This is a genomic window from Methylophilus sp., assembly GCF_008015755.1.
In the GTDB taxonomy this organism is placed as follows: Bacteria; Pseudomonadota; Gammaproteobacteria; order Burkholderiales; family Methylophilaceae; genus Methylophilus.
The window spans coordinates 57,672-105,730 of the sequence record NZ_SSGF01000011.1; the positions used below are offsets into that span (position 1 = coordinate 57,672).

The window sequence follows — 48,059 nt, forward strand, 5'->3', positions numbered from 1 at the left end:
GGTGAACTGGATACAGCCGCCCAAATCTTAAAAACTGAAACTTTGCCAGCTCATAAAACGAGTTGATTCTATTGGCATAAGCGGTGTAAATGACAAAACCTGACAATACAAAAAACAAATCAACCATCATAAACCCACTACGAATAATTGATATGTTATGGATCATCGGGTTCCATGCTGGCACATGGTAAAGAACGACCAGTAAAGCAGCAATCCCGCGCAAGCTTTCTAACTGATCAATTTTTTTTATAGATTTATTCATTGATAACTTTTTGAATTAAACAAAAATCGAGACTGAACTAGTCCCTTTTTGATTTAACCCACTCTATTTGACGGTTAACGAAAAATTTGGCGTAAAGCTGAATTTTACTCAGTGCATATACGGGGGCGTATGTTAACAGCTCAAAGAAAGGCAAGATTTTTCTGCCATGCTTGAACCAGGAAATCATGACAAACAAAGCTAAAAGTAAAAACTGAATCACGCCATAGCCCCAAGGTAAATATGTCCCTGAAGCAAAAATAAGCCCTGCTGAAACAATCGCAAAAAAACCACTCAAAAGGAATAACAAAGCCACTGGCGGTACGCACAGATCTAGAGCCATGGAGATCATCTCAACATTACCTGTGCGCAAACCTTTAAATAGCAATGGCAAGCCTTCTTGAACGATCATGCCGATGTGACCATGCTCCCATCTTTTTCGTTGCGATGCAGCCCCTTCATCATTCATAGGGAACTCGCTCGTAACGTAGGCTTCTGGACAAAACTTAGGTGCTACATGCTGCACCGTTAAGTCTATCCCTAACTTCATATCCTCAACGATGTAACCTTTAGCCAGATTTGCACTTTTGACATGTTCCCATGGAAAAGCCATACCAGAACCCATTAATTGCATGGGCATGCCCAAACGATGAAAACCCAATGGTCGAGTCCAGCTCTTAACGACATAGGCAAATTCGGCCAACTTGGTTTTGACTGGTGAATTGGGTTTAGCTTGAATCAGATATAGTGCTTGCACTGAGCGCTTGCCGTTAACAACCGCCTGCACCAGAGCATTAATAGTATCAGGATAGACTAAACAATCCGCATCAAACACAATCATGACTTCTGGTGGATTATTGCGTAAATACTGAATGCCGAAATCTAATGCATAGCCTTTACCACGCAAGGTATCATGCGCTCTTTCAATAACTTCAGCCCCAAGGTCGCGAGCGATCTCTGCTGTGTTATCACTGCAATTGTCCGCAATAACAACAATTCTGGTGTTTGGAGTAGCTGCTTTTTTGATTGAGGCTAGAGTATCGCTTATACCAGCAGATTCGTTGTGCGCGGGAATCAGCAATGCGACTGATGCTGATTGTGCCTCGACCTTTTGATTGCGATAACCCGGAAGAACAGCCACCAAAATCTGCAAACAAAAGGTGAGTACGGGTATTGCCAATATAGCAAGCAAAACCAAAAAAAGTATTTCAGCAACAATCAGCATACAGTCAATTTCAATAAGATTAATTAGGCCCAAGGGCGAGAAATATTAATTCACACGTACCAATGTTCCGCTCACCTTAGAACTCACCCCAACCCCACTGGTAACGACGACATTAGAAATAACATCGTCTGCAGGCCACACAAACGTCTTAGATTGGCCATCAGAAAGGTCGTAAGTGTCTACCCTCGTACTATACTGTTTATTTTTGATAATCAATCTGAGTTTACCACCGCCAGTCGTGATTGCAGTCAGTTTGTATTTATCACCAGCCTTGGGCTTAGCCCATGTAACCTTGCTAAGCGAACGACCTGAAGGATTTGATTGAACAATATTCGTCGTGGTTGGACCGAAAACAACAGCCTGTTTCCAAGTATCAAATTTACCGGCAGATGGATCATTTGGTACACACGCTGCTCTTTGATAAACACACCAAGGCCCTCTTAAGGACAGAATATTTAAATTCTTTTCTGGGGTAAAAGGATTGCCGGATGCATCTACCCATGCTTTTGTTGAGGTGACCATACGCAACGATTGTCGAATTAGATGCAATTCATTCGCTGCTTTATAGTTATAACCATTCTTGTGTAGATTAAGACCTGAGCCATTTTCAACATAGATAATGAAAGGAGTACCGTCATTAGTATCAACGATATAAGCGCCATAAACCTTCAGTGTATTCACAATTTTAATAAGTTCTGGAGTCTTAATTTTTGAAACATCAAAGCTTTCTGGCAACATTACTAATGCGCCCTCTGGAATTTGACCTGTATTTTTGGCGCTGTATTGATCGGCGGATGTGGCTGGAAAAACATACGCAGGATCAGCTCCTGCACCGTTCAAAGCGAGAGACATTGCAAGTGCATGCGGATAAATGGGATCATTACTTGCAAACTCATTTTTGCGTATGATACCTGCACAAGCTCCAATACCAACCGCTCTAGCACCCTGGTAATAATGTGCTGGATCTGCCCAGCCAGTTCCGTCAATCGGTGACCATGCATAAAGGTTTGCAGTCCATTCACCATTTGTGTTTTTTAATTTCCAAAACGAATGAATCACTCCGCTTGCAACATCGTAGATGTCCGCATGCCCATCTCCACCCGATGCTGGAACCAAATCAGCAGGCCAATGCGCAATCTCAATTTTGGGCTGATTTGTCTCAGCATCAGCATCATAAACACCTTTTTGACCAGGATTTGGTTTAACTACAACTGGTCCGCTTGTTTCGTCAGCAAAAAAACATCCAGAGGAAAGTATCCCCTCGTGAATATTAGGGTTATATTTTGACGTTGGAATTACGAAGTCTGAAAAACTTGGGGAAACTGGCCTACTTTTCCATAACGAATTTACAGCAAATGGCTTGATATAACGTTCAGCATCTCCTGCATTTACATTTGAATTAAAAGCAATTAAAGCAAGCCAAGGCAACGCAATAAAACTAATTTTATTAAAGGCTTTCATCATTTATTCCTTTGTAGTAACACTTTGATTTAAATGATCAGCAAGCCGCAAGGCCAAAGCGACAATCGTTAATGTCGGGTTGGCATGGCTATTGGTGGTAAATACTGATGCGCTGGCTACATACAGGTTTTTAACGCCATGCACTTTGCAATTCACATCAACCACACTGTCATTTGGAGCGGTTCCCATACGGGTTGTTCCCATATGATGGCCGCCAACTGGTAAAGCGTTCTCCATTGCCTTTTGTAACTCTTCAGGCTTAAATTCAAGCCTGCAAGCTTTTGTTTTCTCAAATTGTATTTTTAGTAAGTTAAAAGATTTAATACCGGAAGCAATATCCTGTGCAGTCAACTTCCAATGCACTCGCACTCTGCGCATGCCAAAACGGTCGCGCGTATCCAATAGTTCAATTCGGTTATTAACGTCTGAGACCTGCTCGCTGTTGAACTCTATCGGATAGGTACCGTTGCGGTTAGCAACTAGCGTGTATGGAATACGACGCTTGGCAAGTTTAATTTTAAACAGCCAGTTAAAGGCAAAGCCAATGACCGAACCAACATCCAACACTACATTAAGTAGGTGTTTAAATGATTGACCTCTAACAGGCGTTTGGTTCACGCCATGATTCAGAATCGCCTGATATTCAGCCTTGAGAATCGACTTGGCAAGATAGATAGTTGACATCACGCCACTGCCGTGCGAAGGGTCCGCATAAGCCGGAAAGTGCAAGCGAAATGCAGAGTTAAGTAAACCATGCTGCGCCTGGAAAGCTGCAGAAAATTGAAGTTTACGCCTGGCGTAGATGCCCTCAACTGTTTTCTGAAAGTCAAAAACAGGTAGCTCACCGCTAAACCGCAATGCACCAAAAATCAAGTCATAGTGACAAGCGTAGTATTTACCCAGACTATTATCTAGATAACTCCAGGCGGGGGTGATCTCTCTACTTGCTAACATCAGTCGCGTGGTTTCAATTCCGCCACCAGCTAACACGACTTGCTGCACTTTCACCTGTTGTGCCTGGTTGCCGTCATGTAGGGTCACAGAAGTAACAGTATCTCCCTCTGTGTTAGTGTTAAGCCCGATACATCGCGTACGCAACAACACATAAACATTACTTGAATCAGTCAGCTCACGACGAAACTTTTGACCAAAATCTGTTGGCAGGCTGTAGCGTTCAATATACTCATTAAGGTCAGGCGACAATAGTGGCGCCTCACTGAAAATAGGTTTCGTATTCGGGCCAAATGATGAAATCGCAAAATCGTTCTCACCTGCATCACAATAATCTAAGGCTTGAGAATAATAGTTTGCAATTGTATTGGCGCCCTCTGGCCACCCACTTTCGGGCACATGTGGCCTTTTTTCAAAGTCGTGACGGTCGAGTGGTACACAACGGCCGCCCCATAAATGGGTTGTACCACCAAAGCGTTGATACCTGAATTCTGTGGTTTTGGGGTGAGGCGCGGTGGCCTCACCAACATAGGCATCAACAACCTCTGGCGTTTCTTGCCAATCACCACCTTCAATCAATAATATTCGATGACCACTGCGTGAGAGTTTTACCGCAAGACTAATACCGGCCGCACCGGCGCCAATCACACAAATAGGGAAAGACTCTAGCTCAGATAGTTTAGTTTGATGAAGATAACCGATCATGTTAGTTTTGCACTTGTTCCCTGATCAGATGTTCAAGCTTGCCGACTTCAACTTTAAAGTTAAAGTTTTTCTCAACGGTGTTTCTGGCAGCTGAACGAACATTTTCACGTAATTCAGGATGTTGTATGTAACATAAAATGGCACTTTTTAAGGCCACCTCGTCTGACGGTGCAACAACCATGCCAGAAATGCCGTGCTCGATTAACTCAGTAACTCCACCTACGTTAGTGCCGATGACAGGCACACCACAAGCCATTGCCTCCATTAACGATACTGGAACGCCTTCAGCAAAACTTGGCAGAATAAATACATCGCTTTCTAGCAACGTATCGCGCACCGTTTCTTGGCTAGCAAAACCACCAAAGTGGACCATTTGTGTCAACCCATGTTGCTTTACCTCAGTTTCTAGAGCAGCACGTTCGGGACCATCGCCCAAAAGGGTCAGGTGAAAACGATGCCCCTCGTTTTTTAATGTAATCAAACTACGCAATAACACCGGTACCCCTTTTTCGGCAGCAAGCCTACCTACATATAGAAGCTTTACTGGAATCTCAGAGGTTGAATGCGATTTAAATGGACTATAAGGGTACTGATTCACATCCACCCCGCAATGAACAATCTTTAGTTTATGCCAGTCCTCAGCATCCGAAAAAAGCATCATTTGGCTGCGGCAATAATTACTGATGCAGACGATGAATTTTGCATACTTTACTTTTTCGCGTAGCGCCAGCAATGTAGGCTCAAAAAAGATATGCGGCCCATGAAATGTGATGCTGTAACCTACACCACTCAGTTGACTCGCAAGCATAGTAACCATACCACTGCTATCACCAAAGTGATTATGTAGGTGCTCTACTTTGTTTGTTTCAAGATAATTGGCAAGCAGTAAAGCCTCTTGAAAATAAAACAGCTGATAAATAGTCCCTTTGATGCCTGGCCGACGTGTTTTAAATGCTAATTTAAGTGTTTTTAAATATTTTGATGCTGAGCGTGCCAAGTAACTCAAATTAAGCTTAATAAGCTTTAGTGGGCTGGCAGGCAGAAAGTAAGTGGTTTGTTTACGCTCGTTTAGAATCAACGGACTGACATTGTTATTTCCTTCAGGTAGTCTGAGAGCACTAGTAAGTACATCAACACCAGATGCTCTTAACCCAATCACCTCTCGTTGGATAAAGGTATCTGTGGCGCGAGGGTAACTGCTAGTAAAGTAAGAAATTTGCATATTCGGGGACTTAAGATTTAATTTTTTGTATATTATCGAACTGTTTTCTTTCAGCATTCAGTCCGACAGCAGATATCGCTAAACCTAACGTAAACCAGAGATACCAGTCAAACACCAAATAGTCGAGTAAGTTATCTGCATATCCCATGAAAACAAATTGAAGCAAGATAATTGTTACAGTAAATATCAAGAATTTATTAAGTTTATAGAGACTCGAAAGTTTTTTAAAAACTTGGAATATCAAATACAAGAAAGAAAGAAAGCCTAAAATACCAAGTTCGAAAAATAACTGGACATAAATGTTATGTGCGTTGATTTCAAAGTCTTGCATCTGGAATGCATTCGCCATTCCGAAGCTAGTAGAAAAATGGGTAAAGCTGTACAACCCATATCCTGTGAGGTAGTGGGAGGATGACATCCAACCAATACTGTCAGACCAAATTTTCAGCCTCCATGCATAAGAATTCAAATGTCCATAGCCACTTGCGGCTAGACTATTATCTTTCGTTAGATCGAGGATGCGGTCTTGAACATCTGGTATTAGTAATGCAAGGAAAGGAGCTACAATTATTAGCAGAAGATACTTTCTGTCATGCAAGAAAGCATAAAGAAAGAAGAATAAATAACAAGTGACCCAACCCGATCGCGTTTTTGTCAAAATAAGCATACCCAAAAGCAAGAGTATATATATAGGTATTAATCGACTTAGCCCTTTACCGATGTAAGTTATTTTTGATTTGTAGATATAAAAGCACACTGTAATAATTAATACTAAGTATGGTGCAAAAGGGTTGGGATGGGGGAAAGTACTACGCATGCGAAAGCCCTCTCCCAGATACATTCCGTACCCACGTCCCCCAAAAATCATACACAGAAGACCGTATGTGACTGGAATAACTGACGATAAAGCAACTGCTGTAATCCATCTATCAAAATCATGCTGAGTTTTGACAAGTCTCAAGCCGAGTAAAAACATAGAGGCATAAGAGACATATATTAGGAAAACTTTTATGCTTTGAGTAAGGGCTGGTGAATATATTAAAGATATTAAGGATAATGTGAGAAATATTATCCATGCTTTCATAATACCCTTAACATCAGGTAAGTTACCGTTTGATTTCTCAAAGATGGTTAAAATTGCAATAAATATAACCAGCGCATTCAGAACGCCACCAATACCAAAATTGCCAAGCTTAATGGAGTTAAACACTACATCTAATGATGATCTAGTAATGATTACAAGTAAAAAAAAGAAGTATCTATCAAATGTAAAAATCAAACCAATTAGAATAGCCAACGGCAAGCTCAGTAGGTATAGATATTGATCTCCAACTAGCTGAGTGATGAACAGAGACACTAAACCAAAAAAAATTGCAGAAAATGAAGCCAGCAATAAAAAAATGATTTTAGGTTTAATAACATTAATGTTGGGCACGTTTTGACCTGAATAAAATTAAGTATGTTAAAGATAATGCTTCTTTTATTAAACTACCTAGTCGCAAGGAGTTTATAAAAAACGATACCTCAAAAAATGCTTCAATGTGCTGAGATTGAAAGCCAGAATAAACGTGTCTTCAAACAAAATCGTAAGTTCAGAGACTATTGAAAATAGCATCACTAACAAAAACAGAGGCTTTTAAACCTAAATGCCCATAATCAAAAGTTGTTAGCTCTTCACCAGCTCCGTCATCAATAAAAGTCATACACCCCAATAATTCATCACATAAAATATCAATTAATGAAATGTAATGAATATTTGTTTGTTTCGAATATTTATGTTTTAAATCTTCATCAACTTTTATCAAGTCACTATTCAAAACTTGTTTATTAAGATACTTTGGAATAGATTTTATATCCGGGTATTGCTTCGCTAGGTATCGATAAAGGTATTGATGCCACTGAGGAGCAGGGCCAATAAGGACAACTTTTCGCACACCGATATTTTGAAGCCAATTTGCAATTAAATTCCAATCTGTCTGATCATGTAAATCCTTTTGAGCAATAATTACCATTTCTGGTTTAAGGATTTTAATATGATTCAAAGCTTTCAAATTTGACAGTTTGCAATTTAGAGTTTCAAGGTTCCCACCATTTTCTAAGAATGGCCGGCAACCAGATGAAGTTAACTGATTCAGCTGGTATTTATCTCCAAAACTTTTATGCAGTCCATAATAAAGTTGAAATGCGTGAGAGTCACCCCAAAGCAATATCCCTACCTTTTTATTCTTTTCAACACATTCTTCTTTAATTTCATCAACGAGAACACCTTTGTAGTCAATAAAGCCGCAATGTGTCCTATTTTTGACTGTCCATTCGTTCAATGTGACATAGTTCTTATGATTTGATACGAATATATCACTAATTGTTTTACTACTCTTTTGTAATTGAAAGTATGAGAAAGCTGAATAAACGCCTAGAAGAAACAATGCAAAAAAGAGAATTAAGGATTTCTTAGTATTTACAACTTTGTATCGCAAAGGATTTTCAACACAATAATAGGTGGTGATCGCTAAAATGATACTTACAAAAATCAGACCTAATTTTATATTTTTGTCCATAAGATAGCCATAATGAATATGACCAAATGCGAGTATAGGCCAATGCCATAAATAAAGTGGGTAACTGATTAGCCCTATGAAAACTAAAAATTTATTTCCTAGTAGCCACTTACCGATGTTATTGCTACCACTATATAAAATAATAAGTCCGGATCCTAAAACTGGAAAAATAGCCAGCCAGCCAGGAAAAGAATCAGTTGACTTGATAAACATACCACTACAAAAAATAACAGTAACACCTAAGAGTGTCATGAGATTGCTGTAAAAAGGAGTGCTAGTTCGTCCTGTTATTTGCCCCCCAAGATTATTTAAAAATAATGCACACAAAGATCCGAAACCTAACTCCCAAAGCCTAGTGAATGGCATATAGAAAACATTTGATTGGTATGTAGATACAAAAAATAGATTTAATAAAAAAGACGTGACTAAAAAAAATGAGATCGTCTTTAGAGAGAAATAAAAGCTTTTGGGAGCAATTAGAATTAATAATAATGGCCAGAAAATGTAAAACTGCTCCTCTACACCTAACGACCATAAATGTAATAAAGGATGATTTTCTGCGCTGTTGTCGAAATAATTAAGGGTATTTAAAAAATATATATTAGCCAAAAAGATAGTTGAAAAAAATACTGACAAATTGAAGTCTGCAATTTCTGCCTTAAACAAAACTGCTTTAGAAATTAAAATACTAACCAATAAGACAAAAATTAATGCCGGATAAATTCGATTAATACGTTTTTTGTAGAAAGCTAGTATTGAAAATTTTCCAGCGGCTATTTCTTTGAAAATAATGCTTGAAATAAGATAACCAGAAATAACGAAAAAAACATCTACTCCAATAAAGCCTCCAGTAAATTTCTGAGGGAACGCGTGAAAAACTACAACAAACAATATTGCAATAGCTCTTAACCCGTCAATTTCGGGTCTGTAAAATCCATTTTTAAATACATTATTATTATTGTCAGGTATTGCCATAAATATATTTGATTGTCTAAAGTTTTTTCAAAATTACATGATTTAAACAGAAAATTAAAATCTTATCTTCGAAATGTAGAGATTAGAAGTTGAATAATTCCTTTGGGCCAAAAACCAAACTTAATAAACTTTAGCCAATCTGAAAAACTTGGCCTGTTATTATAATAACGAGAGAACATTTGCAAAAATAATTGTTGAGCATTTCGCTTTGAATCCTGACAATGCTTACTCACAAAACGACTATATGCTTGCTGTAGACGTACTCTAGATTTAATAGAGATTCGGTCGCCTCTCGGTGTATCATCCATAATCTGTGTTGGAATATCGAGCAGAGATGCTCTGCCGAATTTTTTTAAAACTCGAAAAAAGAATTCCATATCTTGCCAAGCCGGCATAGCTTCATCGAACAACCCAGCCTCAATAAAAGTGCTCTTAGGCGCAAAAATCTGATTTCCTAAATGATTAAACTCAAATAGTTGATCATAACTTACGTTGCCCAATTTCTTCGATTGCGCAACTTGTTTGCCATCTCTATAAATTAAATCAGGCGTGTAAATACATGATGGGTGAATAGAATGTGTCTCTAAAAGTTGCCAATAGTCCAGCATTAATGCAAGTCGATTCGGCAAAAACTCGTCGTCGTCGTCCAACCCAGTGATGAATTCACCGGTGGCACTCTTAATAGCCAAATTTCGCGCGGCAGGCGCACCTTCAGACTGGGGTTTGATGAAAAATTTCAAGCGCGGATCAACCGTTGATTTTTGCTTTAGATATTCTTCGGTATCATCGGTTGAGCCATCGCTAACGACAATCACCTCAACATCCTGATGTGTTTGGTTGAGTACTGAATCAACCGCTTTTTCTAATGCCTGTCTTCTATTTTTGGTTGGAATGTAAACAGAAATTCTCATGGTCGATTCAATTCTTTCTACTAAAAACTTTACCCAAATAAGTCTTAATCAATGCCGGAAACAATAAGTAAGAAACTAGCAAATAGACGATTACGCCAAACAAAGTCGCCAGCATAAAGCTTGTCAATAAATCTAGAGTGCTATTCATCTTTATAAAGCTATAACGCGTTGACACGCACATAATCAATGCCACTAGTGCTGGTTTCCAAACGGACTTTAATAAATCAAGTGGGGTGCATCTCACCAGTTGTCCAGCACAAACGAGTAAAGGGATACCGGTTAACACGCTGGCATAAAAATACCACTCTGCCACGCTATTTACGCCTTTTGCCGCGCCTATGTAGTAAGCCACAACATGCACCAAGGCACTTGCAAGTGAAAGCCACATGAGTTGACGGGTTTTTCCTTGGGCCATAAAGACGGTACCTGTGGTGCTAGAGATGGATTGCATGAACCCGACGGGCGTAAGCCATGCCAATACACTTGCTACTTGTATCCATTGATGACCGAAAGCGATTTCTACAAATGGCTCTCGTAATGCAAAAATACCAGCCATAAGAGGCGCAGTTAAAAACGCTATAAATCCTATGGTTTTGAGGTAAAGCTTGCCCATTTCGTCGAGCGCATTTTGTTGGCGACTCATCACGGGAAACAGCGCACGCGATGAGGCCCAAGTGATATTTTGTACTGGTAGCAGCATGACTTTATAGGCCATTGAGTAGATACCCAGCGATGCTGCGCCAAGTACACGCCCGATGACCATGCTGTCAGCATTTCTAAAAAAATAAGTAATCAGTTGAAATGCTGTCATATGCCCTGTAAACGGTAACAGTGATTTCAGCTCGTCCCAACTTGGCTTCCCTTTGGGCCTCCAATTAGATACTAGCCATAGCTGTATTGAGGAGAGTAATGCCATCAATATGGCCTGTAGCACCAAGCTGTAAACACCTGCGCCGTAGAGTGCTGCAATGACTGCAACAATCATGGCTATTAAGGAAGAGATTACCTCAATAAAAGCAAGTTTTTTAAACTTGGACTCTCTTTCAAGCAACGCCTGGTGCGATATTGATGAACTTGAAATCGGAAATATTAGTGCGAGGATCACTAGAATAGTTATCAGCTCATCATGCTTGAAGTAATCTGCGATGAGTGGCGAACCGACTGCAATCCCTAAGGCGATCGTTATTCCGACGATCAAGTTAAACCAAAACACAGTGTTGACTGTGTGATGTGTTAGTTCTTCTTTTTGAATGATAGCCGCAGATGTTCCCTGATCCCTTATTAAGAGTGCCAGGTTAGTCACAACGGTGGCCATTGCCATCAGGCCATAGTCACTGGGTGGCAGTATTCTTGCTAATACAAATATATTAGCAAGTTGCGAAGTAATTCTAGCTATCTGGGAAACTGCAACCCATTTAGCGTTTGAAACAGCAGACATTGAGTACCAGTCTTGTATCTAATTTGGTAAGAGTAGACCTGGCGCATTGACTTCTACCACGCTGGCAAACTCTGAAAGAAACTTTTCATGTAACTCATAAGCGTCTTTGGCTTTGGACTCGTCTGGAATCACGGTTGATACGCGCACTAATATACCGTCGTCTAAGCGTCCTTTGAGCAGGCCATCTTCAATAATTTTTAAACGCATTTGCACGCCTGAGGTCATGGTGCGGTCACCGACACGAATCCAGTAGCTGACCGCTTCAAGATGATTCTGGCCATAATACAACTGACGTTTACCTATCACAGGTGCTGTGCTGTTTAGTGTCTCAAAAGTGACAGTTTGCGTTTTTTGTAGCTGATAGCCTTGGGCTGGATAGCAAATATCAGGCTGGTGCATTTTCACATCTTGCCGCTGCTCTCTCGCGTAAGCCAGCGCAACCATGACTTGATGGCCCTCAGCGTCAGCGTATGTACGCATTAAAGTATCGTCGTATAACTGATTAACCAGACTTTTTTCATCACTCACCATGCTGACTTGTGGAGTTGATTGCTGCACTTCTACCCACCCATTGATCACACGCGGGATGGTTTGCTCGAAGTTACTCTCATTTTTAGCATAGTGTGCCCGTGGCTTAAGTGCTGTCGCCAACCCCAAAAACATAATGCTCACGAGTAACAGCTGTAAGCCGGTAGAGAGTTTCACGTGAGGCAGTTTGAGGTATAAGTCTTTCATCATGGACACTAATCTTGGCTGAGTAAGCTTTTAATATTAAATTTTTCGGCAACTTTTTGAATCACTGAGTCAATGACGATAATCAAAATGAGTGCTGTCAGAAAAAGCACCATCCCCGAGAAATTATGTAAGAAACCCTGCCCTGCTTCATCACCCATATGGTAAGTAATCAATGCCAGCGTGCACACTCTCAGCACATTAGAAATAAAAGAAACTGGCACAATCAGCACTGCTAGTAACACATTACGCCAGAAGGCCTGGTGATTAATGACATTGATATATAACAAGCCAATGGCTTCTAGTGTAAATAGAGAGTTCAACCCAGCACAGGCATCAGCCACCAGTAATTTATATTGTCCAATTTGCAGGATTACGCCTGACCGAGCGATTGGGTAATCCAATGCGTATAACAAGTGGTCGGCTGCAAAGGAGACGGCAATTTTCATTGGCTGTGTCAGCGTATCAATGACAGACGCTGGCCAAGGAATCAAAAAGATGAAAAAGAACAAGGCAAACCAATATTTAAGCGCTATTTTAGCGCCGAACAAGATACATATCAGGCCGCATAGTATAAACACCAGCGACAGAATAGAGATGATGTATACGCTTTGCGAATAACCAACCAGGTATAAAGTGGCGCCAATTAAAATGAGTGGCCAACCAAGCGCCGGAACAGGCTTGAATATTTGTGGTTTTTCTAGAATTTGCTTGGTTTTAAAATAAAAAAACCAGATACCAATACCCAGTACGATTGGGCCATGCGATTGAGTGTCGGTATTCCAGACAGTCACAAACAAGTCATGGAACACCGGGGTAAACAGGATCAGAATCGATAGCAATATAGCGATGTAGCCATAAAGCTTTTGAGTCGACCCTGGCATCTTTATGACTGGTGACGCAACCATGCTAGCCAGCATTCAACGCAATTTGAACATCAATGCCTAAGCTACGACAAGCTTCGTAAGCTTCTTGGGTATCTTTTAGAGTCGTTTTGTTTTGTAGTGTTGAAATCAGAACGCCACCAACTTTTTTGGCGACAATCTGCGCATCGGATGACTGTAGGAGCGGAGATGTATCAACAATGATGGCATCGTAGTGTTCGGCAAAAGTGTTCAGCAGTTCGTTTAAAGCCTCTTTATTGAGTAACTCTTGCGGGTTTGGTGGCGTGGCGCCTGCAGTCAAAATGCTCAAGTTTAATAATGAAGGAATTCTAACTACAACGTCTGTCGAGGCTCTACCAACCAGAATATCCGAGAGGCCATGGTGGTTATTGAGCTTAAAAAGCTTATGTTGCGATGGATCGCGCAAATTTGCATCGATTAACAACGTACGCTCGCCTAATTGAGAGAATACCACTGCCAAATTGGATGCTAACAAACTAGCGCCATCAGCTTCTCTTGCCGATGACACAGCGATCGTTTTAAATCCGCGCTCAAACCAACGCAAAATCAACTGTGTCCGTAATGAACGTAGCGATTCAACCTGTTTTGAAAATGGATCAAATGCGGCAATGAGTCCAGTATTAAACGATGCTTTATCTGGTGTGATGTAAGGATAATCAAACTGATAAGACAAGGCCTGATTAATATCCTCCATGGTAACAAAGCCAAGTGCTAATGCCGCCTCACCGAACCGCATAGACTTTTCTTTTTGAAACTTAAGAATTCGCTCAGCATCTTTATCTGTAATTTTGCCCATATCAAGCAACAGGTGACCGATGCTGGAAGAAACCGTTTTCAAGGGCGTTTTGTTATCTGTTTCAATAATATTCATACGCAATCACTTTTTGCCTGATAAATTGTTTTCTAAAGAGGGCCGCTGCAACACTAGACAGATTTGAGGCTATATTCAAATACTGGAATTTCAGCCAATGCAAGAATGTCGTCTTTGCTACGAATTCGACGGTCAAGCATCTCTGCAAGCAAGGCGAACAAACAACCAAGCAAAGCACCAATAAACAGCGAAAATGGAGCAATGAGCAATAAACTTGGATTGCTTGGCTCCAATGGCGGTACAGCCGTTTCAAGGATTGAAATATCACCTTGAGTAGATTGACCTTCCAATGCAGTCTGGCTAAAACGATTGTTGACTGATTCAAGTGCATTTTGGGCAATCTGCACTTCTTTTTCTAAAATAGAAAAATCTGATCTGAATCTATTAAGATCAAGTACCTTTTGCTTTTGCTTTTCAAGTTGAAACTTAAGGTCGCTCAATCGTTGTGAGTTAATATTGGCGCTATTACCCAAACTCACTACGGTACGATCAATTTCTGTATTCAGCTGACTTTTGATTTTATTGACTTCGGCTTCGGCTGCAATGTACATAGGGTGATTCTTACTATATCTCTGCCCCATTTCGGCCAGTTTGGATTCGGCAGTAATCAGGCTCATACGCATGTTTTGAATCACCGGATTTTGCGCCACGTCGGGTGAGTCACTCATGTTTTTTGAAGCATCATTACGACGAGAATTCGCATCAATAGATTGAGACTGTGCCATGCTGTACTGCGTTGACAAATCTCTTAACTTCGAGCTTTCAACATCAAATGAATCTTGAATACTGGTTAACCCGTGCTTTTGCTGATATTCAGCAAGTCTGTCTTGTGCTTTTTGGACGTTTTCACGTAATACTTTAGTTTGCTCTGCAAGGTATTGCGATGCCTTGATAGCAGGGTCAATTTTGAGTTTCAGACTCAAATTAATGTAAGACTCGGCAAAGGCATTGGCCATCGTCGCAGCAAATACAGGATCAACACCTTTGTAACCAATAGTGATTACACTACTTTCTTTGGATGGCAAGATTGATAGCTTTTGTTGCAACAAATCCGCCAGCCATTCATTAATATCCGCCTGCTTACCTGCTGTAGCATGTTCAAACTGCTCCTGCAGCGACTTCACTTCAGCCAAATGTAATCTTTTAATGACATCCAAAGTCACATTTTTACTCTGAATAATATCGACCTGAGTTGCCATGTAGCCAGGCATTAACTGCGCTGGCATGGCCATGCCCGTCACAGGATCAACACCTTTGTAATTCAAGATAACTCTAGTTGCTGCTTTGTAGCTTTTGGGAAATAACAAACTGACAACACTTGCAGTCAGCAATGTGATGACCGATACCAGCAAAATCATTTTATAACGTGCCTTTAAGATCAGCACTAACTGAGTAAAATTCATGGTCAACCCTTTAAATTACAGCAAACTTTCTTCAATAAACAGCACATCTTCGTCTTGCAGAATAGCGGTCAGATCTGGCGTTTGCTTCACAACCATGCCTTCAGCATTCTTTCTATGCAACTTGACTGAGCGCTGTGTGCCGCGGATAGTCAAGCCACCCGCTTTAGCAATGGCCTGCATCACTGTCATATTTTTATCGATTTTATACATGCTGGGGCGCTGAACCTCACCGTACACATAAACCTGTGGTGCTTTTGGCACATAGATAACATCACCTGGTAACAAGTCTTTATTGAGGGCGCTTGCAGGTGATCTAAACAATTCGTCAATATTCACTTCTTGAGTCACGGCTGTGCCTGAACGTTGGGTTGTAAAAAAAAGTGTTTCGGCAGCTAACTCTGTAGAGCCGCCAGCCAAAGCAACAAAATCGCTGATTTTACGCAAACCACCTTGAATACCATATTTGCCCGGGCGTAACACTTGACCAGTGACAGCAACATCACGTGTGCTGACATAAATCGTTTCACCACCCAAAAGACGAATATCCTGATCATTTAAGTTACGACGCTCAATCACTTCATTTAAGTCATATTCACTGCGCTTATCACCTCTCACAACGGTAATAATTTCTGAAGCCTCAGAGGTTAAGCCCCCTGCTTCAGCCAACATGTCCTTGATATCGCTTGGTCTCGTAATTGGATAACGACCAGGTTTTAGTACTCCGCCTAGCACTGAAACTGTTTTACTCATAAACTCAAGGACTAACAAAGACACTTGAGGATTTGCAATAAAGCCGCCCCGCTTGAGTTGCTCCGCAATCCGCTTTTCACTCTCTATTGTTGTCAGGCCGCCTACTTTAACCTCCCCAATCAGCGGCATTGTCAGCACACCATCTTCTGACACACGCGTTTCTCGTGTTAAATCAGCATCACCATAGACAATCACTCTGACATAATCACCGGCACCCAGGGTGTAGTCAGCATGCGCTAGTGAACTTAATGTAAACATAAGTCCGACGACTAAATACTTTAAAAACTGTGTCATAAACGATGAACTCTTTTCGTGATTTGAATTTAACAATTTATTTATTACGGCAATTTTTACGCAAGGTTAATTGAGCGTTAAAAATTTAGTTTAATGAAACTGCATATCTACTTTGTCATTAAATACTTTAATCGTGGACAACTTCTGCAAGCGATTGATTTCTTTGTTAATAAACGCTTGTTTTTTTTGCTGACTTAACAATTTTCTAGCAACAGAAATTGACATCGTATTTGATGATGGCATATCTAATATAGTGTCGATTGATTTAACAACAACATTATGATCGTTATGCACAAACAATAAATCACCTTGTTTTAATTGACTCACTTTAGGCAGGATGTCTAGTGGCAGTCTGTCGGTTAAAAACTGGCTATTACTTTTATCATACACAATATTTTTTATACGAAGCTCTGTTTCAAGAGACTCAAGCGTTCTGATATTACGCTCCATTAATTTTACATCAAGTCGCAAATCATCATTCACAAACGCAATATCAACGGTTTTAAATAACTTGCGTTGTTTAAACATACCTGGATGGTTAGCAACAAACTCCTCAACCTCATCGTCAGAAACCGCTTCTAATTTCGCCAGTTTTTTTGCCAGATACGCCTCTGCATAAATCTGAGCTTTGGAGGACTCTATCGCCCGAATTACCTCAGGGGCTCGTTCCAAATTAAATTTTAACGCCTCTTGTACCAAAAGCTGCCTATCAACAAGACTTGCCAACATCTTCTTAGCGGCTTCAGCACCCTCTAAATTCGGTGAAACTTTTAACATCTCAATTTGCAACTGATCAACGGTGATCTCATCACCATTCACTTCGGCTAACACTTTAGATTCTAAATTGTCATTACCCATATGGCAGGCATTGAGCATTAACAGAACGAAAACCAACTTAGAAATCCGCAACATTCAATTACTCAAATAAAAGTCAGTATCATCAAATTTTCAAATCAACCATGAGACTGGTGGTGACATCATCGTAATCAAAAGGGTTGTAGGTAGCACCGCTTGCATTTCTTTTTGACTTGATGGAGCTCAAAGTAAAGCCAATGCTTGGCATAGGCCGCCAGGAAGCAGAAGCAGAAATACTTTGTTCATCATCGCTTCTGGCTGGTTCACCGGCCTTGACGGCTAGCTTGAAGTCTCGTTGAGCTACTCTCCCGTTTAATAGAAAGGTGAGCTTATCCGAATACAAATAACTTAATCCCAAACTGGCAGAGTCAGTGAGGCTATATGTACTGTAATTTGTCTCAAACGGGCTTGCAGTCCGAGCTAAATCTAGGTTCGCTCTGATTTTACCAGTCAAAAGCAGCTCGTACTTAATGTAACCAATCCAGGCATCATAATTTCTAATAGTGAAATTATCGTACTCACGAGACAAGTATGCCATCTTGGTACTCAGTTTACTTTTACCGGTCGGTTTTAAAACAAAATCAAACTCGTACTCATCTTCACTAAACCCATTATCGAAAACAGCACCGGGGTTTAGCGCACGTTGAAACTGACCATTACGTTTATGCCCTAAAAAAGTCAGATTACTGCCTGAAGAGAAATTATAACGAGCACCATAATCGAAGGCGGTAGAATTGTATTCGGCAACCGCATTAAAGGTTTGACTGTTTTTTACAGCTGTTTCGGTCAAGCCTGCAATAAGTGCCCATACTTTATAGGGTGAATACTCTGCTCTAAATTGATTAACATCTATGGTTCTGATGTTTTGTGTCGCTAGCCGAAAGTCGCTAAACCCATTTAACGTTTTATTTTGACTGGAAGACAATGTGCCCGTTAGTGACGGTGTCAGCGACCATAACCACTTAGCGTCATAATTAAGCGCCTCAAAATTTAAAAAATCATTAGTCTGATATTTATAGTCTACGTATGAAACATCCACAATAAACCGTTGAAGTGAGTATGTTTTATCAAGCTTTACGCCTGCAGTTGAAGTTGTAATCTGGTCAGACGTTTGATTATTTTTGACTCTAAATAAGTTGTCATCATAGGCGCGATTGATTGAAGCGCTAAATTGAACAGTATCGTACTCATCTGCAATCACACCAAACGGTAAAGCACTGAGGGTGATCGCAAGCCAACAGCGGATAGGTCGGTGAATGTTTATTTTTGGGGATTGCTTGCGAGATGACATGTATTTTAAGCAATAAAAATATGATGTTTGATTTACATTCTAACCTGTAAACATGGATTTATTACTACCAAAATTTAACTTTTTACTGGATGTAATCATAATTATTTAACCAGCGCCGCAGTTTACGCTAACTTAAAGATGCTTTTGTGACAGATCGACTCTCTGCAGACTGCCACGCGCTGATTGCTGTTGAGCATTAATTTGGTTAAACTCGACACGTATGTAGAAATAAGTCATCTATGAAAAAAACTATCAAACCGCCCATCAGAACCATCTCCGGATTATCTTCCGGGCCGAGAAGCCCGCTTTATTTCATAGAGTCCATTGTTGAGCCCCTCGTTTTAGTGTTTTTTATGTGGGGCATTTTCATTTATTTCGAAGATAGAATTCCTATCTCCATCTTTTTTACCTCTATCCTTTTATTTTCAGTCACGTTTCCTAGTGGTGCCAAGATTCGTTTAGGTTTTTGGAAAATGGCGCGTGATGTTATTTTTCAGTGGATATTACTGGCTGGTATGGTGCTGATTTTTGCCCGCATTACTGGCTACATTACGCTGTATACACCAGAAATCATTTATGCCTGGCTCATTGGTACGCCGATTGCGCAAATTTTAGCGTTAACCGCGCTCAAAGAACTGTCACCTGTTTTTATCAACTTGCAAGGGCCGATTAAAAACGCAGTGATTATCGGCCTGAATGAACAAGGCCTTGCTGTGGCAAATAACTTGCTCGCCGATGAGTACAGCCGAGTTTCAGTATTGGGTTTCTTTGAAGATCGTGCACCGGAGCGCGCACCACAAGATCACGGTTTTGAAATTTTAGGCGCATTAACAGATATTCCGGCTTACTGCAAAGACCATCAAATTCATACTATTTATATTGCGTTGCCAATGTCCAGCCATCCCCGCATTTTAAAATTACTGGATGACTTGAAAGACACGACAGCCTCTATCTACTTTGTGCCGGATATCTTTGTCACTGACTTGATTCAAGGCCGCGTCTCTGATGTGAACGGTATTCCAGTAGTGTCAGTGTGTGAAACGCCTTTTACTGGCGTTGATGGTCTGATTAAGCGCACTGCCGATGTTTTGTTCTCATTGTTTGTGCTAATTTTGATTTCGCCAATTTTACTGGGTATCGCTGCTGCGGTGAAACTCACCTCCCCTGGCCCCATTATTTTCAAACAGCGTCGCTACGGCCTGGATGGTCAGCAGATTCTGGTTTATAAATTCCGCTCGATGACGGTGACTGAAGATGGCGGCACGGTGACGCAAGCGACCAGAAATGATCAGCGCATTACGCCTTTGGGTGCTTTCTTACGCAAATCGTCATTGGATGAACTGCCGCAGTTTATTAATGTGCTGCAAGGCCGCATGAGCGTGGTTGGCCCACGTCCGCACGCTGTGGCCCACAACGAGGAATACCGCAAGTTGATTAAAGGCTATATGGTACGTCACAAGGTGAAGCCTGGTATTACCGGCTGGGCGCAGGTCAATGGCTTCCGTGGTGAAACTGACACGCTGGAAAAAATGGAACAACGCGTGCATTACGACCTGGAGTATTTGCGCAACTGGAGCCCACGCTTGGATATGTTGATTGTGGCCAAAACGGCCTGGTTAACAATTGTTGGTCAGGATGGCGCTTATTAATAGCAGCGCACATGAGCATGCAGTTATAAAAAAACCGGACCATGTCCGGTTTTTTTATAACTGCGCGTGGTGTTGAATGAGGTGGACTGCCTCACCCACCCAATCCGTGCGTAAGCAATCCAACGCATGCACATCGTCCATGCCGCGCAGCCAGGTGAGCTGGCGTTTGGCGAGCTGACGCGTCGCGTAGACACCATGTTCGCCCAGGGTGGGCAAATCGATCTCGCCATGCAGATGTTGCAGGGCCTGGCGGTAACCAACGCAGCGCATGCTGGGGCTATCGGCGGTCAACTGCGGATACTCAATCAATAACCTTTTCACCTCATCAATAAAACCGTGTTGGAGCATGAGTTTAAAGCGCTCGGCTATGCGTTGATGCAAGACGCTGCGGTCGCTTGGCATGAGGGCGAGTTTAAGAATACTGAACGGTAGTGAGACTTTTTGCGATTGTGCGCGTAACTCGCTCATGGGTTTGCCGCTGATGCGGTAGACCTCTAATGCGCGCTCAATGCGCTGGGAGTCGGTGGTGTGTATCTTGGCGGCCACGGTGGGGTCTATGCTGGCTAATTGCGCATGTATGGCAGGCCAGCCGAATGTATTCGCCTCGGCTTCAATTTGGGCGCGGATGGCGGTATCGGCTTCTGGTAGATCACTCAGGCCATGCTGCAAAGCATTGAAGTACAGCATGGTGCCACCGACCAGCACCGGGATGCGGCCATTGGCGGTTGCTGTATGCATTAATGCCAGGGCATCTTTGGCAAATTGTGCCGCGGAATATTGCTCTAGCGGTGAAATCAGGTCTATTAAGTGATGGGGTGCCTGACGTAAGGTGTCGGCATCAGGCTTGGCGGTGCCGATGTCCATGCCACGATAGACCAGCGCTGAGTCGACGCTGATAATGTCGACCGGAAAGCGCTGGGCTAAGGCAATGGTAGCCGCCGTTTTGCCGCTGGCCGTGGGACCCATTAAAAAGATCGCTGGCGGCAAGCCAGCACCACTACTGATACTCATACTATTGCAGCTAAACTAACTCAGAATCATTTATCAGGCAGGCTTTGTTGCGTCGTACTTGACGTAGCTAAAGCGCAAATCATCCTGCGGTGTACCCTCTAATGCCGAGCCAGCTTGTAACTGTGGCTGCCATTGCACGACTTCTTCAATTTTGCGTGCAAGCTCGATGTCTTTCATGGTGATGCCTTTGGCGCTATGCGTGCACAATTTGACGATCACAAAGGCATAAGAGACGGTGAGGTCAGGATGATGCCAAGCTGCCTCGGCCAGATGACCAACGGTGTTGACGACCATCAGCGTGCCTTTCCAGCTATTGGTTTTATATTTACGGCGGATCCAGCCGTCCTCATACACCCAATGCGGTAAAGACTCGGAAAAGTGCTGTTGAATTTGCTGTTCGGTAAGTACCTGGTCGGTCATGATGCCCTCCTGACGATATAGGCTGCTAAAGCGTGACAGTATACCTCAGCTAAACAGTGTGCTTAAGCAAATGCTGCAGGAAGGCTGTTGCTCAACGATGTCAGCATGGCGGTCATCACCGTGAGGTCGGCACTGGTGCCTGGGTTAATCCCTGCCTGCTTGAGTGACTGATCCCATTTGAGCAACTCGGGCAGGTAGTGCTTGGGATTTTCTTGGGCGATAAACGCCTGAAAATGTACGCTGGCGGCCTGCTGTATCTCTGCCGCCTTGGCCTCGCCGTATTTTCTGGCAATGTGACTGTCAGGTACAGTCGATAGCCAGTGCAAATACACAGCCGTTAGTGCCCAGGCGGGCCGTTGCCAGCGCTGATCACAAGCTTGGTAGAGCGGCATGGCGACCGAAAAAATATTGGCATAACCATCTACATACTGGCGCGCGACCATATCATGCGTGCTTGCTATTTGCATCGCAGCTAGCAAGGTAATTTGTGGCACCTGTGTCACATCATGCTCGTCACGCTGCCCCATGCCTGCCGGGCTGACCAGGCGGATGCCCGCATATACTTGCGCAGCATCGTCCACTGTGGTGTGTTGCAACACTTGCTGCAAACCCGCTTTAAGTGACTGCTCAGGATATTGCAGGCAGGCTTGCACGACGGGCGCAGCCAGCAGAATCATGCCTAAATTGGTATTGCAACCCACCTTGGCATGCGTGGCTTGCAAGGCCTGCAAAATGCGTTGGCCTAGTGTGCGGCTGCCGAATAGCTGATCGTCACACAATGCAGGCGCCGAAACTTCTGCACTATGGATAAAGTCTTGCACAACCATGCCATGGCCATCCGCGAACACATGCACATTGCCTGGCTTAAGTGCTTCCAGCTCTGCCAGGCAGGCTTGTAAATACGCTGTTTGCAGCGCACTCATGCGTTTCCTTTCGCGTGATTCGCTAATTGCAGCAAGTCATCCACCAACACATCAGCAACTTCAAACTGGGTGATGCTTTGCAGGCCGCGCCAGGCCGGAATACTGTTCACCTCAATCACCCATAATTGGCCATGTTTATCGCGCATCACATCTACGCCGGCATAATCAATACCAATGGCTTGTGCGGCTTTAACGCCAATCTCTGCTACATCCACTTCATCACAGGCGCTGCAGCGTGCACCACGCGCCACGTTATGCAACCAGCTATCGCCTTGGCGCTTCATGACGGCAATCGGCTCACCGCGCACAACAAACACGCGGTAATCATGCTGATAAGGGCCGCAGTCTATTTTTTCTTGCAGATAATAGACGCCATCCACAAACGGATCATGCGGTAGTGCAAATTGTTCGCGCTGCTCAATTAAACGCACGCCTTTGCCTTGCGATCCAAACAGTGGCTTGATCACCAGTATTGTTCCAGCATCCAGCGCCTGCTGCATCAGTTCGTGCGCCACGCCACGATGCTCGCACACCCAGGTATCCGGCGTCGCCACGCCCTGCTCGGCCAGCAACTGGCTGGTGAGGCCTTTATCTACCGTGGTTTCAATTGCTCGCGCATGGTTATAAATGGTCATGCCCTGGCGTTGCAAGGTATGCAACAGATTCATACGAGTGATGATTTGCTGTGTCGTCCCCGCCGCCACACCGCGCACAAAAGCCATGGGAGCGGCTTGCGATAATCCGGGAATATGGACTTGTACTGATTGCTGGACGATGCTGACGTAGCAACTATCGAGTGACACCATTAAAGCTTGCCAGCCACGTCGCGCAAAAGCTTGCGCCAGACTTTGGCCGTGCCAGCCACCGGCCTGAGCAACTTCATCAGTAAAAATGGGAATCACTTGCATAAGACAATTTCTAAAAAATAACGCGGGAACATGGCATTGTATGCATGTAATCCCGCGTTTTAATTATTACAGTGAAGCTTTAAATTTATCCACCAAAGGATTGATTTAAAAGCTCTTCATTAAATTTTCCGGCAAAGAATGTTTTACCGGATTTAAGATTGGTCACGCTGACTTTAGCAGGCGAGAACAACATAGGATCAATCTGGTAAAAGTCCATATTCACTGCTTTAAACACTTCGGCAAATGGGCGGCCATAGTCTTTAGAGGCAGAAGAAGGTAATTGTGTTGCTAATTGTTCCGCAGCCGCGTCGTCCGCATTGACAAACAACTGCACAAAACCGCCAAATAAAATTGCATCATTGGTGCGGCCCATGCCCACAATAAAATCTGGCGAAGGTGCAGGCACTGGCGCAACACCATAGCCATCCACAATCGCATTTAAATCAAAGTGCAAGGTATGGCACTTGTGCAAAGCAACTTCCAGCACGCGCGCAGTCACCTGCAGTGAACCTGCCACGCTACGCGTCGGCGTTAAAATAAAGGTCAGCTTATTTGCGGGCAAACCGGTGTCTCTGGCGACTTTCTCAATCACTTGCACTGGCGGCACTTTATCAGTTTCCAGCACTAATACGGTTTGCTCACCTTTGTCGCTGTAGTTGATGTCTTTAAACACCTCTTCACGCTGGGCAATGGCGCGCGCCGGGCCACTACCGAGTGAAAAGAACTTTTCGTGTGACAAGGCCCAACCTGCATATTGGCTGCCCAAACAGGCGATCACCGGCTGTTTAGCGGTCACCACTACGCTCAGAGGCCAGTTGGCAAATTGTGGCACATGGCGCAAGGCCACGCTACCGAGTCCACCCATACAAATCTCAGAGATAATCCGGCCAGCTTCCAGGCCGCCTGGCACTTGAATCCCGGCATCAACAATGGTCGCGCCACTTTCGTGCGTAGACACGGCACAGCCCAACGCTGGTGCATTGGCAATCAGCTCAGCCACCAGTGGTGCGCTATATTGTTGTACGCTAATAGATGTTGAATTCGATGCTGTTACAGACATAAGTCCCCCATAATGTTTCTAATCGTGTTTTTTTATCCCGCAAAGCTAACAGCACTTCTTGGTCTGAATCCCCTTCTGCATACAAACTGCAGATGGGTTGCCCGGCGGCAATCGTGCCGCCACTAGGCCGATCTTCCAGCCAGTCTGGAAAAGTTAACTGACTGACCTCTATTTCTTGCCTTGCATACACAATGCAATGGCTGGCATAACCGCTTGGCGGCGACAACAAAGGCATCCTCTCATGCTGACAGTAGGCAATATGCGCTTGTATCAACGGCAAATCCGCATACAAACGCATGCTGGCACTGAGTCTGGGGTTCACCTCAATCACATGTAAGACATGCGCATGCCAAATGGCATCGATGCTGTTTATCCCAACCAGCCCTAATGCAGGCACTAGCGTCTGTAGCAGGTTGCTTGCGGCGCGATAAAGCGCATCATCATGCAATCGCGTGGCGCCGGCATAAGCATAGCCATCTGCATGTTGCCTGAGCGCATGCACGCCAATCAGGGTGACGGTCTGGCCATGTGCCAAAAACAGCAGGCCCACCGCTTGCCCAGGCTGGAATGCTTGCCAATAACCATCTGCCACGGTGTCGGTTACCAATTCCCAGTGTTGCACATGATGGCCACCGCACTGCCCTGCCTGCTTATACAGCCACGGCCCTGTCGATGGCCTGGTTTCAGCAATCGGCGGCGATGGCACTTGATGTGCATCGCAACAGGCTTTTAACCAGGGCGGGTGTTTAACGCGACTAACCGTTTCAGGCGTATTGCCAAGCAGCGTATAACGCGCAAACAAGGCGGCATAGCCAGCTTGATTCGCCTCAAAGCCAGAACCAACTAATACGGCATCTGGCGCAAACGCATCCAATACTTCAAACAGCGCGTCCAGGTGGTCGTCAGCATCCTGTTCGCAGAGGCCTGACCATCGATAAACCTGTTGTGCCGCTCGCCGTGTATCGGCATCAGCAAACGCATCTACCGCTAATACACTAAATCCCTCTTGTTGCGCGATCTGGCTGTAGATGCGCGCACTCTGTGACAACATCGCCAGCCGCAAGAATCACCTTATTCGACATGCGCACAGGCATATTCATACGCCTGGTGGTAATCAATATGCATCGGGCTTTCGCTTTGCAGCATTTGCTCCAGCAATTTGTTCTGTGTCACATATTTCAATTGACCAATCGCCAATGCACCAAACCCAGCCACTTGCGTACCTTCAATCAAGCCGCCATTAGAAAACGTATCTACGCCTTCAATGCCTGACGGCGGCACAGCGTTCACATCTGCCACAACTTTGAGTGTTTTGGAGTGGGCAAATTGAGCGACTTCGAGCACACGAATGCCGGCCGGTGTAGCACACAAGGCAACCGTTGCCTCATTTAAGACGGCAATTTTGGCCGCTTCAGTGCTGCCATCCACTACCTGCAAATTGACATCATAGCTAGAAGATAATTTATCAACATAAGCCTGCATGCTCTCTACCCCGGCATGCGCGACCATAAGCACCGTAGAGCCCTGACGAGCCGCAATTAAAGCTGCTGTGGAGCCTACCGTGCCACTGGCGCCAAAAATAGCGACTTTTTCCTTACCCAGGCCGCTGCCAGATTTTTGCAGATAAAAATCCACCTTGGCCAGCATAGCTGCAGCAGTAGTAAATGCGCCTGAAGGGTCAGAAAACGTATGGCATTCAAAAGGCTTAAACATGGCGCTACGCGCCTGTTTTTGCATTTCCAGTGCCACTTGAATATCGCGACCGCCAAAAAACAAGGCTTGTTGTTTCAGGCCGCTAGGGCTGCGGGAGAAGATCGCATCTTGTGTCAGCGCTACGATTTCGTTTAAGGTCACATCGGTATAAGAAATAATTTTTTCGTAGCCTGCATCAAAGGCCATATTCACATCAAATGGACTGGCATTCTTTGCGGCTGTAAACAAATGCATAATACTGGTTTTTTTCATTATTCCCCCCGGAACCGTTCGTTAATCAAACCTTTCATCAATATACACACTTCCAACGCAGTTCAAAATAAAGAGTAGACCGTGAAAATCATAACTTTTCAAAATTAACTTAAAAAGTTTTAATTTGCCACAGCATCTATCTTATCCCTCTATACTAATCTGCGCAGGCTGGTTGACCGCAGCCGTAACCACAAAACCCAGCGTCGGCTGCGAAGCATGGGTTTTAAGTAATTGCGTTTGTATAGCGACGGCCTCCGCCCGTGATGGGCACAACACGAACCCGGTCGGCCCCCACGAGGTTTGTCCAACACCGGTATACCCCTGCTGCTTTAACGCCTGCAAAATCCCAGCCACCGCCTTGCTGGCGTAAGGGCCGCCCTGCGCTGGCGCAAAATAATCTGCGTTATAGGTTTGCAAATCACCCATAAACAGGCTGAATGCGGTGAAGTCTTGCTCAATGAGGGCTGGCAGGCCGTGGCTGAGCAATTTTTGCTGTATAGACTGGGTCGCCGCTAACGATTGTGGCGCCAGTTGCTTAAATGCATTCTTTTCACCCTGACCATGCAAGCCAGCGCGACTATTATCAATGATAAGCAAAAAATACCAATCAGATGGAAAAGCATGACGCGCCAACATCGGCGGCACGACTGTGCGTACACCACGACCGCCATCTACCACCAAGCCGCCATGTTCAAAAGTAGCGATACCGATGCCTGAGCGAGCGCCACGTTGGTGAATGGCAGCGATGTCGCTGGCGCTAGTTGGCTGATCCAGCAGGTAATTTACGGCTGTGCCCAAAGCCAGGGCCATTTGCGTGCCAGAACCCAAGCCGCCGTGGCGTGGAATGGCTTGCTGTATAGAGACATTGAGCGCCATTGGCGCCTGGCTGGCAAGCAAGTGGCGCTGCAGAATGGCTGCTGCCCAAGGATCAAATGCCGACTGTTGCGTCCCTGCAGAAATACTCAGTGAAGTTTGAAATGCATCGATAGCGACACCGATACTTCCAAATTGGCGTTGAGTTTGTTGACTTAAATTAAAAAAACCGAGATGTAGACGACCATAAGTCGTTACACTGACTGTACGTGCTGCGGGAATTGCTGCATTCATGGCGTATTATTATATGGATGCTAAAAAAAATGAATTGCCACCCTCACGGCGACGTGACATTAAAACATGATTTTGGCATAATGACTGATATAAAAGTCATTCTATAATCAAACGATGTTGGGCAAGCAGCCTCTATTTATCGAATTCAATCCGTTGCATTCCGCGATAGATTATCACCAGTTTTAAAATAATTAAGGGTTTTATATGGTAAGTCATGTTATTCCATTTGAGAATCTACGAAACACTGATGTGCCGTCCGTAGGGGGTAAAAACGCTTCCCTGGGCGAAATGATTTCTCAACTGACCGCAAAAGGTGTGCGCGTACCTACCGGTTTTGCGACCACCGCTGATGCATATCGTGAGTTTTTGGCGCAAGGCGGATTGAACAATAAAATCAATGACTTGCTAGATAAATTGAATGCTGATGATACGCAGGAACTGGCGCGCGTGGGTTCACAGATTCGCCAGTGGATCATGGAAGCAGAGTTTCCACCTGCACTGCAAACAGCGATTGCTGAAAACTATGCCAAACTGATTGAAAGATCAGCCCATGGCACGACTTTTGCCGTGCGCTCCTCGGCTACGGCAGAAGACTTGCCGGATGCCTCTTTTGCGGGACAGCAAGAGTCTTTTCTCAATATTCATGGCCTCGAAAACATTAACCACGCCATTAAAGAAGTGTTTGCTTCTCTGTATAACGATCGTGCGATTTCTTACCGCGTACACAAAGGCTTTGTGCACGCGGACGTGGCCTTGTCTGCCGGTGTACAACAAATGGTGCGTTCAGACATTGGCTGTGCAGGTGTGATGTTTACGATTGATACCGAATCTGGCCATCGTGATGTTGCCTTTATCACATCGTCTTACGGCTTGGGTGAAACCGTAGTGCAAGGTGCGGTGAACCCAGATGAGTTCTATGTGCACAAGCCTTTGCTTGCTCAAGGTAAACCGGCGATCGTTCGCCGCACCATGGGCTCCAAGCTGATTAAAATGGTATTTTCTGATGCCACACAAGCGGGTAAATCTACGCACACCGTGGAAGTGGATGCCGCAGAAAGCAACCGTTACTCACTGACAGACGCAGACATTCTTGAGTTGGCTGGCTACGCCATGACGATTGAGCAACATTACGGTTGTCCAATGGATATCGAGTGGGGTAAAAACGGTCTGGATAACAAGCTGTACATATTACAAGCGCGCCCTGAGACTGTGAAATCTCAAGAAGCGGCTAAAAACGTCACGGAAACGTTCAAACTGCAGAAACACTCTTCAGTGCCTGTGGTCGCTGGCCGTGCTGTGACACAAAAAGTTGGCGTGGGCCCGGTGCGTATCGTGCTGGATCCGGCTGAGATGCACGAAGTACAACCTGGTGACGTATTGGTTGCAGACATGACTGACCCGAACTGGGAACCAGTGATGAAACGCGCCAGTGCTTTGGTGACTAACCGTGGCGGCCGTACTTGTCACGCGGCGATTATTGCGCGTGAATTGGGTATTCCGGCGATTGTGGGTTCTGTGAATGCGACGGACTTGTTGCGTGACGGCGAAATGGTGACGGTTTCTTGCGCAGAGGGTGAAACAGGCTTTGTTTACCATGGTGCATTAGACTTCGAAGTCTCTACGCAATCAAACAGCGCCCTGGCAAAACCACCTTGCAAGATCATGATGAACGTGGGCAATCCTGACATGGCGTTTACCTTTGCACAAACACCGAATGACGGTGTTGGTCTGGCACGTCTGGAGTTTGTGATTAATAACATGGTCGGTATTCACCCGAAAGCGATCCTGAACGTGGATGCTATGCCAGCGGCGATTCAGGCTACGATTAAAAACCGTGCACGCGGCTATGCCAGCCCAAAACAGTTCTACATTGATAAAGTAGCCGAAGGCGTCGCGACAATTGCGGCAGCATTCTATCCAAAACCAGTGATCGTACGTACTTCAGACTTCAAGTCTAACGAATACAAAAAACTGGTTGGCGGTGATATTTACGAGCCAGACGAAGAAAACCCGATGATCGGTTTCCGCGGTGCGGCACGCTATATGGCAGAAGACTTTAAAGAGTGTTTTGCGATGGAATGCCAGGCCATGAAAAAAGTGCGTGATGAGCTTGGCCTGACCAACGTTGAGTTGATGATTCCATTCGTACGTACGCTGGAAGAAGCACGTGCCGTTACAGAAATCATGGCAGCCAACGGTCTTAAACGTGGTGAAAATGGTCTGCGTTTGATCATGATGTGCGAAATCCCGGCCAATGCCCTGCTGGCTGAACAGTTTCTGGAATATTTCGATGGTTTCTCTATCGGTTCTAACGACCTGACACAGCTGACATTGGGCATGGACCGTGACTCCGGCATTTTGGCCGACGGTTTTGACGAGCGTAATGACGCCGTGAAAGTATTGCTGAAAATGGCCATCAACACTTGTAATCGCCTGGGCAAATACGTGGGTATTTGTGGTCAGGGTCCTTCTGACCATGAAGACTTTGCGGAGTGGCTGGTGGCCGAGGGTATTCAGTCTGTGTCACTCAACCCGGACACAGTGGTTGCTACCTGGCAGCGTCTGACCAAAAAGTAAGCGCAAAAAATCACTTTTAGCAACTCACTCAAGGCGTTAGCATGAATCACCGTTCTGTTTTTATTATTTCTGATGGCACGGGGATTACAGCTGGCGCCTTGAGCAAACTGCTGGAACATTTCCCAAACACCAAATTTACCACCACTCGCCTGCCGTTTACGGACAATGACGAGAAGGTACAAGCCGCCTTTGAGCACATCCAGAAAGTGGCTGATCAGGATGGGATTCGCCCGATTGTCATTATGTCTGTCGGCAACGGCGAGCATCGTAATCACCTTAAGCAGGCCAATGCCTACTTTATTGATTTGTTCCACCGCTTTATTTATCCGCTGGGCTCAGAGCTTAATCAGGAACCTCTTACTGGCGCCAGCATTGCTTATAGCGCCATGGGCAACAGTTACTCCGAGCGTATGGAAGCCATTAATTTCACGCTGAATCATGATGATGGCATGACCAATACCGGCCTAGATGAAGCTGAAGTGATTCTGATTGGCGTCTCCCGTTGTGGCAAGACACCGACCAGCATTTACCTGGCTATGCAATTTGGCATTAAAGCCGCCAACTACCCACTGATCCCAGAAGACTTTGAGCGCGGCGCTTTACCTGCTGCCCTGCAAAAAAACATCGATAAGATTTTTGGCTTGACCATCAAGCCTGAACGTTTGCACTCCGTGCGCAATGAACGCCGCCCGGATAGTTTTTATGCCTCACTGGATAACTGCCGCAAGGAAATTGAAATTGCTGAAGGCATGATGCGCAGCGCAGGTATCCCTTGGGCAGACTCCACTAGTCGCTCAATTGAGGAATTGTCTGCCTTGATCCTGCAAAAAATTCGCCAGCGCTAAGGCTGGCGTTTTTTGTCTGCTGCGGCGGGCTGCCGCCTAGCTAAACGCCTTAAGCGGCCATCGCCATTTCACGCACAGGTGCAATCTGTGTTTTTTGTGCTTGTGGTTTCAGCATGTCACCACGCCAAAAATAATAAAACTCACGAGAGACACTGAGGAAGGTGTGCTGCGAACCAAGCGCATTAAACAATGGTAGGTTTCTATCGACCATTTGGCGGTAACTGTGCGATTGTTTGTATGAGATAGGTCGCAAGGTCAGCAGCAAGCACTTAGCCATGCGCATCCGCTCTTTAAATACGGCAGGCTCAAAACCGCGCACCAGCGTGACTTGTTGAAAAGCATCCATCACTTGTGTTTCATGGCTGGTCATCGCTGTTTTATCCAAATCATACCAATGCTTGAATAACTCATCTTGCGTGACCATGGTGACAGGCGTAGTCCCACTAAAGACCTTGGCCTGACTCATGGCAGCAATCGCTTTGATATCTCGCACCCAAAACGAAAAGAACTCGCGAATCACAGGCAAAATGCTGGGGATTTCTGCCGGATCAATACTGGCAATAAATCGGTCAACGGCATGTCGGTAATGACTGCCATCACAGGGGATATCTTTCAGGAATGCACTGACGCGTATAATAATGAATTCTCGCTGTACCAGCATACGCTCACTTACGCCCTGCCCGGTCAGCAACTTCACGTAAGCTTTGCGTGCTTCTTCTTCTCTGGTCATTTCCATGATGAACTCCCTTGGTCGATTCTGAATAATGTCCTGCCTCTTGGCGAACATTCACAGATTCATCTTAAAATAGGTGTGTGATGTTCAAACATCTAATGAAGCTGGTAAATGCCCCATATTTCGGGGCTTGTGTTTAATCGTTAGCGACCACAACAGCTGGTTTTGGCTGGCGTGCTAACAGCAGTAACAGGCTGCTAAATAAGGTCATGATCAGCATGGCACCCGCGAGTGTGATCGTAGAATGCCAAACCAATGGCACAATCAAGGCCGAGCTAATGGTGGAACAAAGCATTTGCATAAAGGCCTGGGCAGAGGCCGCTGTGCCACGCAGGCTAGGATAGCAATCCAGCGCAGCAATCGACAACACCGGCATCGCTGCTGCCATACCGATGTTAAATAAGGCAATCGGCAAGATCGCTAGCCACCAGGCGTTATGCATGGTGCTGCCAGCCCACCATTGCAAGCCAACATTACAGCTTGCGATTAGTAGCATCCAGGCAAATGCCCAATGCAGAATACGCGCCGGCGCCACTTTACCCGCGGTATGGCGCGAGATCCAGGAGCCCAGCATCATGCCAGTCACCGTAGGAATAAACAGGTAGCCGAACTGCTGGCTGTTTAAATGCAAATGTTTGACCAGAAACACCGGGCTGGCCAGCACGTAAATGAAAAACGCAGAAAAGTTTAGGCCCAAACAGGCAATCAGGCCCAGAAACACTTTGTGCTTAAGCATCTTACCGTAGGTGAAGGCGATCCCTTTCACAGAAAAAACAATACGGTTTTCCGGTGTCATCGTTTCTGGCAGATAGCGCACAGCCATCCACAACGCAATCGCCGCATAAACAGATAAAAAGATAAAAATGGCTTGCCAGTGTATGCCCAACAATACACCGCCTAGAATCGGTGCCACGGCGGGTGCAATACCGAATAATAACTGTACGGTGGCCATCACACGCTGCGCCTGCGCACCAGAAAACAGGTCACGCACCATGGCACGTGCCACCGTATTGCCTGCGCCGCCACTCATGCCCTGCAAAGCGCGAAATAGCCATAAGGTCTGCACATTGGGTGCAAATACACAGCCTATGCTCGCCAGCGCAAAGATAGCCAAGCCCCATTTAATGGTGGTGATGCGACCGATGGCATCTGAAATGGCGCCATGACACAAAGTCATCACGGCATAGGGCAGCAAATAAAAAGTCAGGCTCTGCTGGATAGCCAGTTCATCGGTACCAAACTCAGCGGCCATCACATGAAATGCAGGCAGATAGGTGTCAATTGCAAATGGCGCTAATGCCGCCAGCCCTGCCAATACGAGTACCAGAATAGAAGACCGAGATATCAACATGCACAACCTTTAAAAAACGCAAAGGTGCCCTCGGGCACCTTTAAGATTATAAGCCACAACGCGGCCATCGGCAGATTTAAGGTAAGGCGTGAAACTGCGCGATTCTTTCTTTATCGCCTTCAACATACTTTTTAGAGTTTTTGTCTGTTCTAAAAATAATCGGTTGTTCACGAACTAACGGATTTTGTGAATTCACCAATGCTTCATCAATTAAATGACGATTGGGGGACTTGGTACACACAGGATCCGCCATTTCAGCGTCGCCACTCAACAAATAGGATTGGCATCTACAACCACCCAGATCGTTTTCTTTTTCATCGCAGCTGCGGCACGGTTCTTTCATCCAATCCATGCCACGATATTTAGTAAACGCGGGTGATTCCTTCCAGGCCCATTCCAGCCCATTTTCACGCACATTTGGGAAGGTCATCCCAGGCAATACGCGGGCAGAATGGCACGGCAAGACATCGCCGTTTGCTGTGACGATCATAAACACCTCGCCCCAGCCATTCATACACTTTTTAGGCCGATCAGCAAAGTAATCTGGGACCACAAAAAACACCTTCATTTTATTGCCAACACGCTCTCTAAAGGCATTGGTTGCCGCTTCCGCTCGATCTAATTGCTCGCGGGTAGGCATCAGTTGATCACGGTTGACCAGACTCCAGCCGTAGTATTGTGTATTAGCCAGTTCCACATAATCTGCGCCCAATGCTTCAGCCATTTCGAGGATTTTGCCGACTTGGTCGATGTTGTAACGGTGAATCACCACATTCAGCACCATGGGATAACCATGAGATTTGATCATGGCTGCGACTTTTTTCTTAAGCTCAAAAGTTCGCGTGTCAGTAATAAAGTTACTTATATCCTCGGTAACATCGTGCATGGAGAGCTGGATATGATCAAGACCACCTTCTTTGAATGCCTGAATACGTTTTTCTGTCAGGCCTACACCTGAGGTAATTAGGTTGCTGTAATAACCCAATTTGTGTGCCTCAGACACAATTTCTTCAATGTCGTCGCGCAATAACGGCTCGCCACCAGAAATGCCTAGTTGAATAGCACCCAACTTACGAGCATCACGCAAAGCACTAATCCACTGCGCGGTTGTTAATTCATTTTTAGTGTGCTTATCATAATCGGTTGGGTTATAACAAAACGCGCAATGCAGCGGGCAACGATAAGTAACCTCTGCTAGCAACCATAAGGGCTGCTTTTGTGTCACGCTTGCTGCCACTCCATTATTCAACTGTGCCATATTGCTCTCCTGATGGGTTAATTGACCTTGCGTAACCAGGCTTTACCAACAGCAAGGTCAAACATACCTACAATATCGCTCTCAATATCTTCAACATCGGGAAAAGCGGCTTGAAGCTCAGCCACAATATCCCCCACACTTGCTTTGCCATCAACGCGCTTCAAAATTTCGCCAGCACCGCCATGTAACTTCACCATGCCTTCTGGAAACAAAATGACGTAACTTTGCTGTGCCTCTTCCCATTGAAAGCGATGGTGTAGAGCAATCGCGAAAATATCTGAGTGTTGAATATTGTTTTCCATGCGCTTACTTTCAAATAATTCTGAGGCTAGTTTTCTATACGAATAACCGGCTGACGTAAATAATCACGGCCTTCTGTTTTGATCTCTGTGCTTGCGAGCATGATCGAATCTGCAATCACCCACAGCACATTCAATTTAAATTGCAGAATGTCTAAAGCTTTCATCTGCATTTCGCGTGAAGTACTGAAGTATTCCAAGGTTACACCGAGACCCTGCTCAACATCGCGACGGGCTTCGGTCAGACGTTTTTTGAAGTACATCAGGCCTTCTTCTTTTACCCAGGGATACATGCTGGGCCAGGAGCTGATGCGTTGCTGATGGATATGTGGGGCAAATAACTCTGTCAGGCTTGAACATACGCTTTCTTGCCAAGGACGTTGTTTGGCGAAATTGATATAGGCATCCACCGCAAAACGCACGCCCGGTGAAACCAGTTCCAAGCTAGTCACTTGTTCACGGGTCAGGCCTACGGCTTCACCCAGTTTAATCCAAGCCTCAATGCCGCCAATTTGATCATCTACGCCATCATGGTCGGTAATGCGAACGATCCATTGCTTACGCACCTCTTTATCCGGGCAATTAGATAAAATCGCTGCATCTTTCATTGGAATCGCGATTTGATAATAAAAACGATTGGCAACCCAGCATTGCAGCTGTTCTTTAGTCAATTTACCTTCATACATCATCACATGAAATGGATGATAAATATGGTAACCCTGCCCTTTTTCGCGAAGTTTCGCTTCAAATTCTTCACGGGTCCATGGCAATGCTGCCTGAGTCACTGCGTTCATTTTTTTCTCCTATAGAATGATGTCCATGCCGTCGTACGCTACCTCGATCTTATGATCGTTGAGGGTAGCACGCTCGGCGGAATCTTCCCTTAAAATCGGGTTGGTGTTGTTGATATGAATCAGCACTTTGCGTACTGGTTTCTCCTTACCAAACTTGTCCAACTCTTCTATCATGCCGCCCGGGCCAGATTGTGGATTGTGGCCAATACTGCGAGCTGTCTTGGTCATCAACCCCATATCCAACATTTCAGTATTGGTCCAGAACGTGCCATCCACCATAATGCAATCTGCTTGATGCATCAGTGGTGGCAAATGTGGTTCAATTTCTGCTAGACCAGGTGAATACCAGCATTTTTTGCCGGTAGAAATCTCTTCAATCAGTACGCCAATAGTGTCGCCTGGGTGCGGGTCATTGCGGTGTGGGGAGTATGGTGGCGCCGCACTTTTCAATGCCACTGCAGTAAATCGCAGGTTAGGCACACCGGGAATTTCAAAGCTGTGCGCATTGCTGACATCGTTGGCATCAATCCCGATTTCATGGTGATTGACGCCGCAGTAATGGCCGAGAATATTCAGAATTTGATTGCCGGTGGTCAGGTCTTCATAGACCATTTTTGTACAGTAAATCTCACGTTTGACTTGGCCTTCACGTAGCATGAATAGGCCAGTGGTATGGTCAATTTGCGCATCTATGAGCACAATGCCTTGGATGCCACTGTCACGTACAGCGCGACCTGGTTGCAAAGGGGCGAACTCCTGAATTTGTTGCAAGACATCAGGGGATGCATTAAACAGCACCCAGTCTATGCCATTGCTGGAGACACAAATCGATGATTGTGTGCGGCGCTTGGCCTTGATGGTGCCTTTACGCAAGCCATCACAATTTGGACAATTACAGTTCCACTGTGGAAAGCCACCGCCAGCCCCAGCCCCTAATACGTGTATATGCATAATCGCTCGTTATTCAATTCAGTTAATTCGTGGTTGCAGGAGAGTTTTAAGACCCATCATACAACAATTGTTTGTGACTACTGCATCCATCGCAAGCCTTGGCACAACGCAGGTTTGCAATGTCTGGGAAGTAAGACTGGCATCATACGCATGCGTTGCATCAACAGCCTGCTACTGACAATGATTCCCTGCTCATGATTTTCATGAGCGCATGCTTATTTGTAGCTAACACCCATAAAAAAGCCGCGCTCACTGGCGCGGCTTTGATTAAAAGTGTTCGTTACTCTTCTGCGGCATGTTTCTCACGACGCGCTTTCACTGCTGCAGCTAGCGTTTCGAGCACAGCCACAGAGTCATCCCAACCCAGGCATGCATCGGTAATCGACTGGCCATAATTCAGGCTGCAGCCTGGCGAGTGGTCCTGACGTCCCTCGTTCAGATGAGATTCCAGCATCACGCCGATAATACGCGCATCGCCTGCAGTTAGTTGCTTGGCGACATCATCCACCACGAGCATCTGGTTTTTATATTGTTTTTGGCTATTTCCATGACTGCAATCAACCATTAGCACTGGCGCTAAGCCAGCCTCGGCCAACTGGTCGCACACGGCTGATACACTTTGTGCATCATAATTAGGGGCTTTTCCACCACGTAAAATCACATGGCAATCTTCATTGCCTTTGGTGGCAAAAATGGCAGACTCACCTTCTTTTGTCATCGACAAAAAGTGATGTGGGCTGGCTGCTGTTTTAATGGCATCGATCGCAACCTTGGCGCCGCCATCGGTACCATTTTTAAACCCTACCGGGCATGATAATCCAGACGCTAATTCGCGGTGGATTTGCGACTCGGTGGTGCGTGCGCCAATCGCACCCCAGCTGACTAAATCAGCGGTATATTGTGGTGACACCACATCCAAGAACTCAGTCGCGGCAGGCATGCCAATTTCGTTGACGTCTAGCAAAAAACGGCGGGCTTTTTCGAGACCAGCATTAATATCATAAGTGCCATCGAGGTGCGGATCATTGATCAGCCCTTTCCAGCCTACCGTGGTGCGTGGCTTTTCAAAATACACACGCATCACGATCAACAACTCACCGGCCAAGCGTGTACGTACCTCCAGCAAACGTTTGGCATACTCCATCCCCGCTTCGGTATCGTGAATCGAACATGGACCCACAATCACTAATAAACGGTCATCGCCTTGATGCAAAATATGGTGGATCGCCGTGCGGGTTTTAAGGATGTTTTGTGTGCTGACCGTACTTTCTTGCAGGCGCGACAACAACTCGGCCGGTTTTACCAGCGGTTTAATCTCCAGCACGCGTACATCATCGGTAGCAAATTTTTCGTATACAGTCATCACTTCAAAATCTTTTCCAGCACTTCTAAAAAGCGTGCATTTTCACTAAACAATCCAATGCTGACGCGCAAATAATCTGGCATCTCATAATTTGCCACCGGGCGCACAATCACGCCCTGCTTAAGCAAGGCCTGGTTGACGGCACTGGCGTTCGTCACTTTAAAGCTGACAAAGTTACCATAAGACGGAATATAGCTCAGACCCAGTTGCTCCAGTCCCTGCGTAATCTGCGTCATACCAGCTTGATTAGCAGCATAACTGCGTGCCACAAAATCCTCATCTTGCAATGAGACAGTCGCGGCCACTTGCGCTAGGCTATTGACGTTAAATGGCTGGCGCACGCGGTTCATCAAGTCAGCTAGTGTGGCATGCATCACACCAAAGCCCACACGCAACCCTGCCAGGCCATAAGCCTTGGAAAAAGTGCGTGAAATAATCAGGTTTTCAAACTCGGCCAGCCAGCCTATAGCCTCAGACTTATCGACCGAAGACAAATATTCATCGTAAGCTTCATCTAGCACGACCAGAATATGCCTGGGCACTTGCTGTAAAAAAGCTTTTAAATCAGTTTTGCTAATAAGAGTGCCTGTTGGGTTATTGGGGTTTGCCACAAAAATCAATTTGGTTTTTGGCGTGATCGCCTTTAGAAAACCAGGTAAATCATGGCCAAATTCAACCGCTGGAACGACCACGCCCTTAGCGCCGACCGCCTTTGTCACCAATTGATACACGGCAAATGCATGCTGGGAGTAAATGGTCTCATCGCCCGCCGTCAAGAAAGCACGTGCTGCCAACTCCAGAATGTCATTTGAACCGTTACCAAATACGATCTGTGCCGGTTGTACGCCAAACTTGTGGCTTACGGCATCACGCAAGGCAAAGCTATTGCCATCCGGATAACGGGCAATTTCATAAATGGCTTCTTCAAGCGCCATTTGGGCCTTGGGACTCATGCCAAGTGGATTCTCATTAGAAGCTAGTTTAACGATATCGGCTTCATTGAGCCCCATTTCACGGGCTAATTCACTGATCGGTTTGCCACCCTGGTATGGCGCAATGGCACGAATATTGGCAGGGGCTAATGCTGATAAAGGCTCGGATGACGACATAGAATGATTTAAATAATAGCGGTTGGGTAAGAGCCCAACACTTTGAGTAAAGTTGCACGTTCGGCAAGATCTTTAAGTGCCGCCTGGACTGCTGGCTGTTGTTGATGACCTTCAATATCCACAAAAAACACGTAATTCCATAAGTTTTGACGCGAAGGCCGTGATTCCAGCTTGGTCATGCTCACGTCATGGCGTGAAAACGGCTCTAGTAGTTGCAAAACGGCGCCTGGTTTATTGTGCGCACTCATGACAAGCGAGGTTTTATCTTGACCAGAAGGTGCAACACCATGATTGCCAATTACCAGAAAACGCGTGGTATTCTTCGGGTCATCCTCTATATTTTCAGCCAAAACATGCAAATCAAATAACTCAGCAGCACGCTTGCTGGCGATGGCCGCTGCAAAGGTACCTTCACTTGCGACGAGCTCGTGGATCATTTGTGCAGCACGCGCATTACTTGTGACCGCCTCACGTGCCGCATTTGGCAAGTGTTTGTTTAACCACTCGTGGCATTGCGACAACGATTGCGCATGAGAAAAAACATGGCTGATCTGACGTATATCTTGCTGAGCAGACAATAAGCAATGATGGACTGGCAACGTCACTTCACCAATCACCTGCAACGGGCTCGACAATAGTAAGTCTAGAGTAATGCCAACCGCGCCTTCGGTCGAGTTTTCTACTGGCACCACTCCGTAATCTGCCTGACCTGCTTCCACCGTGCGGAAGACTTCATCGATACTTGCGCACACCACGGCCTGGCGCCCCTCGCCAAACTGCTTGAGCGCGGCCTCTTCACTATAGGTACCCAAAGGTCCCAGAAAAGCAATCGACAACTCTTTCTCTAGTGCACGACAATTGGACATAACTGCGCGAAAAATGTGACTCACAGCCTCAGGTGCTAACGGACCTTGATTCTCAGCCTGCAAGCGTCGAATAATTTGCGCTTCACGCTCTGGACGATAAATAACACCGTCATCTTTCAAATGCCCGATCTCACGAGCCAGCGCTGCCCGCTGATTGACCAGCGACAGCATCTGCGCATCTATCGCATCAATTTTGTCTCTAAATTGTTTTAATAAATCAGACATTTAAAATATATAATTAAGTTTTTTATGAGTGAGCTTGTTCAAATGCCTGCATAAATTCGACCAGCGCTTTCACACCTTCAATCGGCATGGCGTTGTAAATGCTGGCACGCATGCCACCGACTGAGCGATGGCCCTTCAGTTGCAGCAAGCCGTGTGTCTCTGCCGCTTTTAAAAAGGCATCGTTGAGGCTTTCATCACGCAAGCGGAACGGAATATTCATCCGTGAACGATAAGCCGGTGCAATGTCATTGGCGTAAAACTCAGTTTGATCCAAGAAGTCATACAACAAATTGGCTTTGGCGATATTGATTTTCTCAATGGCCTCCACGCCGCCTTGTGCCAGTAACCACTCGAACACCAAGCCCGCGATATAAATGCTGTAGGTGGGCGGCGTATTAATCATGCTCTGATTATCCGCCTGCGTTTTCCAATGAAAAACAGCGGGCGTTAAAGGTGATGCCTGCGTCAATAAATCTTCACGCACAATCACCAGACACAAGCCAGCCGGTCCGATATTTTTTTGCGCACCACCGTAAATGACACCATATTTTGAAACGTCAATTGGCCGCGAGAGAATATGTGAAGACATATCAGCCACAATCGGCACACCATGGGTCTCAGGTACGTCTAAGAACTCGACACCGTTAATGGTTTCATTGGTGCAGTAATGCACATAAGCCGCGTCTTTATTGAGCTTCCAATCAGCAAAAGCTGGCACCGTGGTAAAACCACTGGCCTCAGCATTCGCAGCAATATTAATCTCACCATAGACTTTGGCATCATCAACACTTCGCTTACTCCAGGCGCCTGTAACCACGTAATCCGCAGACTTCCCGTTGAGCAAATTCATTGGGATGATAGCATTTTCGCCAATGGCGCCTCCTTGCAAAAACAATACTTTGTAATTGGACGGGATGGCCAACAATTTGCGAAAATCAGCTTCTGTTTTCTCCAGGATGCTAGTGAACTCTTTACCACGGTGTGACATCTCCATCACGCTCATGCCAGAGCCGTGCCAGTCAAGCATTTCAGCTTGTGCACGCTCAAGTACTGGTTTAGGGAGCACGGCAGGACCGGCAGAAAAATTAAAAATCTGTTTCATGCGTGTGTGTATTCTTTACTCTACTTATTCTTCAGACTCGTCACCATCATCGTCGGTCTCAACAATCTTCTCCAGACCTGACAATTTTTCACCTTCACCCAGGTTAATCAGGGTGACGCCTTGTGCTGCACGACCCATATCGCGGATTTCTTTTACGCGTGTACGGATCAAAACGCCACCGGTCGTAATCAGCATGATTTCATCGTCTGCTGTCACCAACCTTGCCGCCACAGCCAAACCGTTACGCTCACTGATGGCAATTGCTTTCACACCTTGCGTACCACGGCCAGAATGACGGAACTCAGACAACACGGTACGTTTACCGTAGCCATTCTCAGTAGCAACTAACACCGACTGCTGGTCATTCTCAGCAATCAGCAAGGACAGAACCTGTTGTTTAGAGGCTAGTTTCATGCCGCGTACGCCACGCGTTGCACGACCCATAGGACGAACATCATCCTCAGTAAACCACACGGCTTTACCGCCATTAGATACCAGCACAATGTCGTTCTTGCCATTAGTCACTTCGGCACCAATCAGGTAGTCACCTTCATCCAAGTTAATGGCGATAATGCCTGACTTACGTGGATTGGCAAACTCGGTCAGCGCAGTCTTCTTCACAGTGCCTTTGGCTGTTGCCATAAATACAAAGTGACTTTCATCGAACTCTTTCACCGGCAAAATGGCGTTGATTTTCTCGCCCTCTTCCAACGGGAAAAGGTTCACAATCGGCTTGCCACGGCTGACACGGCTACCTTGCGGCACCTCGTAAACCTTCAGCCAATAGACACGGCCACGGCTGCTGAAGCACAGAATGTAATCATGCGTATTCGCCACAAACATCTTGTCGATGAAGTCATCTTCTTTGGTCGCTGCGGCTTGTTTGCCACGGCCACCACGGCGCTGGGCGCGGTACTCATCCAAAGGCTGAGATTTCACATAACCGGTGTGTGATAAAGTCACCACCACATCTTGCGGCGTAATTAGGTCTTCGAGCGACAAATCTTGTGTATTTTGCTCGATTTCAGAACGTCGTTTGTCGCCAAACATCTTCTGAATTTCATTTAATTCTTCAACAATAATCGCAGTCACACGCTCGGGTTTTGCCAAAATATCCAGCAAGTCTGCAATCACATCCATGACTTCTTTGTACTCGTTGACGATCTTATCTTGCTCAAGGCCGGTCAGGCGTTGCAAGCGCATTTGCAGAATTTCCTGCGCCTGCACATCAGACAGTTTATAGCCATTTGGCGTCATGCCAAAATCAACCGACAAACCTTCAGGACGTGAGGCTTCCATGGCCGCACGTTTAAGCATTTCCTCTACCACTGGTGAGTTCCAGCTACGCGCCATCAACTCTTTTTTGGCTTCTGGCGGCGTTGGTGCCGCTTTGATGATTGCAATCATGTCATCTACGTTGGCCAGCGCAACCGCAAGGCCTTCGAGCACATGTCCGCGATCACGCGCTTTGCGCAACTCGAATACAGTACGACGCGTCACTACTTCGCGGCGATGGCGCAAGAAGGCTTCCAGCATTTGCTTGAGGTTGAGCAAACGTGGCTGGCCATCCATCAAGGCCACCATGTTCATGCCAAACGTATCTTGCAGTTGTGTTTGCTTGTAGAGGTTATTTAAAATCACCTCTGGCACTTCACCACGCTTGAGTTCAATGACCACACGCATACCAGACTTGTCAGACTCGTCACGCAGATCGGAGATACCCTCGATCTTTTTCTCGTTAACCAGCTCGGCGATTTTTTCAATCAGTGTTTTCTTGTTAACTTGGTAAGGCAGCTCATCAATGATAATGGATTGACGACCACCGGCTTTGTCCAAGTCTTCAAAATGGGTACGGCCACGCATCACCACCCGGCCGCGGCCAGTGCGATAACCTTCTTTGACACCTACGGTGCCATAAATAATGCCAGCCGTTGGGAAGTCAGGCGCTGGAATCAACTCAATCAGCTCATCAATGGTGATCTCAGGATTCTCTAACAGCGCAAAACAGGCGTTGAGCACTTCATTGAGGTTATGTGGCGGAATGTTGGTCGCCATGCCCACCGCAATCCCCGAGCTGCCGTTAATCAGCAAGTTAGGGATGCGCGCTGGCATAATCAGTGGCTCATGCTCGCTGCCATCGTAGTTGGGGCCAAAGTCTACAGTTTCTTTGTCTATGTCTGCCAGCAACTCGTGTGCAATCTTAGACATGCGGATTTCGGTGTACCGCATTGCGGCCGCATTGTCACCATCGACAGAACCAAAGTTACCTTGGCCATCGACCAGCATATAGCGCAATGAAAAATCTTGCGCCATACGCACGATGGTGTCATACACCGCCGTGTCACCGTGAGGGTGGTATTTACCGATGACGTCACCAACAATACGGGCAGATTTTTTATAAGGCTTGTTATAGTCGTTAGATAGCTCGTGCATGGCGAACAACACGCGTCTGTGCACAGGCTTTAAACCATCGCGAACATCGGGAAGCGCACGGCCAACAATCACGCTCATGGCGTAATCAAGGTAGCTGCGACGCATCTCGTCTTCTAAGCTGATAGGCAGGGTTTCTTTAGCAAATTGATCTGGAGACTGACTCATTCTTGACCCAATTTATAGTTAAAAGTTATCACGCGATTTTAGCATATTTAGCGCGATCCGGCTCGCCTAATCACGGCTGCCAAGCCAATTAACCATAGGGCACTGACATCAAACTCGGCAGAAAAAACAATGGGGAGCAAATTTGCTCCCCATGAAGTGATGCTTGGCGTCAGCGATATGGCATTAAGCGTGTGTCAACAACTTCAAATCAGCTTTCAGGTCATCTACATGCTCTAAACCAACGGCAATCCTGACCAAGTTATCTTTAATGCCCGCCTCTGCACGAGCTTCAGCGCTCACACGGCTATGCGTGGTCGTTGCCGGATGCGTGATGGTAGATTTGGCATCTCCCAGATTAGCCGTGATCGAGATCAGTCGTGTCGCATCAATTAAGGCCCACGCGGCTTCTTGCGCTGTCTGACCCGCTTTTGGTTTCACCTCAAAAGTCACAATGCCACCACCCAAGCGCTGCTGTTTTTGTGCCAGCCCATACTGCGGATGTGATGGTAAACCCGGGTAATAGACGCGATCAACGCCAGGCTGTTGTTCTAGCCACTGCGCTAATGCCAGCGCACGTGCTGCATGGGCTTCCATACGCACTTGCAAGGTTTCCAGCCCTTTGACGAATACCCAGGCATTAAAGGCACTCATGGTGACGCCTGCCGTACGCAAGAAGCCATAGACTGGCTCCATCAAGGCCTTGTTACCAAGTACCGCGCCGCCCAAGACCCGGCCTTGGCCATCGATATACTTTGTCGCAGAGTGAATCACAATATCTGCACCCAGTTTGAGTGGCTGTTGCAATGCTGGCGTACAAAAGCAATTATCCACCGCCAGGTAGGCACCTGCGGCATGTGCCACTTCAGCCAATTTGGCGATGTCGCCGACTTCAGTCAGCGGGTTAGACGGGGTTTCTGCAAAAAACAATTTTGTATTGGGTTTGGCAGCAGCTTTCCATGCTTCCACGTCAGTGAGTGACACCAGGGTCACTTCCAGGCCCCAGCGCTTGAGAATATTGGTAAACAATTGCACGGTGGTGCCAAAAATACTGCGCGAAGCAACGATATGGTCACCCGCACTACAAAGCCCCATGATGCAGGCTAGAATGGCGGACATGCCGCTCGACGTAGCCACACACTGCTCGGCGCCTTCCAGCGCTGCCAGCTTATCCTGGAACATGGTCACAGTTGGGTTGGTAAAACGCGAGTAAATATTCCCCGGCTCAGTACCGCCAAAACGGGCCGCCGCCTGCGCGGCACTGTTAAAGCGAAAGCTGGAATTTAAAAATAAGGCTTCTGAGTTCTCGCCGAATTCGGTAGTTAATGTGCCGGCACGCACCGCCAGCGTTTCTAAATGATATTGATCGTTCATGATTCCTCAAACTTCCGTCCGCTGCGGACATTCCAGTACAAGCTTCGTGGCTTGCGCTCACCTAGGCTTGCGCCTTGGACAATAAAAACCCGGGACAATAAAAAACCCGTTTCAGCATTGCGCTAAAACGGGTCTTTGGGCTCTCGCTTTAGCGGTATTTATAATGCGCTCGCAAGCTGAGTTTGGCTTCGTTTAAAGTTCGCCACTCAAATCAGCGCAACTTCATTAAACGCCTTTTACAGGCGGCTGTCAACCTTTACTCGGCACCAACCAAGTCGGTAGACAACAGGTTTAAATCCAACTGTGTGGTAGAGTTTGGCGGTAATTGTTTTTTATTCATATCACTGCGCGCAGACTCAATGCGGTTTAAGTAAGCCGCATCAATATCCCCGGTGACATACTTGCCATCAAAACAACTGCAATCAAACTCGGTCATGTGCGGATTAGACTTGGTGATACTTTCACGCAAGGCATCCAGATCTTGGTAAATCAACGCATCCGCGCCAATCTCGGCACAAATTTCCTCATCGGTACGATTGGTCGCCAATAACTCATGGCGGCTAGGCATATCAATGCCATACACATTCGGGTAACGCACTGGCGGCGCTGCAGAGGCAAAATAAACCTTGTTAGCGCCTGCATCACGCGCCATTTGCACAATTTGCTGCGAAGTCGTGCCCCGCACAATCGAATCATCGACCAGCAGCACGTTTTTACCTTTAAACTCAATCCCAATTGGGTTGAGTTTCTGGCGCACAGATTTTTTACGCAAGGCTTGACCGGGCATAATAAATGTGCGGCCAATATAACGGTTTTTGATAAAGCCTTCGCGGTAATCTAGGCCTAACGCAATACCCAACTGCAATGCGCTCGGACGGCTGGTATCCGGGATAGGGATGACCACATCAATCTGTTTATCAGCCCACTCGCGCTTGATTTTTTCAGCCAGCAAGGTGCCCATGTCCAGACGGGTTTGGTACACAGACACGCCGTCGATCACTGAGTCAGGGCGTGCGAGGTAAACATATTCAAAAATACAGGAAGTCAGTTTGGCATTGGTGGCGCATTGACGGCTGAACAGATTGCCATCCATATCGATAAACACGGCCTCGCCTGGCTCGACATCACGCAACATGGTGAACCCTAGCACATCCAGTGCTACACTCTCAGAGGCCACAATATACTCGGTGCCTTTGTCAGTCTCTTGCTTACCGATGACCAACGGCCGGATGCCATGTGGATCACGGAAAGCCAGCAGGCCAAAGTTAGCAATCATTGCCACCACCGCATAAGCACCTTTACAACGTCTGTGCACTGCAGCCACGGCGTCAAACACCATATCACTATTAAGCAAGGCGTTTTTAGACGTGCTCTCGATTTCGTGCGCCAGCACATTTAACAACACTTCAGAATCGGAGTTGGTGTTGATGTGACGCAAATCTTGCCTGAACATTTCGGACTTGAGTTGTTCAGAATTGGTCAGATTCCCGTTGTGGCCTAACACAATACCAAACGGTGAATTCACATAAAACGGTTGCGCTTCAGCCGCGCTTGAAGAGCCTGCGGTCGGATAACGCACATGGGCGATACCAACATTGCCAACCAGGTTACGCATATGACGGGTGTGAAAGACATCTTTCACCAGGCCATTGTTTTTATGCATGTGAAAAGTGTTGCCATCACAAGTGACGATACCAGCGGCATCCTGACCACGGTGCTGTAATACCAGCAATCCGTCATACAACAACTGATTCACCGGGTTTTTGCCTACAATACCGATAATTCCACACATAGTGACATCCTATCAAACACTTGATTACAAATTAAATGGCAGACTCATCTACCGGCTGATGATCCAAATGCACGTGCCTAGCAATACTAGATGGCATCCACGGCAGCAATTTCAAGACCAGCACTTCAACGGGCGCACTGAATGTAGCATTTATCCAGCGCGGGTCCTTGGGTAAATCCGTCATGGCAGCCAGCATCACCAAGATGCAAACCACCAAAACACCTTTAATCGCACCCGCCAGACCACCCAAGACCCGGTTGAGGCCACCCAGACCAACTGCCTTCATCAGACTGGTGAGCAATAAAGCCAACAAGGTAGAGACAAACAGCACCAGTAAAAATACCACCAAAAATGACGCCATGGCCTTTACCGCTTCACCAGGAATTTGCTCTGGCATATAGGCTATCACCTCGGCATTAAAGCGATTAGCCAGGTAAAAAGCCAACACCCACCCCAGTACCGAAAACAGCTCGCGTATGGCACCGCGCATCAGCCCCACCAAAATGGAGAAGCCAATCATGCCTAGCACCACATAATCAAAAATGGTCATGCGTTGCCTCAGGATTTACTGGCCACAATGCCACTAAATCCTGCAGTTTCCAGCTTTTTCAGTGCCGCGGCAGCTTCATTGCGCGTCGCATAGGTGCGCGTGCGCAAGCGTAATTTTTGGCCGGCCGCATCTACCTTTTCTGTCGCAGTATCAAATCCAGCCTGTTTAAGCTTTCCTTGCAGGTTTTCCAGGTTTTTAGGGTCGGAAAACACGCCAAACTGCACAAAGAACTTACCAGCTTTTTTATCGGATGCAGCAGGCTGTTCTTTAGCCTCAGGCTTGGCTGCCGCAACTTTGGGTTCAACTTTGGGTTCAACTTTGGGTTCAACTTTGGGTTCAACTTTGGGTTCAACTTTGGGTTCAACTTTGGGTTCAACTTTGGGTTCAACTTTGGGTTCAACTTTGGGTTCAACTTTGGGTTCAATT

42 protein-coding genes (1 of these 42 only partly in view) are annotated in these 48,059 nt (G+C 45.9%); 3 read left to right on the forward strand and 39 right to left on the reverse strand.

What is annotated here, in order from left to right; translation table 11 throughout:
- The 16 genes from E6Q52_RS05295 to epsL form a co-directional block, all read right to left on the reverse strand.
- Positions 1 to 262: the 5' end (the start) of an acyltransferase gene (locus E6Q52_RS05295; RefSeq protein ID WP_292819372.1), read on the reverse strand. 842 nt of this gene lie to the left of the window's left edge; 262 of the gene's 1,104 nt are visible here — the first part of the coding sequence; its start codon is at positions 260 to 262; its stop codon lies beyond the left edge, outside the window.
- 37 nt (positions 263 to 299) lie between these two features.
- On the reverse strand, positions 300 to 1,484 hold the full coding sequence (locus E6Q52_RS05300) for a glycosyltransferase family 2 protein (RefSeq protein WP_292819374.1): 1,185 nt from the start codon (positions 1,482 to 1,484) through the stop codon (positions 300 to 302).
- Between the two features lie 45 nt (positions 1,485 to 1,529).
- Positions 1,530 to 2,945, reverse strand: coding sequence for an Atrophin-1 multi-domain protein (locus E6Q52_RS05305; RefSeq protein WP_292819376.1), 1,416 nt, complete (start codon positions 2,943 to 2,945; stop codon positions 1,530 to 1,532).
- Between the two features lie 3 nt (positions 2,946 to 2,948).
- A complete protein-coding gene (locus E6Q52_RS05310) occupies positions 2,949 to 4,601 on the reverse strand; it encodes a GMC family oxidoreductase (RefSeq protein ID WP_292819379.1) in 1,653 nt (550 codons plus the stop codon).
- 1 nt (position 4,602) lies between these two features.
- Entirely contained in the window at positions 4,603 to 5,823 is a 1,221-nt protein-coding gene (locus tag E6Q52_RS05315) for a glycosyltransferase family 4 protein (protein WP_292819381.1), read from the reverse strand.
- Between the two features lie 10 nt (positions 5,824 to 5,833).
- Positions 5,834 to 7,258, reverse strand: a complete 1,425-nt coding sequence (locus tag E6Q52_RS05320; protein WP_292819384.1) for an O-antigen ligase family protein — start codon at positions 7,256 to 7,258, stop codon at positions 5,834 to 5,836.
- A 157-nt stretch (positions 7,259 to 7,415) separates the two neighbouring features.
- Entirely contained in the window at positions 7,416 to 9,356 is a 1,941-nt protein-coding gene (locus tag E6Q52_RS05325) for an acyltransferase family protein (protein ID WP_292819387.1), read from the reverse strand.
- Between the two features lie 62 nt (positions 9,357 to 9,418).
- Complete coding sequence (locus E6Q52_RS05330; protein WP_292819390.1) at positions 9,419 to 10,267, reverse strand: glycosyltransferase; 849 nt, start codon at positions 10,265 to 10,267, stop codon at positions 9,419 to 9,421.
- Positions 10,268 to 10,274: 7 nt separating this feature from the next.
- Positions 10,275 to 11,705: an MOP flippase family protein gene (locus E6Q52_RS05335; RefSeq protein ID WP_292819393.1), complete on the reverse strand. Its 1,431-nt coding sequence runs from the start codon at positions 11,703 to 11,705 to the stop codon at positions 10,275 to 10,277.
- Between the two features lie 18 nt (positions 11,706 to 11,723).
- Positions 11,724 to 12,443, reverse strand: a complete 720-nt coding sequence (locus E6Q52_RS05340; protein WP_292819396.1) for an exosortase C-terminal domain/associated protein EpsI — start codon at positions 12,441 to 12,443, stop codon at positions 11,724 to 11,726.
- 5 nt (positions 12,444 to 12,448) lie between these two features.
- Positions 12,449 to 13,321: an exosortase B gene (gene xrtB / locus E6Q52_RS05345; RefSeq protein ID WP_292819399.1), complete on the reverse strand. Its 873-nt coding sequence runs from the start codon at positions 13,319 to 13,321 to the stop codon at positions 12,449 to 12,451.
- A 25-nt stretch (positions 13,322 to 13,346) separates the two neighbouring features.
- The gene (epsG, locus tag E6Q52_RS05350) at positions 13,347 to 14,213 is read right to left on the reverse strand and encodes a chain length determinant protein tyrosine kinase EpsG (RefSeq protein ID WP_292819402.1); all 867 of its coding nucleotides are present in this window, start codon (positions 14,211 to 14,213) and stop codon (positions 13,347 to 13,349) included.
- Positions 14,214 to 14,266: 53 nt separating this feature from the next.
- A complete protein-coding gene (gene epsF, locus E6Q52_RS05355; protein WP_292819405.1) occupies positions 14,267 to 15,616 on the reverse strand; it encodes a chain length determinant protein EpsF in 1,350 nt (449 codons plus the stop codon).
- A 15-nt stretch (positions 15,617 to 15,631) separates the two neighbouring features.
- Complete coding sequence (locus E6Q52_RS05360; RefSeq protein WP_292819408.1) at positions 15,632 to 16,660, reverse strand: SLBB domain-containing protein; 1,029 nt, start codon at positions 16,658 to 16,660, stop codon at positions 15,632 to 15,634.
- Positions 16,661 to 16,750: 90 nt separating this feature from the next.
- Positions 16,751 to 17,572: an EpsD family peptidyl-prolyl cis-trans isomerase gene (locus E6Q52_RS05365; RefSeq protein ID WP_292819411.1), complete on the reverse strand. Its 822-nt coding sequence runs from the start codon at positions 17,570 to 17,572 to the stop codon at positions 16,751 to 16,753.
- Positions 17,573 to 17,600: 28 nt separating this feature from the next.
- Positions 17,601 to 18,806, reverse strand: coding sequence for an XrtB/PEP-CTERM-associated polysaccharide biosynthesis outer membrane protein EpsL (gene epsL / locus E6Q52_RS05370; RefSeq protein ID WP_292819414.1), 1,206 nt, complete (start codon positions 18,804 to 18,806; stop codon positions 17,601 to 17,603).
- A 353-nt stretch (positions 18,807 to 19,159) separates the two neighbouring features.
- Here epsL and E6Q52_RS05375 point away from each other — a divergent pair, with 353 nt between their 5' ends.
- Complete coding sequence (locus E6Q52_RS05375) at positions 19,160 to 20,455, forward strand: undecaprenyl-phosphate glucose phosphotransferase (protein WP_292819417.1); 1,296 nt, start codon at positions 19,160 to 19,162, stop codon at positions 20,453 to 20,455.
- A gap of 54 nt (positions 20,456 to 20,509) precedes the next feature.
- On the opposite strand, the gene miaA is transcribed toward E6Q52_RS05375, so the two are convergent.
- The 8 genes from miaA to E6Q52_RS05415 all read right to left on the reverse strand — a co-directional run bounded on the left by miaA (position 20,510) and on the right by E6Q52_RS05415 (position 27,849).
- Positions 20,510 to 21,466, reverse strand: a complete 957-nt coding sequence (gene miaA, locus E6Q52_RS05380) for a tRNA (adenosine(37)-N6)-dimethylallyltransferase MiaA (RefSeq protein ID WP_292819420.1) — start codon at positions 21,464 to 21,466, stop codon at positions 20,510 to 20,512.
- Positions 21,467 to 21,499: 33 nt separating this feature from the next.
- Complete coding sequence (locus E6Q52_RS05385) at positions 21,500 to 21,886, reverse strand: 4a-hydroxytetrahydrobiopterin dehydratase (protein ID WP_292819424.1); 387 nt, start codon at positions 21,884 to 21,886, stop codon at positions 21,500 to 21,502.
- Between the two features lie 62 nt (positions 21,887 to 21,948).
- A complete protein-coding gene (locus E6Q52_RS05390; protein WP_292819427.1) occupies positions 21,949 to 22,809 on the reverse strand; it encodes a triphosphoribosyl-dephospho-CoA synthase in 861 nt (286 codons plus the stop codon).
- Positions 22,806 to 23,717, reverse strand: coding sequence for a RimK family alpha-L-glutamate ligase (locus tag E6Q52_RS05395; RefSeq protein WP_292819429.1), 912 nt, complete (start codon positions 23,715 to 23,717; stop codon positions 22,806 to 22,808). Before E6Q52_RS05395 ends, E6Q52_RS05390 begins: the two co-directional genes overlap by 4 nt.
- An 85-nt stretch (positions 23,718 to 23,802) precedes the next feature.
- Positions 23,803 to 24,777, reverse strand: a complete 975-nt coding sequence (mch, locus tag E6Q52_RS05400; RefSeq protein ID WP_292819431.1) for a methenyltetrahydromethanopterin cyclohydrolase — start codon at positions 24,775 to 24,777, stop codon at positions 23,803 to 23,805.
- Complete coding sequence (locus tag E6Q52_RS05405; RefSeq protein ID WP_292819433.1) at positions 24,743 to 25,828, reverse strand: ATP-grasp domain-containing protein; 1,086 nt, start codon at positions 25,826 to 25,828, stop codon at positions 24,743 to 24,745. The genes mch and E6Q52_RS05405 overlap by 35 nt, the downstream gene beginning before the upstream one ends.
- A 20-nt stretch (positions 25,829 to 25,848) precedes the next feature.
- The gene (locus E6Q52_RS05410) at positions 25,849 to 26,742 is read right to left on the reverse strand and encodes an NAD(P)-dependent methylenetetrahydromethanopterin dehydrogenase (protein ID WP_292819435.1); all 894 of its coding nucleotides are present in this window, start codon (positions 26,740 to 26,742) and stop codon (positions 25,849 to 25,851) included.
- Between the two features lie 141 nt (positions 26,743 to 26,883).
- On the reverse strand, positions 26,884 to 27,849 hold the full coding sequence (locus tag E6Q52_RS05415; RefSeq protein WP_292819437.1) for a hypothetical protein: 966 nt from the start codon (positions 27,847 to 27,849) through the stop codon (positions 26,884 to 26,886).
- A gap of 204 nt (positions 27,850 to 28,053) precedes the next feature.
- Here E6Q52_RS05415 and ppsA point away from each other — a divergent pair, with 204 nt between their 5' ends.
- Both ppsA and E6Q52_RS05425 read left to right on the forward strand, forming a co-directional pair.
- Entirely contained in the window at positions 28,054 to 30,426 is a 2,373-nt protein-coding gene (gene ppsA, locus E6Q52_RS05420) for a phosphoenolpyruvate synthase (protein ID WP_292819439.1), read from the forward strand.
- 41 nt (positions 30,427 to 30,467) lie between these two features.
- Positions 30,468 to 31,271 (forward strand): pyruvate, water dikinase regulatory protein, encoded by an 804-nt coding sequence (locus E6Q52_RS05425; RefSeq protein WP_292819442.1) that lies wholly within the window; start codon positions 30,468 to 30,470, stop codon positions 31,269 to 31,271.
- A 49-nt stretch (positions 31,272 to 31,320) separates the two neighbouring features.
- Here the strand turns inward: E6Q52_RS05425 and E6Q52_RS05430 are convergent, their stop codons facing one another.
- The 15 genes from E6Q52_RS05430 to E6Q52_RS05500 all read right to left on the reverse strand — a co-directional run.
- Positions 31,321 to 32,007: a hypothetical protein gene (locus E6Q52_RS05430; RefSeq protein ID WP_292819445.1), complete on the reverse strand. Its 687-nt coding sequence runs from the start codon at positions 32,005 to 32,007 to the stop codon at positions 31,321 to 31,323.
- 133 nt (positions 32,008 to 32,140) lie between these two features.
- Positions 32,141 to 33,355: a multidrug effflux MFS transporter gene (locus E6Q52_RS05435; protein WP_292819448.1), complete on the reverse strand. Its 1,215-nt coding sequence runs from the start codon at positions 33,353 to 33,355 to the stop codon at positions 32,141 to 32,143.
- A gap of 76 nt (positions 33,356 to 33,431) precedes the next feature.
- On the reverse strand, positions 33,432 to 34,613 hold the full coding sequence (gene pqqE, locus E6Q52_RS05440) for a pyrroloquinoline quinone biosynthesis protein PqqE (RefSeq protein WP_292819451.1): 1,182 nt from the start codon (positions 34,611 to 34,613) through the stop codon (positions 33,432 to 33,434).
- 17 nt (positions 34,614 to 34,630) lie between these two features.
- Positions 34,631 to 34,915: a pyrroloquinoline quinone biosynthesis peptide chaperone PqqD gene (gene pqqD / locus E6Q52_RS05445; protein ID WP_292819454.1), complete on the reverse strand. Its 285-nt coding sequence runs from the start codon at positions 34,913 to 34,915 to the stop codon at positions 34,631 to 34,633.
- Between the two features lie 26 nt (positions 34,916 to 34,941).
- A complete protein-coding gene (pqqC, locus tag E6Q52_RS05450) occupies positions 34,942 to 35,706 on the reverse strand; it encodes a pyrroloquinoline-quinone synthase PqqC (protein WP_292819457.1) in 765 nt (254 codons plus the stop codon).
- A 9-nt stretch (positions 35,707 to 35,715) separates the two neighbouring features.
- Entirely contained in the window at positions 35,716 to 36,657 is a 942-nt protein-coding gene (pqqB, locus tag E6Q52_RS05455) for a pyrroloquinoline quinone biosynthesis protein PqqB (protein ID WP_292819460.1), read from the reverse strand.
- A gap of 280 nt (positions 36,658 to 36,937) precedes the next feature.
- Entirely contained in the window at positions 36,938 to 38,020 is a 1,083-nt protein-coding gene (locus E6Q52_RS05460; RefSeq protein ID WP_292819463.1) for a 3-deoxy-7-phosphoheptulonate synthase, read from the reverse strand.
- Positions 38,020 to 39,129, reverse strand: a complete 1,110-nt coding sequence (gene hisC, locus E6Q52_RS05465) for a histidinol-phosphate transaminase (RefSeq protein WP_292819466.1) — start codon at positions 39,127 to 39,129, stop codon at positions 38,020 to 38,022. The genes E6Q52_RS05460 and hisC overlap by 1 nt, the downstream gene beginning before the upstream one ends.
- Positions 39,130 to 39,137: 8 nt before the next feature.
- A complete protein-coding gene (gene pheA, locus E6Q52_RS05470) occupies positions 39,138 to 40,220 on the reverse strand; it encodes a prephenate dehydratase (protein WP_292819469.1) in 1,083 nt (360 codons plus the stop codon).
- Positions 40,221 to 40,242: 22 nt separating this feature from the next.
- The gene (gene serC / locus E6Q52_RS05475) at positions 40,243 to 41,322 is read right to left on the reverse strand and encodes a 3-phosphoserine/phosphohydroxythreonine transaminase (RefSeq protein WP_292819472.1); all 1,080 of its coding nucleotides are present in this window, start codon (positions 41,320 to 41,322) and stop codon (positions 40,243 to 40,245) included.
- Between the two features lie 24 nt (positions 41,323 to 41,346).
- Complete coding sequence (gyrA, locus tag E6Q52_RS05480; RefSeq protein ID WP_292819475.1) at positions 41,347 to 43,920, reverse strand: DNA gyrase subunit A; 2,574 nt, start codon at positions 43,918 to 43,920, stop codon at positions 41,347 to 41,349.
- A 183-nt stretch (positions 43,921 to 44,103) separates the two neighbouring features.
- Entirely contained in the window at positions 44,104 to 45,291 is a 1,188-nt protein-coding gene (locus E6Q52_RS05485) for an O-succinylhomoserine sulfhydrylase (RefSeq protein WP_292819477.1), read from the reverse strand.
- Positions 45,292 to 45,547: 256 nt separating this feature from the next.
- Positions 45,548 to 47,083, reverse strand: a complete 1,536-nt coding sequence (gene purF / locus E6Q52_RS05490) for an amidophosphoribosyltransferase (RefSeq protein WP_292819480.1) — start codon at positions 47,081 to 47,083, stop codon at positions 45,548 to 45,550.
- Between the two features lie 31 nt (positions 47,084 to 47,114).
- Positions 47,115 to 47,633 carry a CvpA family protein gene (locus E6Q52_RS05495; protein WP_292819484.1) on the reverse strand — a complete coding sequence of 173 codons (519 nt, stop codon included), beginning with the start codon at positions 47,631 to 47,633 and terminating at the stop codon, positions 47,115 to 47,117.
- An 8-nt stretch (positions 47,634 to 47,641) separates the two neighbouring features.
- A partial coding sequence (locus tag E6Q52_RS05500; protein ID WP_292819487.1) for an SPOR domain-containing protein occupies positions 47,642 to 48,059 on the reverse strand: 418 nt, incomplete at its 5' end.

Bases quoted from the DNA above. Each gene is read 5' to 3' on its own strand.
- E6Q52_RS05425 (WP_292819442.1), top strand. From the start codon at position 30,468: ATGAATCACCGTTCTGTTTTTATTATTTCTGATGGCACGGGGATTACA.
- E6Q52_RS05340 (WP_292819396.1), bottom strand. From the start codon at position 12,443: ATGATGAAAGACTTATACCTCAAACTGCCTCACGTGAAACTCTCTACC.
- E6Q52_RS05435 (WP_292819448.1), bottom strand. From the start codon at position 33,355: ATGTTGATATCTCGGTCTTCTATTCTGGTACTCGTATTGGCAGGGCTG.
- pqqE (WP_292819451.1), bottom strand. From the start codon at position 34,613: ATGGCACAGTTGAATAATGGAGTGGCAGCAAGCGTGACACAAAAGCAG.
- E6Q52_RS05305 (WP_292819376.1), bottom strand. From the start codon at position 2,945: ATGAAAGCCTTTAATAAAATTAGTTTTATTGCGTTGCCTTGGCTTGCT.
- E6Q52_RS05410 (WP_292819435.1), bottom strand. From the start codon at position 26,742: ATGAAAAAAACCAGTATTATGCATTTGTTTACAGCCGCAAAGAATGCC.
- epsF (WP_292819405.1), bottom strand. From the start codon at position 15,616: ATGAATTTTACTCAGTTAGTGCTGATCTTAAAGGCACGTTATAAAATG.
- purF (WP_292819480.1), bottom strand. From the start codon at position 47,083: ATGTGTGGAATTATCGGTATTGTAGGCAAAAACCCGGTGAATCAGTTG.
- ppsA (WP_292819439.1), top strand. From the start codon at position 28,054: ATGGTAAGTCATGTTATTCCATTTGAGAATCTACGAAACACTGATGTG.
- pqqB (WP_292819460.1), bottom strand. From the start codon at position 36,657: ATGCATATACACGTATTAGGGGCTGGGGCTGGCGGTGGCTTTCCACAG.
- gyrA (WP_292819475.1), bottom strand. From the start codon at position 43,920: ATGAGTCAGTCTCCAGATCAATTTGCTAAAGAAACCCTGCCTATCAGC.
- mch (WP_292819431.1), bottom strand. From the start codon at position 24,777: ATGTCTGTAACAGCATCGAATTCAACATCTATTAGCGTACAACAATAT.
- E6Q52_RS05405 (WP_292819433.1), bottom strand. From the start codon at position 25,828: ATGTTGTCACAGAGTGCGCGCATCTACAGCCAGATCGCGCAACAAGAG.
- E6Q52_RS05495 (WP_292819484.1), bottom strand. From the start codon at position 47,633: ATGACCATTTTTGATTATGTGGTGCTAGGCATGATTGGCTTCTCCATT.
- E6Q52_RS05430 (WP_292819445.1), bottom strand. From the start codon at position 32,007: ATGGAAATGACCAGAGAAGAAGAAGCACGCAAAGCTTACGTGAAGTTG.
- E6Q52_RS05385 (WP_292819424.1), bottom strand. From the start codon at position 21,886: ATGACCGACCAGGTACTTACCGAACAGCAAATTCAACAGCACTTTTCC.
- hisC (WP_292819466.1), bottom strand. From the start codon at position 39,129: ATGTCGTCATCCGAGCCTTTATCAGCATTAGCCCCTGCCAATATTCGT.
- E6Q52_RS05310 (WP_292819379.1), bottom strand. From the start codon at position 4,601: ATGATCGGTTATCTTCATCAAACTAAACTATCTGAGCTAGAGTCTTTC.
- miaA (WP_292819420.1), bottom strand. From the start codon at position 21,466: ATGAGTATCAGTAGTGGTGCTGGCTTGCCGCCAGCGATCTTTTTAATG.
- E6Q52_RS05485 (WP_292819477.1), bottom strand. From the start codon at position 45,291: ATGAACGATCAATATCATTTAGAAACGCTGGCGGTGCGTGCCGGCACA.
- E6Q52_RS05335 (WP_292819393.1), bottom strand. From the start codon at position 11,705: ATGTCTGCTGTTTCAAACGCTAAATGGGTTGCAGTTTCCCAGATAGCT.
- E6Q52_RS05315 (WP_292819381.1), bottom strand. From the start codon at position 5,823: ATGCAAATTTCTTACTTTACTAGCAGTTACCCTCGCGCCACAGATACC.
- E6Q52_RS05390 (WP_292819427.1), bottom strand. From the start codon at position 22,809: ATGAGTGCGCTGCAAACAGCGTATTTACAAGCCTGCCTGGCAGAGCTG.
- E6Q52_RS05460 (WP_292819463.1), bottom strand. From the start codon at position 38,020: ATGACTGTATACGAAAAATTTGCTACCGATGATGTACGCGTGCTGGAG.
- serC (WP_292819472.1), bottom strand. From the start codon at position 41,322: ATGAAACAGATTTTTAATTTTTCTGCCGGTCCTGCCGTGCTCCCTAAA.
- E6Q52_RS05300 (WP_292819374.1), bottom strand. From the start codon at position 1,484: ATGCTGATTGTTGCTGAAATACTTTTTTTGGTTTTGCTTGCTATATTG.
- E6Q52_RS05360 (WP_292819408.1), bottom strand. From the start codon at position 16,660: ATGACACAGTTTTTAAAGTATTTAGTCGTCGGACTTATGTTTACATTA.
- pqqD (WP_292819454.1), bottom strand. From the start codon at position 34,915: ATGGAAAACAATATTCAACACTCAGATATTTTCGCGATTGCTCTACAC.
- E6Q52_RS05325 (WP_292819387.1), bottom strand. From the start codon at position 9,356: ATGGCAATACCTGACAATAATAATAATGTATTTAAAAATGGATTTTAC.
- pheA (WP_292819469.1), bottom strand. From the start codon at position 40,220: ATGTCTGATTTATTAAAACAATTTAGAGACAAAATTGATGCGATAGAT.
- pqqC (WP_292819457.1), bottom strand. From the start codon at position 35,706: ATGAACGCAGTGACTCAGGCAGCATTGCCATGGACCCGTGAAGAATTT.
- E6Q52_RS05395 (WP_292819429.1), bottom strand. From the start codon at position 23,717: ATGCAAGTGATTCCCATTTTTACTGATGAAGTTGCTCAGGCCGGTGGC.
- xrtB (WP_292819399.1), bottom strand. From the start codon at position 13,321: ATGCCAGGGTCGACTCAAAAGCTTTATGGCTACATCGCTATATTGCTA.
- E6Q52_RS05330 (WP_292819390.1), bottom strand. From the start codon at position 10,267: ATGAGAATTTCTGTTTACATTCCAACCAAAAATAGAAGACAGGCATTA.
- E6Q52_RS05365 (WP_292819411.1), bottom strand. From the start codon at position 17,572: ATGTTGCGGATTTCTAAGTTGGTTTTCGTTCTGTTAATGCTCAATGCC.
- E6Q52_RS05375 (WP_292819417.1), top strand. From the start codon at position 19,160: ATGTGGGGCATTTTCATTTATTTCGAAGATAGAATTCCTATCTCCATC.
- E6Q52_RS05415 (WP_292819437.1), bottom strand. From the start codon at position 27,849: ATGAATGCAGCAATTCCCGCAGCACGTACAGTCAGTGTAACGACTTAT.
- epsL (WP_292819414.1), bottom strand. From the start codon at position 18,806: ATGTCATCTCGCAAGCAATCCCCAAAAATAAACATTCACCGACCTATC.
- epsG (WP_292819402.1), bottom strand. From the start codon at position 14,213: ATGAATATTATTGAAACAGATAACAAAACGCCCTTGAAAACGGTTTCT.